The organism is Photobacterium carnosum (assembly GCF_002849605.1).
Classification (GTDB): Bacteria; Pseudomonadota; Gammaproteobacteria; order Enterobacterales; family Vibrionaceae; genus Photobacterium; species Photobacterium carnosum.
This window is the reverse complement of the sequence record NZ_NPIB01000010.1, coordinates 57,672-115,342: the sequence shown is the minus strand read 5'-3', so window position 1 is coordinate 115,342 and position 57,671 is coordinate 57,672. Positions and strand designations below refer to the sequence as shown.

The 57,671-nt window shown below is 36.9% G+C and carries 46 protein-coding genes; 16 read left to right on the top strand and 30 right to left on the bottom strand.

Annotation, left to right across the window (positions count from 1 at the left end):
• Positions 1 to 24: 24 nt before the first annotated feature.
• Positions 25 to 705 (bottom strand): pilus assembly FimT family protein, encoded by a 681-nt coding sequence (locus CIK00_RS21660; RefSeq protein ID WP_101768779.1) that lies wholly within the window; start codon positions 703 to 705, stop codon positions 25 to 27.
• A 266-nt stretch (positions 706 to 971) separates the two neighbouring features.
• Here CIK00_RS21660 and CIK00_RS10275 point away from each other — a divergent pair, with 266 nt between their 5' ends.
• The gene (locus tag CIK00_RS10275; protein WP_101768778.1) at positions 972 to 1,205 is read left to right on the top strand and encodes a hypothetical protein; all 234 of its coding nucleotides are present in this window, start codon (positions 972 to 974) and stop codon (positions 1,203 to 1,205) included.
• Between the two features lie 84 nt (positions 1,206 to 1,289).
• On the opposite strand, the gene CIK00_RS10270 is transcribed toward CIK00_RS10275, so the two are convergent.
• Positions 1,290 to 2,234, bottom strand: a complete 945-nt coding sequence (locus CIK00_RS10270; protein WP_101768777.1) for a DMT family transporter — start codon at positions 2,232 to 2,234, stop codon at positions 1,290 to 1,292.
• A gap of 325 nt (positions 2,235 to 2,559) precedes the next feature.
• On the opposite strand from CIK00_RS10270, the gene CIK00_RS10265 reads away from it, so the two are divergent.
• Positions 2,560 to 3,003 carry a hypothetical protein gene (locus CIK00_RS10265; protein ID WP_101768776.1) on the top strand — a complete coding sequence of 148 codons (444 nt, stop codon included), beginning with the start codon at positions 2,560 to 2,562 and terminating at the stop codon, positions 3,001 to 3,003.
• 191 nt (positions 3,004 to 3,194) lie between these two features.
• Here the strand turns inward: CIK00_RS10265 and CIK00_RS10260 are convergent, their stop codons facing one another.
• Both CIK00_RS10260 and CIK00_RS10255 read right to left on the bottom strand, forming a co-directional pair.
• Complete coding sequence (locus CIK00_RS10260; RefSeq protein ID WP_167388547.1) at positions 3,195 to 4,835, bottom strand: SulP family inorganic anion transporter; 1,641 nt, start codon at positions 4,833 to 4,835, stop codon at positions 3,195 to 3,197.
• A gap of 318 nt (positions 4,836 to 5,153) precedes the next feature.
• The gene (locus CIK00_RS10255) at positions 5,154 to 6,365 is read right to left on the bottom strand and encodes an MFS transporter (RefSeq protein WP_101768774.1); all 1,212 of its coding nucleotides are present in this window, start codon (positions 6,363 to 6,365) and stop codon (positions 5,154 to 5,156) included.
• A gap of 98 nt (positions 6,366 to 6,463) precedes the next feature.
• Between CIK00_RS10255 and CIK00_RS10250 the strand changes: the two genes are divergently transcribed.
• From CIK00_RS10250 to CIK00_RS10240, 3 genes are all read left to right on the top strand, one after another.
• On the top strand, positions 6,464 to 7,414 hold the full coding sequence (locus CIK00_RS10250) for a LysR family transcriptional regulator (protein WP_101768773.1): 951 nt from the start codon (positions 6,464 to 6,466) through the stop codon (positions 7,412 to 7,414).
• Between the two features lie 243 nt (positions 7,415 to 7,657).
• The gene (locus tag CIK00_RS10245; protein ID WP_101768772.1) at positions 7,658 to 9,058 is read left to right on the top strand and encodes a Na+/H+ antiporter NhaC family protein; all 1,401 of its coding nucleotides are present in this window, start codon (positions 7,658 to 7,660) and stop codon (positions 9,056 to 9,058) included.
• Positions 9,058 to 11,145 carry a molybdopterin-containing oxidoreductase family protein gene (locus CIK00_RS10240; RefSeq protein WP_101768771.1) on the top strand — a complete coding sequence of 696 codons (2,088 nt, stop codon included), beginning with the start codon at positions 9,058 to 9,060 and terminating at the stop codon, positions 11,143 to 11,145. Before CIK00_RS10245 ends, CIK00_RS10240 begins: the two co-directional genes overlap by 1 nt.
• A gap of 52 nt (positions 11,146 to 11,197) precedes the next feature.
• On the opposite strand, the gene CIK00_RS10235 is transcribed toward CIK00_RS10240, so the two are convergent.
• From CIK00_RS10235 to CIK00_RS10200, 9 genes are all read right to left on the bottom strand, one after another.
• Positions 11,198 to 12,574, bottom strand: a complete 1,377-nt coding sequence (locus CIK00_RS10235; RefSeq protein ID WP_233426550.1) for a sensor histidine kinase — start codon at positions 12,572 to 12,574, stop codon at positions 11,198 to 11,200.
• A 9-nt stretch (positions 12,575 to 12,583) separates the two neighbouring features.
• Positions 12,584 to 13,261, bottom strand: coding sequence for a response regulator transcription factor (locus tag CIK00_RS10230; RefSeq protein ID WP_101768769.1), 678 nt, complete (start codon positions 13,259 to 13,261; stop codon positions 12,584 to 12,586).
• A gap of 76 nt (positions 13,262 to 13,337) precedes the next feature.
• Positions 13,338 to 14,954, bottom strand: coding sequence for a phosphoethanolamine transferase (locus CIK00_RS10225; protein WP_233426549.1), 1,617 nt, complete (start codon positions 14,952 to 14,954; stop codon positions 13,338 to 13,340).
• A 264-nt stretch (positions 14,955 to 15,218) separates the two neighbouring features.
• A complete protein-coding gene (locus tag CIK00_RS10220; protein ID WP_101768768.1) occupies positions 15,219 to 16,007 on the bottom strand; it encodes an EAL domain-containing protein in 789 nt (262 codons plus the stop codon).
• A gap of 9 nt (positions 16,008 to 16,016) precedes the next feature.
• On the bottom strand, positions 16,017 to 16,328 hold the full coding sequence (locus CIK00_RS21690) for a helix-turn-helix transcriptional regulator (RefSeq protein ID WP_101768767.1): 312 nt from the start codon (positions 16,326 to 16,328) through the stop codon (positions 16,017 to 16,019).
• 5 nt (positions 16,329 to 16,333) lie between these two features.
• Entirely contained in the window at positions 16,334 to 16,510 is a 177-nt protein-coding gene (locus CIK00_RS21310) for a hypothetical protein (RefSeq protein WP_167388546.1), read from the bottom strand.
• Complete coding sequence (locus CIK00_RS10210; protein WP_101768766.1) at positions 16,507 to 16,806, bottom strand: helix-turn-helix transcriptional regulator; 300 nt, start codon at positions 16,804 to 16,806, stop codon at positions 16,507 to 16,509. Before CIK00_RS10210 ends, CIK00_RS21310 begins: the two co-directional genes overlap by 4 nt.
• Before the next feature lie 458 nt (positions 16,807 to 17,264).
• Entirely contained in the window at positions 17,265 to 17,513 is a 249-nt protein-coding gene (locus CIK00_RS10205) for a hypothetical protein (protein ID WP_101768792.1), read from the bottom strand.
• Between the two features lie 132 nt (positions 17,514 to 17,645).
• Positions 17,646 to 18,131, bottom strand: coding sequence for a hypothetical protein (locus tag CIK00_RS10200; protein ID WP_101768765.1), 486 nt, complete (start codon positions 18,129 to 18,131; stop codon positions 17,646 to 17,648).
• A gap of 165 nt (positions 18,132 to 18,296) precedes the next feature.
• Here CIK00_RS10200 and metC point away from each other — a divergent pair, with 165 nt between their 5' ends.
• Positions 18,297 to 19,484: a cystathionine beta-lyase gene (metC, locus tag CIK00_RS10195; RefSeq protein ID WP_101768764.1), complete on the top strand. Its 1,188-nt coding sequence runs from the start codon at positions 18,297 to 18,299 to the stop codon at positions 19,482 to 19,484.
• A 94-nt stretch (positions 19,485 to 19,578) separates the two neighbouring features.
• Here metC and CIK00_RS10190 read toward each other — a convergent pair whose 3' ends face one another.
• A complete protein-coding gene (locus CIK00_RS10190; protein ID WP_101768763.1) occupies positions 19,579 to 21,045 on the bottom strand; it encodes a protein adenylyltransferase SelO in 1,467 nt (488 codons plus the stop codon).
• A gap of 381 nt (positions 21,046 to 21,426) precedes the next feature.
• Between CIK00_RS10190 and cfa the strand changes: the two genes are divergently transcribed.
• Entirely contained in the window at positions 21,427 to 22,569 is a 1,143-nt protein-coding gene (gene cfa, locus CIK00_RS10185; protein ID WP_101768762.1) for a cyclopropane fatty acyl phospholipid synthase, read from the top strand.
• Positions 22,570 to 22,629: 60 nt separating this feature from the next.
• Here cfa and CIK00_RS10180 read toward each other — a convergent pair whose 3' ends face one another.
• Complete coding sequence (locus CIK00_RS10180; protein WP_101768761.1) at positions 22,630 to 24,027, bottom strand: hypothetical protein; 1,398 nt, start codon at positions 24,025 to 24,027, stop codon at positions 22,630 to 22,632.
• Between the two features lie 326 nt (positions 24,028 to 24,353).
• On the opposite strand from CIK00_RS10180, the gene CIK00_RS10175 reads away from it, so the two are divergent.
• A complete protein-coding gene (locus CIK00_RS10175; RefSeq protein ID WP_101768760.1) occupies positions 24,354 to 25,196 on the top strand; it encodes a CvfB family protein in 843 nt (280 codons plus the stop codon).
• 100 nt (positions 25,197 to 25,296) lie between these two features.
• Here the strand turns inward: CIK00_RS10175 and CIK00_RS10170 are convergent, their stop codons facing one another.
• From CIK00_RS10170 to moeA, 3 genes are all read right to left on the bottom strand, one after another.
• Positions 25,297 to 25,530, bottom strand: a complete 234-nt coding sequence (locus tag CIK00_RS10170) for a glutaredoxin family protein (protein ID WP_101768759.1) — start codon at positions 25,528 to 25,530, stop codon at positions 25,297 to 25,299.
• A gap of 21 nt (positions 25,531 to 25,551) precedes the next feature.
• Positions 25,552 to 26,319 (bottom strand): molybdopterin-synthase adenylyltransferase MoeB, encoded by a 768-nt coding sequence (moeB, locus tag CIK00_RS10165; RefSeq protein WP_101768758.1) that lies wholly within the window; start codon positions 26,317 to 26,319, stop codon positions 25,552 to 25,554.
• 120 nt (positions 26,320 to 26,439) lie between these two features.
• The gene (gene moeA / locus CIK00_RS10160; RefSeq protein WP_101768757.1) at positions 26,440 to 27,675 is read right to left on the bottom strand and encodes a molybdopterin molybdotransferase MoeA; all 1,236 of its coding nucleotides are present in this window, start codon (positions 27,673 to 27,675) and stop codon (positions 26,440 to 26,442) included.
• 310 nt (positions 27,676 to 27,985) lie between these two features.
• Here moeA and folE point away from each other — a divergent pair, with 310 nt between their 5' ends.
• Positions 27,986 to 28,639: a GTP cyclohydrolase I FolE gene (folE, locus tag CIK00_RS10155; protein ID WP_045038241.1), complete on the top strand. Its 654-nt coding sequence runs from the start codon at positions 27,986 to 27,988 to the stop codon at positions 28,637 to 28,639.
• Positions 28,640 to 28,729: 90 nt separating this feature from the next.
• Entirely contained in the window at positions 28,730 to 29,665 is a 936-nt protein-coding gene (locus CIK00_RS10150; RefSeq protein ID WP_101768756.1) for a LysR family transcriptional regulator, read from the top strand.
• Here the strand turns inward: CIK00_RS10150 and CIK00_RS10145 are convergent.
• Entirely contained in the window at positions 29,656 to 30,528 is an 873-nt protein-coding gene (locus CIK00_RS10145) for a YjjW family glycine radical enzyme activase (RefSeq protein WP_101768755.1), read from the bottom strand. The genes CIK00_RS10150 and CIK00_RS10145 overlap by 10 nt on opposite strands.
• Before the next feature lie 16 nt (positions 30,529 to 30,544).
• Positions 30,545 to 32,077: a YjjI family glycine radical enzyme gene (locus CIK00_RS10140; protein ID WP_101768754.1), complete on the bottom strand. Its 1,533-nt coding sequence runs from the start codon at positions 32,075 to 32,077 to the stop codon at positions 30,545 to 30,547.
• A 547-nt stretch (positions 32,078 to 32,624) separates the two neighbouring features.
• Here CIK00_RS10140 and CIK00_RS10135 point away from each other — a divergent pair.
• Both CIK00_RS10135 and CIK00_RS10130 read left to right on the top strand, forming a co-directional pair.
• Entirely contained in the window at positions 32,625 to 34,403 is a 1,779-nt protein-coding gene (locus CIK00_RS10135) for a L,D-transpeptidase family protein (RefSeq protein WP_101768753.1), read from the top strand.
• Positions 34,404 to 34,550: 147 nt separating this feature from the next.
• Complete coding sequence (locus CIK00_RS10130) at positions 34,551 to 35,282, top strand: HAD family hydrolase (protein ID WP_101768752.1); 732 nt, start codon at positions 34,551 to 34,553, stop codon at positions 35,280 to 35,282.
• Positions 35,283 to 35,380: 98 nt separating this feature from the next.
• Here the strand turns inward: CIK00_RS10130 and CIK00_RS10125 are convergent, their stop codons facing one another.
• Entirely contained in the window at positions 35,381 to 36,334 is a 954-nt protein-coding gene (locus CIK00_RS10125) for a TerC family protein (protein WP_101768751.1), read from the bottom strand.
• Positions 36,335 to 37,223: 889 nt separating this feature from the next.
• Here CIK00_RS10125 and CIK00_RS10120 point away from each other — a divergent pair.
• Positions 37,224 to 37,622, top strand: coding sequence for a hypothetical protein (locus tag CIK00_RS10120; RefSeq protein WP_101768750.1), 399 nt, complete (start codon positions 37,224 to 37,226; stop codon positions 37,620 to 37,622).
• A 75-nt stretch (positions 37,623 to 37,697) separates the two neighbouring features.
• Here the strand turns inward: CIK00_RS10120 and CIK00_RS10115 are convergent, their stop codons facing one another.
• The 4 genes from CIK00_RS10115 to CIK00_RS10100 all read right to left on the bottom strand — a co-directional run bounded on the left by CIK00_RS10115 (position 37,698) and on the right by CIK00_RS10100 (position 43,414).
• A complete protein-coding gene (locus tag CIK00_RS10115; RefSeq protein ID WP_101768749.1) occupies positions 37,698 to 39,068 on the bottom strand; it encodes an SLC13 family permease in 1,371 nt (456 codons plus the stop codon).
• A 492-nt stretch (positions 39,069 to 39,560) separates the two neighbouring features.
• Positions 39,561 to 40,340: a SanA/YdcF family protein gene (locus CIK00_RS10110; RefSeq protein WP_101768748.1), complete on the bottom strand. Its 780-nt coding sequence runs from the start codon at positions 40,338 to 40,340 to the stop codon at positions 39,561 to 39,563.
• Between the two features lie 199 nt (positions 40,341 to 40,539).
• The gene (locus tag CIK00_RS10105) at positions 40,540 to 42,228 is read right to left on the bottom strand and encodes an NAD-dependent malic enzyme (RefSeq protein WP_101768747.1); all 1,689 of its coding nucleotides are present in this window, start codon (positions 42,226 to 42,228) and stop codon (positions 40,540 to 40,542) included.
• Positions 42,229 to 42,517: 289 nt separating this feature from the next.
• Positions 42,518 to 43,414, bottom strand: coding sequence for a 1,4-dihydroxy-2-naphthoyl-CoA synthase (locus tag CIK00_RS10100; protein WP_101768746.1), 897 nt, complete (start codon positions 43,412 to 43,414; stop codon positions 42,518 to 42,520).
• Between the two features lie 198 nt (positions 43,415 to 43,612).
• On the opposite strand from CIK00_RS10100, the gene CIK00_RS10095 reads away from it, so the two are divergent.
• A complete protein-coding gene (locus tag CIK00_RS10095; RefSeq protein ID WP_101768745.1) occupies positions 43,613 to 46,012 on the top strand; it encodes a helicase-related protein in 2,400 nt (799 codons plus the stop codon).
• A gap of 113 nt (positions 46,013 to 46,125) precedes the next feature.
• On the opposite strand, the gene CIK00_RS10090 is transcribed toward CIK00_RS10095, so the two are convergent.
• From CIK00_RS10090 to CIK00_RS10080, 3 genes are all read right to left on the bottom strand, one after another.
• Complete coding sequence (locus CIK00_RS10090; RefSeq protein ID WP_101768744.1) at positions 46,126 to 46,581, bottom strand: tellurite resistance TerB family protein; 456 nt, start codon at positions 46,579 to 46,581, stop codon at positions 46,126 to 46,128.
• A gap of 104 nt (positions 46,582 to 46,685) precedes the next feature.
• Complete coding sequence (locus CIK00_RS10085; RefSeq protein ID WP_101768743.1) at positions 46,686 to 47,660, bottom strand: zinc transporter ZntB; 975 nt, start codon at positions 47,658 to 47,660, stop codon at positions 46,686 to 46,688.
• Between the two features lie 123 nt (positions 47,661 to 47,783).
• On the bottom strand, positions 47,784 to 48,644 hold the full coding sequence (locus CIK00_RS10080) for a helix-turn-helix transcriptional regulator (protein WP_101768742.1): 861 nt from the start codon (positions 48,642 to 48,644) through the stop codon (positions 47,784 to 47,786).
• Between the two features lie 125 nt (positions 48,645 to 48,769).
• Here CIK00_RS10080 and CIK00_RS10075 point away from each other — a divergent pair, with 125 nt between their 5' ends.
• Together CIK00_RS10075 and hrpA are read left to right on the top strand one after the other, a co-directional pair.
• A complete protein-coding gene (locus tag CIK00_RS10075; RefSeq protein ID WP_101768741.1) occupies positions 48,770 to 50,161 on the top strand; it encodes an MATE family efflux transporter in 1,392 nt (463 codons plus the stop codon).
• Positions 50,162 to 50,418: 257 nt separating this feature from the next.
• Positions 50,419 to 54,300: an ATP-dependent RNA helicase HrpA gene (gene hrpA / locus CIK00_RS10070; RefSeq protein WP_373322844.1), complete on the top strand. Its 3,882-nt coding sequence runs from the start codon at positions 50,419 to 50,421 to the stop codon at positions 54,298 to 54,300.
• 89 nt (positions 54,301 to 54,389) lie between these two features.
• On the opposite strand, the gene CIK00_RS10065 is transcribed toward hrpA, so the two are convergent.
• Together CIK00_RS10065 and CIK00_RS10060 are read right to left on the bottom strand one after the other, a co-directional pair.
• On the bottom strand, positions 54,390 to 55,841 hold the full coding sequence (locus CIK00_RS10065) for an amino acid permease (protein WP_101768739.1): 1,452 nt from the start codon (positions 55,839 to 55,841) through the stop codon (positions 54,390 to 54,392).
• A 428-nt stretch (positions 55,842 to 56,269) separates the two neighbouring features.
• Complete coding sequence (locus CIK00_RS10060) at positions 56,270 to 57,574, bottom strand: inosine/guanosine kinase (RefSeq protein ID WP_101768738.1); 1,305 nt, start codon at positions 57,572 to 57,574, stop codon at positions 56,270 to 56,272.
• Positions 57,575 to 57,671 lie beyond the last annotated feature (97 nt).

The window sequence follows — 57,671 nt, the reverse complement described above, 5'->3', positions numbered from 1 at the left end:
TTATCGTACGTAACAGTAATAAAATTAGCACCCTTTTGAAACTATGGAAATTTCAGGTCCGTCTGTACCAAAATTCTTATTAATTTGTATTCCTGATTTTTTGTCATTGTTATCGTTAGGTTTTCGACAAAAGCCGACATACTGATCTGCACCTACCCATGAGAGTAAATAACATATCGTCTTTTTGATTAATCCTAACTCATGTTTATTACTATTATGGCTTGATGATGAGCCTGTTTGAGATTTTGCTGCTGTACTTAAATCAGTGTATAGAACAAAGCATTGGGTGTTAAAAGCTTCAGTAGCTGACATTTTATTAATAGGGTATTGAGAGAACATCATTAAACCAGCGACAGATTTATGGAAGTTAGCCAAAATATTTACTGATGGAACCATCGGATGCCATTGATTAGCATCTGTTATTACTTGAACAATGCCATCTTTTGTTGCAGTAGGATAGCCTTGAGCCATTCTTATATTACTACCTGCAATTTTAATTATGGCTGAAGTATTATCTTTGCCTGCAAGAATAGCTTTTGTATGAGCTAATTTTGCCGAAGTTTGAAGTGTGGATGCTAGTTGATCTAGGTTTGCTTTACGGGCGTCAGAGCTGATCCCCATAAATTTTGGGGCTGCTGTGACAGCTAAAATACCGAGAATAACAATAACAATAACTAGTTCTATTAGTGTAAATCCTTTATTCATTTTTCACTCGTAAAGGTGTTGTGGATTCTTTTTAAGAATACTACTAGAAATAATAAATACCTAATAATAGAGATTGTGATTGTATTTGGGATTTTAACATTCGGTTATGTGATCTATGACTAAGTAGTGAATTCTTTTGGGGTATAACATAATATCAGTTCAAGAGAATAGGCAACAATTGTTATTGTATTCATAGTGTTATATTAGGTTGTTCTTATTTTCCATCTTGATAGTAATGTTAATGAATTTATGATTTGGAGAGACAAATGAAGGCTGTTTTTTCTGGTAAAGATTGTAATAAAGAAAGTTCTACATACTGGTTTGATGTATCTATCAATATTACGGGTGAAGCCGATGGTCTTATTCTCGGTGTTGTCGAAAGCCAGAATGATGATATTTGTATTGTAGACTGTGAATCACATGGTATTAAAGGGGCATGGTTTGCGCCTTATGTAACAAATTTGCCAGATTATGTATCTAATGTAGAAAGAGCGATGTAGTCGTTTTCACACTTTTTAATGGCATGTTTGATGGGTGGCCTAATGAGCCACCCTTTTTGTTGTTAATTATAAGATGACGAACAATTAATTAAGCTGTTCAATCGGCTTCTTTTTTTTCAATAAATGCGGTAATAATTGCATGGTTGCGACAGAGCCAACAATGACGATAATACCTATTATTGATAATGAAGTGAGATGAGCCGCTTTTATAATATTTGGCCACCATCCCATTGTGACAACAAATGCTGTTGATATAAAACTGATCACTGGGGCAACAGCAACAACAGCACTGACTTGAGCTGCCGGCCAGAAAACTAACGCTTTAGCTAATGCACTATAAGCAATTAACGTATTGAATGCACAAAATAAAGCAATACTCCAATCAAACGTTGTTAGTACGGTAAATTGAGTAAAATCCGTTAATGGTGTTAATAGGACCATACCTATACCAAAAACACACAGTAAAACATTAGAGGTTGATATTTTAGCCATTAGTGATTTTTGTAAAAGGGTATAACACGCCCAAGATAATGCTGAAAACTCAATAATACCTACACCAATTAATACTTTACTATCTGTATTTATATGTCCGCTAATATGGGGATGGAAGAAAAGAATGATACCAACAGCGAGTGTAAATAAACAAGATAGTTGAATCGCCGTTAAGCGTTCTTTAAAAAACAATAGACTGCCAAAGGCAAGAAAAAAAGGAGCAACTTGAAAATTGAGCTGTGCTTCTCCTGGCGATAAATATTTTAAGGCTAATACAAAAGTAACATAGTTAAGTGTTAAAAAAATACCTGCAAATAAAAGTTTAATGATTTCCTTTATGGTTATTTTTCGAAATTGCTGCAAATTATTAGAGGTTAATTGAAGAATAAAAAGGATAATAAAAGCAATAAAGAAACGGAACCAACTCAATGATGTTGCATCAATAAATTTTTCAGAAAGTTTTAGTGCAATAGGCAATATCCCCCAGAATAAAAGTGTAATACTACTGTAAAGTAGGCCAAGCTTATTATTTGTCATAATGATTGTTCTTTATGTAATGATATAAATCTCAAGTAATATAAATGAAGTACCAATAGTATTGTATGACAAATATCAAGAGGGGAATGATTGAGCGTATATCTATATTTATTTAATTGATTTATATATTTATAAATCTCGTCATTTGTGTTTTTTGATGCTATTTTTTGTTTGAAAATTGAGAATTAAAATAGTTAATGCTGATAAGGTTAGGATTTTCTTATAGTTAAAGTTGTTGTTGCCTGCTTTCATCAGACTCGGTATTGGGTATAATTACTTAATCATTAAGGTATTTACATGTGTAAGCATCATTTAAGAGGTAGTTATGTCTAACAAATATGAGTCAATGGTCGGTGATTATTGTGTTGTTGTAAACGCAATTGAGTCTTACGTCGCTTCTAAAATTACAGACTTTGAGTATTGGGATGCTGAAGGTTCTAAGTTTTTTGTAGATACTGAATCAGCAACATATATGTATGACTATGTTGAAGCCGCTATCATTCTGGGTGTTTCAGAAGTACAAATGCAGCACTTTTTTGTGGTGCATTGTTGCCTAGGTGATTATTTAGACGGGCTTATTGGTGAAAAAGATCCTGAAGCTTGGGATATGAAAGATCAACAATTAGTGGTGACTTATACTGATAATTCAGAAGATGTATTTCAAATCTCTGATATCTGTGAATTAATGACTAAAACAGAAGCTGCTGGTTGGACTTATGCTGAGTTAGTGAAAGCTGAGAAAGTATTGCAACAACAAGCAAATAGTTAATATTAATTCCAAAGGCTAGGTGTGTGCTGAAAAGTAGGCACTTAGTTCAAGCTGCAATTATTGATAAAAAGAAAAGACAGGACACCCATAAGATCGCTATTTTGTGATAACTCATTGTTATTTATTCAAATCGATTACACTTTTATAAAGCGTAATGTATGGCTGTCCCATCTTTTTTTGTTTTTTTTTGCTTAACGATAAGCCATAATTGCTTCTTTAATGCTCGTATATTCTGTTTTTTGATCTAATATTTTTAATAAATGGGTTGTTTCAACTAAGCGTCTAAACCTAGGATGCTCAATATTAACAAACAGTAATGTAACGTTTCGGTGGGTTAGTTTTTGATTTAATACTTCAATTTTATCAACTGCGGTTAAATCCATATCACTAATACTGCTTGCATCAATAATCACTAAACGCAGTAAAGTGCGAGTATTGGCTAAATTTAAAATACGTTCTTCAAAATATGAGAAGGTTGTAAAATATAATGGTGCTGAAAAATGAAGTACGGCAATATCTTCTTCGGCTGATAAATTCTGTTCTGGATTTAAACGTGAACGGTGACCCCAATGATCGCAGTCAGGCTCTCGAAATAACTCTTCACAATTTGGTCGAGTGATAATAAATACACTGTGTAGTAATGATAATAAAACGCCAAACATTACCCCAATATCAATTCTGAAAGTAACGATCATTAACATGGTTGCTAAACATAAATAGAATTCTTGACGATTTTGATGGTAAATCCGCTTAATTTCATTCCATTTGAAAATACTCAAACCCACATACATTAAAATTCCAGCTAAGGTTGCTTTGGGAATTAAATGGAAAATGTTCTGAGCATAGAGCAACACAAGGCAAATAACGGCAGCTGAAAATAATGCTGCCCATTTTGAGTGCGCGCCACCTTGTTGAATTAACATGCTACGTGGTGGGCTAGCATTACCAGGGAAGCCTCCGATTAAACCTGATAAAACCGAACCTAAGCCAATACCTGCAAAGTCGCGGTTAAAATTGGGCGTAGTGTTGCGATCTTTAATGGTGCTAGACACCGCTGATGTTTGGACAATACAAATCATGGCGATCAATAATGCTAACGGAAAAATTGTTAATGCTTGATGCCAAGGTAGGCCAATAAAAGCCCAATGAAGTTCAAATCCTGCTGGATTTGATAATGTTGGAATATTAATGCTGTGTGCATTTAAAGCCATTTCAATTGTAATACTGATCGCCAAAGCAATCAGTGCGGCAGGAAAGCGTTTATATTGGCGACTAAACCAAAAAATAAAAGCAAATACGCCACCGCCAATAAAGGTTGTAATGATATTTAGCTGCTCTATGTGTAATGCTAAATGATAAAGCGCTTGAAAGGGTGATGATGAATTATGTGGTAAGCCTAAAATTGAGGGTAGTTGGCTAACAATGATATGTATTGAGACTCCCGCTAAAAAGCCCAACGTTACTGGGTAAGACAGTAAATTGGCAACCCAGCCTAATTTAAAGGCATAGACACACAGTAAAATTCCTCCGACAAGTAATGCTAATAACGAAGCCAATGCCATGTATTGTACGCTGAATAATGTTGCGTAACTTGCAAGACTCACGGCAAAAATAGGTGCGATGGTTGAATCAGCACCACAAGATAAATAACGATTGCAGCCAAAAAGGAAAAAGCCAAGACTGGATACAACAAAAACATATAAACCATAAATAACTGGGAAACCAGCTAAATGTGCTGTTGCCATTTGGGCTGGTAATGCAATAGCTGCGACGGATAATCCTGCGAAAAGATCCTGACGCCATGCCATTATATTATGTACTTTGTTCTGCATTGATAGTTCGCTTTCATATGACAATATATAATCAACGTGCATAATCTCATTATTTTTTAGAATATCAAAACAGATAATGCAGAAGATATCGTTATAACACTTTGAATAAGTGAATATAAATATAGGATAGCTGTAGATAAAGAAAAGAATAGTTATCTTATGTTGTCGGTGTTCTTATTTTATATTTCAGATAGTTAAGGCGTATGTATGATAAAAAAACATCATGAGTATGTTTATTTGTGGCAAAGATTTAAAATATACAATGTGTTATGAATAAAGTGATTAGTTTTATTTAACCACCTTATCCATATAGAAAAATTAAGCTAATTGTGTGTGTGCGATGGGTTTCATTCTGATGATTAATGCGATTAATGGCGTTACGATAGCAAGTACTAAAACGCCATTCCATCCTACATGCTGGTAAAGATAGCCGCCGACAGCTGATCCTATTGCCATTCCAATAAATACAAATGTAAATAAGATCGAATTAAGGCGTCCTCTAGCTTCAGGTTTTAGGCTGTAAACAATCGTTTGATGTGATACTAATGATGAGTTAATACCAAAATCAAACAAGATGACACAGATAACTAAAAACGCTATTTGGATATGTATGGTCAATAGTGGAATAAATAACATCGCGATAAATGAGAATATAACGACGCTTATACTGACTAATAGTATTTTATTTGCGCCTAAGCGATCAGATAATCCGCCAGCTAGAGGTGCTGCGATAGCGCCTGCTGCCCCAGCTAATCCAAAAGCCCCTGCCGTTGCGCTGCCTAACCCATAATGATGAGAAAGAAATACCGCTAGTGTTGTCCAAAATGCACTAAATGCAACTGATAGTAATCCTTGAGCGATGACTGATTGTCTTAATTGCGGATATTGATGCCATAGTGGTTTTAAGGATCCCATTATTTGTTTATACGTTAATGTGTTTTGAGCGGGCATTGTTGGTAATGAAAAATAAAAATAGATAATCAAGACCATAATCGATGCTGCTGCAAGTTGGAATATAACGGCCCATCCCAAAAATTGACCAATAATACCGCTAAATACGCGCGATAAGAGTATGCCTGATAACAATCCGGTCATTACAATGCCGACTGATTTCCCTCGTTGACTTGGTGGTGTGATTGCCGTACTCGCGAGAACGATATCTTGTGCTGAGGTGGCTAAAATACCAATTAATAAGCTCATTATTAATAAATTTGGAAAGGTAGATGTAAGGCTACATAACCACAATGCAGCACAAAGGAATATTAATTTAGAGATGATCAATTTTTTACGATTTACCATATCACCTAAAGGGACAAGAAATAAAATGCCCAATGCATAGCCTATTTGCGTTAGCGTGGGTACGAGTCCGACTTCACTGATTTTTAAATGAAAGGCATGTGATAATAAACTGATAATAGGTTGGCTATAATAAATTGAAGCAACACTAAATCCGGCACCAACGGATAAACCAAATAATTGTTTAAGTGGTAATGTTTCATTATTTTTCAGCGTATTAGCCTTAAGTGTCATTGTTGTATCCGTGTGCAAAAAATGTCTAATAGGAATATGACAGAAGCGATATCTCTTTTATAGAGGGCACCATCGTAAAATTGTTATACACTCAACGTATGAATATACATAATCCTAAAAATCTTGATCGAATTTTGTTACTAACAACGTGGGTGAGAATAGTTGAAGCTGGCAGTTTAAGTGCTGCGGCAAAACAGCTAAAGACGACTCAGCCTACGGTTAGTCGACGTTTACAATCGTTAGAACAAATATTTAAATGCAAGTTAATGTTACGTACTACGCATCAATTAAAATTAACTGATGAAGGGGATACCTGCTATCAATATGCCAAGCAATTGTTAGAGCAGTGGTCGATATTAGAAGATACGGTAGGAAGTGATACTGCGATAATTAAAGGCCGATTAAGAGTAAGAGCCCCACATGCTTTTGGACAGCAACAATTAATCAAACCGTTAATGGAATATTTAACAATTTATCCTGAAATGCGTATTGATTGGCTTTTGAATGATACTTCACCTGATTTTCTTGCCGATAATATTGATTGTGCTATTCATGTCGGGGCGATTACAAATCCAAATGTTGTGGCGAAACTGATTGGCTATGTGCCACGTATTATTGTCGCAGCACCGGAAGTCATAAAAAAACACGGTGATATTAAGAATATTTCTGAGTTACAACAATGGCCTTGGATCGCGGTTAGTACATTTTATAATCATGAGTTAGCACTAAAAAATACGCTATCAAATGAGTTATCGGTATTAGGGCTTGATCCGATTCTATCAACCGATAATCTTTATTCAGCATTGGAATGCATTAAAGGTGGACTTGGTATCGGTGCAATATCGTCATGGTTAGTTAAACCTTATTTATTGACTAGCCAACTAGTCCATATTGCAGAAAATTGGCAAGCAGATCCATTACCTGTTTATTTTGTTTATCCATATTCAAATTATTATTCTAAAAGATTGCGGTTATTTATGGAAATAATGACGAAAGGGATCCAACAAATGATCGGAATAGATCAAAATGATGATCATATAAAAATGTAGATTATTTATAAGATCCTAACATTAATGAGCAATGATAATGATGTTTACATTGCTCATAGAACAATTTGTGTTAAGTCGCCAAGTAAGATGAAAATGCACTAAATGTAATCGACAGTAGTTCTGATGTTATAAATGATTGATTATCTAAATATATTGCATGTTTATGAATGTTATATTCCAATACAGAGTACATTTAATCTGTATAATTATTCGCTCACTTTCATGTACCATGGGAATTAAACCATGCTGTCAGATACACCCCGATTACCAACTGTCACAGAATCATCTTTTTTATTAAGTATGATTACTCTTATATTAATGGCTGGAATATTATATGCACGCCTTGATGTGCATATCTTATTAATTTGTACCGTTGTTCTTACGATGCTATTTAGTTATCGTTGTGGTTATGGTCTCACTAAACAAATAGATCTTATTGGTGATAGTTTAAAAGAAGCAACAGGCGCAATGTTTGCTTTTATTCTTATTGGTATGATCATTGGTGTTTGGATTTTATCCGGCACTATTCCTGCCTTAATTTATTATGGTCTTAATTTTGTTTCCGCTGCGTATTTCTTACCCGCAGGATTTTTAGTTTGTTGTGCAATCACTTATGCGACAGGCACGAATTGGGGCGCAGCCTCTACGATTGGCGTTGCGTTAATTGGTATGGGGTTAAGCTTAGGATTTCCTTTGCCTGTTATCGCCGGTATGATCATTTCTGGTGGGGTTTTCGGGGTGAATTTATCACCTGTTTCAGACGTCACTATACTGGCATCAGCCACTGTTGGTAGCCAAGTACAAGACCATCTTAAATCACTTTCTATTGTTGGCTTACCGACAGTGATTATCGCGACAGTTATCTATTACTTTATGGGTAATTACTATATTGGAATGGGGACAACGAGCGTAAATCATATTGTCGAATTACAAAATACAATTAGCCATATTTTTCAGATTACTCCCATTGTTTTATTACCAATAATAATCACATTGGGAATGACTTTATTTAAAGTACCCTCACAGATAGCCTTATTTTGTGGTATTTTTTGTGGTGCGATCATTGCGGTAATTATTCAGAGCCAACCATTAAATCAAATATTCTCATCCTTAAATATGGGGTATCAAATTCCATCTGGCGATCCTCTTCTCGATAAATTACTTATTCGTGGTGGGATCCAAAGTATGATGTGGACTTTCTCTTTAGCTTTTATTGCATTAGGTATGGGTGGGTTATTACAGCATATTGGTTTTCTTCGCGTATTATTAAAACGTATTTTACCGCATATTCGTTCTACTTTTAGTTTGGTTGCAACCACGCTTTTTACCTGTGTACTTGGTAATATGGCAACCAGTGAAGTTTATATCTCAATGATTTTAAATGGTTCACTTTATAAAGAAGTGTATGCTGAACGCGGTTTATCCCCACATATGTTAAGCCGATTACTTAATGAAGGCGCAATGACCTCTGGTATGTTGATTCCATGGACAACGGCAGGGGCATTTATGACGGCAACATTAGGTGTTAGTCCCTTTGTATATGCGCCTTATGCGGTATATGTGTGGCTTGTTCCTTTAATTACTTTGATGTCTGTTGCTATTGGTAAAACAGTATTAATTCCAACCTTATCAGAGAATGTATAATGAACAATGTTATAACTATAACATGTGGATTATGCAGTACTGGTTGCCGTATTAATGTTCATTATAATGAGCATAATCAATACTCAATAAAAGGCGATAAACGCGATCCCGTTACGCATGGCGCATTATGTAAAAAAGGGCTTCATGCTATTGATATTATGCTTCATCCTGAACGCTTAACTCAACCATTAAAGCGCACAGGTAAGCGTGGTGAAGATCAATGGATAACGATCAGTTGGCAGCAAGCGCTTGATGAAATTGCTTTAAAGTTTAATCACACTCAAAATACGTTTGGTGACAATAGCTTATTTTTTAGTTACGGCTACTCAAAAGATTTTATTAATACTCAGTTATTGAAATTAGCCAATGCTGCTAATAGCGCTAATATTCATGGTCCTGAAACAGTCTGTTGGGCACCATCAAAATACGGTAAAGAATATACGCTAGGCTATAATCCGGGTGCTGATATTAATCAACATACTGATTGTATTATATTTTGGGGTGTTAATAAGCATAATACCCGTTTTACTGAAATGCGGGCTATTAACCATGCAATAGAGCATGGCGCTACAACGATTTGTGTTGATCCTCAACAAACGCATCATGCTAAAAATGCAAATTATTGGTTACCACTGGTGCCAGGATCTGATCTTGCGTTAGCGATGACAATGATTAAAATTATTATCGATAAAGCGTGGTATGACACCGCATTTGTTGCTGATTTTTGTTATGGATTTTCAGCATTACAAAGCCATATTGATCAATTAGATTTATCGTATCTTGCTAATGAGTGTCAATTATCCATTGAGATGATCACTGATATTACACAGCAATACATCAACGCTAAATCTGCGGTAATAATAACAGGTAATGCGCTTGACCATAATCCGGATAGTTTTCAAGTTAATCGGGCTATTGCAATATTAATGGCGTTATCCGGTAATATTGAAATTCAAGGCGGACAATCAAAACCCCAAGGCAAATCATTAGTTAATGGCAGGTGGCCTTATGATCCACAAGATGTTGATCAATTATCGCTAACGATCAGACAGCACAGTGTTGGATCGCCACCGATCCCTGAGTATTTCAGAGCCACCAGTCAGGGCTTAATGGATGCGATGTTAACAGGTCAGCCTTATTCGATAAAAGCAGGGTTGATTGTTGGTACTAATCCAATGACCAGTTGGCCTGATAGCAATAAAGTTAAACACGCTTTTGAGCAACTTGATTTTTTAGTGGTATCTGAATTATTTATGACGCCAACAGCCATGATGGCGGATATCGTATTGCCCGCTGCCAGTTTTTTTGAGTATGCCGGTGTGACTCAAGGACAAGATGGATCGATTCATTATCAGGCGTCATTACAGCAGATTGGTGATGCAAAGCCTGATCATCAAATTATTGCCGAAATTGGTCACGCAATGGGGATCATGCCTGTTTATAATGACAATGATTTTTGGAAATCAGCGTTATCACCCGTTAATATTGATTTAATGCAATTAAAAGCACAAACAAGCATTCTTGCAGCTGTTGAGAACCAACAGATATTATCTTATTTATCGGTAGGTTTTGATACGCCCTCAGGGAAAGTTGAATTATATAGCCAAAAATTGCATGAATTAACCTTGGATCCTATTCCCGTATATAGACCTAATTTATCCGTAACAGATCGCTATCCATTAAGAGTCACTACGGCTAAATCTCGACATTATATGTTTTCTCATGGACGTCAAATATCATCATTAAGAGCGAGGCATCCTTTGCCTATTGTGAAAATTCATTCATCGTTAGGGGAAAAGGAGCACTTAAAAGAGGGTGATATTGCGGCAATAGAAACTGCGCCAGACAAGATTATTTATCAACGAGTTAAATTTGATGATAATTTAAATATTGATACCATTATTGCGGATTTGAGTTGGTGGTTTCCTGAAATGAAAAGTAAGCAATTATCAGGTGCTTTTATATCAAATTATAATGTATTAACGAGTACAGATACCGGTACTCATTCAGATATAGGTAGTTTTTATATTAATGGCTTGCCTTGTCGTATATATAAAGCGACTAATATCGAATTGTCGACGATCTAAATAGAGAAAACCACATCTTATTTTTAATTGATAAGGTGTGGTTTTATTCTCTTTATTGAGCAATAGATACTGTAACCGTAAAATCACCCGTTATTGTTTGTGTGATCGACAATGGGTATTGATTAATCTTACAAATATTATTAATAATCGATAGTCCTAAACCGTAGTGGTTATCATCTGATCTTGAACTATCATATTGATATAAAGGTTGAATTAACTTTTTAATTTCAGTTTCTGAGTAGTTGATCGTCGCAATATTTATCACTTCGATAATGATATTGTGCGTATTATTAAGCACATTTATTTGAATGGTAGAGGCGGGTGGGCTGTAAAATAAAGCATTATCAATAAGGTTAGTTAAGATTGTTTTTAGGCTAAAGTTATCGGCAATAATCACTGTATCTAAGTGTGCTTTAAGCTGTATTCTATTTACAATATCTTGATATTTAAACGTAAGTTCATGCTGAATGCTATTTAGTAATAAGGTGATATCAATCGGTTCTTTGTAGAGTTCAATCGTTGATGATGTTCGCTGAAGTAATAATAAATTTTCAACAATAACTCGCATTCTATTGGATATCTGTAAAATATCATCAGTAAATGTTTCTGCTAATCTGGCATCATTAGGAAAGCGCTGGTGGACTTCAGTTAACGTAATCAGCTCTGCAATCGGGGTTTTTATTTCATGTGCAATATCAGATGTGATCCGCTTTTCATTTTCAATATTATTTCTGTTGTTCGTAAGAAAGTTATTTAATTCTTTGATGATTAAATCTATTTCTGAATAAGATTTATGTTCATAAAATGCAAAATCGTTATTTGAATAAGTGTTATTGTTGTTGAATTTTTTAATTTGTCTATTTAAGGATTCTAAAGGATATAAACCTTTCTGAACAATTTTTTTAGCTACAATACGCATGATGATCATTGAGAATAAAAAACTGCCGATAAGTAATATATCTAATAGTCCTGTCATACGATCAAGACTTTTGGTTGATGTTGAGACCGTAATATACATATAGTCACTTGATCCATCTTTATTTCTATGAATATATGAAGATAGCAGCGCTTGTCCAGGCTCATTATTCGGCATTGTTACATTAACGAGTTTATAAGAATTAATGGGGATTTTAGTATGCAGTAAATCTAGTTCAGGATAGGGGTGAAGAGATGCTGAACGTTTAATTGTTTGATTATTTTTCCATATTTGATAAACATAATGGTTATTTGAGTTATCACTGGTCGATGCCGTATTCTCATGAGTTGATGTTTTAATTTGATTCGTTTTTTCTTGTAGTTCAAATTTGAACTGTTGCTGAGCCCAATCATCAACACTGACATCAACAAAGGTAAACACAATGATAATAAATAAGCCAAAAATAGCTGAAATAGAATTAATGAGGTTTCTTTTTATTGAGCGCGTTTTCATTATTATTATTTACCCTTCACTATAATAGCCAAAACCACGTTTATTTTTAATTGGAAAGGTTGCAGTGATCATTTTCAATTTTATTTTTTTTCGTATTGTAGATATATGCGCTTCAATAGTATTTTTAGATATATAATCAAAATTATTAGCAATATTATCGCTGATCATTGATGTGCTCATAATTTGATCTTTATGATTGAAAATATATTCAACTATTTTAAATTCATTTGGTGTTAATTCGATATCGGTTGTTTCATAACGCAGTGTCATTTTATTTGAATCTAATATAAAACCATTAATAGTAATGGTGTTTGTGAAGTTATTAATTAAACCACGGCGGGAGATAGCAAGGATTCTGGCGTGTAACTCATCAAAAGAAAAGGGTTTGGTAAGATAATCATCAGCACCTTGGATTAGACCATCAATGCGATCTTGGCGTTGGTTCTTAGCGGAAAGAATAATTATCCGCGTTTGTATTGCTGATTTTCTGAGTTGTTTTAGGATATCCATCCCGTCAATACCTGGCAGCATGAGATCTAGAATAATAATATCGTAGGGATTATTGAGTGCTAAGCTGAGCCCATCAGTACCATTACTTGCTTCATCCGTTGTTATACCTAAGTTATTGAATCCTACAACTAAACTACGACGTAATGCGGATGAATCTTCGATGATCAAGAGCTTCATTATATACTCAAATTTAAAATGTATACCTATACGAGATGTATAAGTATACATTAAATTATACTGTTATCTTAGTCGTTTAAGATGGAACTCGACAGCTTGCGCTAATATCAAGTGTAGGATTGATCACCTTAGACTGAACGCCATAAAGCCCTAATAAACTATGGAACAAATTATCGTGTGATAAGTGGCCAATGTCTTCTTTGCTTCTTAGGCAACTAAGGTTAATGCCTTTTTGTTGAGCATATTGGGTTGGGATCCACAGTAACCATGGTACATGTTTTTGTTCTTTCGGTGCGATTGGGTAAGGTGCACCATGTAGATAAAAACCATTTTCACCAAGAGATTCACCATGGTCTGACATATATAGCATTGCTACATTGTATTTCCCTTCATTTTTCTTCAAGAGCTTAATAACTTGTTCATCGACATAGTCGGTATAGAGAATCGTGTTGTCATAAACGTTTTTAATTTCTTGGTCAGTACAGTTTTCAATATCACTACGGTTACAAGACGGTTTAAATCGATCAAACTGTTTTGGATAACGTTGGAAATACGTTGGACCATGGCTACCAATTAAGTGTAAGACTAATAATTTGTTCTTATCATCTTTATTAATAAAATCAGCAGCTTTCTTTAGCATTACGCCATCGTAACAACTTGTTCCATCACAGTATTGATTGTGTTGTGACGTGTCAGTCGTTACATACGGTACTCTAGCGGCAACGCCTTTTGAACCACCATCATTATCAATCCATAATACTTCAGCGCCAGCGCGATGGATAATATCAACGGCATTATCTTGACTGTAAGCGCGATCTTGATTGTAGTGAGCGCGTGTCAAATTAGAGAACATGCAAGGAACAGATAGTGCTGTATAAGTACCGCAAGATTCAACATTTTTAAATGAAATAATACCTTCGTTTTTAGTGTAAGGGTTAGTCTCTCGTTTATAGCCGTTGTAAGCGTAGTCATAAGTACGAGCAGTTTCACCTAACACCATAACAAATAACGTTGGTTTATGATTTTTAGTTGGCAGTAGTTTTGCATCTAAGCCTTGCTTTTTGTAGGGTAGAGGCTTGTAAATAAACTCTTTGTATAAGTATTTTCCACCAGCGTAAACATGGCCTGGAATGATCATTCTATTTAAATAATGGTTATTACGACCTACTGCGGCATAACTTTTATAGTTAGTGAGTGCGATAATAAGTAATACTGTCATTGCTATGCCAATAAGAATAATTCGAGCAATGATTTCTTTTAAAAAGGTTTTACGCTTGGTTATTTTTACACAAGCGATCCAAATACTGGGTAGTAAACCAAATACGATGATATAGGTTATAGAGTGTAAATTAACATACGACCATGCTTCATCTGAGCGTGTTTGGAAGATACTTTCAATAATGGCATTATCAAATAAAGTGTGGTAATTCACTTCAGCAAACAAAGCCATTGATGATGTTATCGTTAAGAAAATCATGATGGTTTTGAAGATATAAGGCCAGCATAAACAGCTAAAAATAATAATAAAAGCAGCGATTAAAACAATGGGGGCAGTATAGGGAAAAATTGGATTAGAGACGTCATGACTAAGCGAAAATATTTTCGCTAATGTTGGGAAATTAAAGCAAAGGGAAAAATAAAGAGATAGCCATACAATGAAGCTGGTCATCTTTAAGTGGAAAATCTTACGCATTGTTTACTCTTTAACTACTAACGAATATCACTATTATCTACACGTAACTTAAGACTTACTTAAGAATCTCTATTGGTAGCATAAAATAGTAGTTATTGTATTGTTATCTAGATATATGCCATTAACATCACTTCTCATTTTTTATTATCATAGGTAAAAGTTTTATTTATACATTATGCATTATTAATATTATGTAATGATAGTGAGCTGCTTTAACGAGTTGTACTCAAAAGGATTAAAATTACTATAAAGGTATATTTTATTTTAAATTATTCTTTTTAAGATTTGTGATGCCTTGTTGTCCTTTATTAGTGAAATTGATTGGTATTGTTGATCACTTAGAGGTATAGGTTTAGAAAATAGATATCCCTGATACATTTCGATGTTTAACATTGTTAAGACATTAAAAACGTGCTCATTCTCTACACCTTCAGCAATAATGGGTAAGTTAAAATAATGTATTATTTTCATCATTGCTTTTAGTGATTTCAGTTTGTCACTATGTATGTCAATATCACTAATAAATAATTTATCAATTTTAACGTAATCAAAAGGATAATCAAATAATCGGTCATTGATATTGTTACCACAACCAAAATCATCGAGAGCTATTTTTATACCTTTACTTTTTAGATAATGTAATATTATTTTAAATTCATTACGGTTATTTATATCGTCATCTTCCAATATTTCAATAACAACATTTATGTACTTATTTAGTTTAATTAACAAATTAATAACCAAAGTCGTTAAACTATGACTATATATATTTATAGATATAAATATATTGTTGTTTTTATGTGATGAGAAATGTGTAATTAATTGTTGCAATAAGCTAATAGTTAAACTTTCAGATAGCTGTTTGTCATCTTTTATTATTGGTATAAATTGTAATGGTAATCGGGTTTCATATTCAGATACAATCCATCGAGCAAGAACCTCAAATCCAATTAAGTTTTTGTTTCTATTAACTATTGGTTGTATAAAAGGTTGGATCTCATCCATTGAAATCGCATTGGCTATTTGTGTTTTTTTAATTACAATGCTGTTCATATTTGACCATTAAGATAAATGATTATGTTTGTTTTTTTCTATGAGTGATTCTAATAATGTAATGTATTGATCCTTTTCTTTTTCTGTTTTTCCTTGAAATAATAAAATAAATCTGTCTAATATTATTGAGTGGGATTCATTATAGAAAAAAGTAATATTTTTGTTAGTTATCAATGAGATATTAAATAATAAATCAGAACGAGGTGTTCGAGATCCATTTTCAATATCAATATAAGATTGTCTTGATATGTTTAATAAATCAGACATTTCTATTTGTGATATCTTTGATTCTATTCTGGCTATCTTTATTTTATGATGCATGAAAATTAAAAGTCACTTCCGTTTTTTAAGGTAATAAGCATTGATAATTCTTTAATTTTTAAATGGTATAACTCTATAAAGTGTTCTACATCTGATAAGTCACCATTTAATATTTTTTGTTGTATAAAATGCCTCATTATTTTTACAGCAATTAAATTTTTTTCATAATGTTTTTCTATCATAAAGTATCACTAATATTTTTTTCTATTTGATTGATTAATAACGATAAAGTGTCATCGTTGATGTTATTTTTAGCAATGATATTTTGTATCTTTTTTATATGTTTATCTTCAGAATAATAAAAATAACTAATTTTTTCCCCTGATAAAATAGATAGTTTTGTAATGATATCTGCTTTAGGCGATATATCTCCGCGTTCAATTCTAATTAAAGTACTTCTTGAAATTCCTAAAATCAAAGCCATATCATTTTGTGATAGTTTTAATGAATATCTAAGCCTTAGTATGATTATATTCATTTTAAGATTATTGGTTAGAAGACTATTCTTGTATTCTACAATATGGTTATGTTTTTTTTAATAAAATAATAGATATTTTTTGTTTTTGTATTAAAAGTAGTACATGGGAAAGATAATAGCTCAAGCGATTTTAAATTCCTTATTAGTATATGTTGGAGCGGTATTAGATTGCATAATTTAATGATTATTTGAATTAATTGTCATTTTTAATAAATATTTATGTATGTTTCCCATCTGTTTTAGTTATGTGTTCTTAATATATTATAATAAGAATGATCGTTATCTATCAGTATATGAAAGCGCTATATTAAATGATATTAAGGTTATTATGTTTTCTGTTATTTATTGCAGATCAGATATTATCGATTTTTTGGTATAAGTAGAAAATTTGTATGAAAAAACGCCTGTCATTATTGACCAAGCGTTTTTTGTATATCAGTGAGAGATGATCATATTCATTAATGTGTACGGCGAGGACCTTTGCTGACTAATTCTTTGCCGTTTTCAAATACAGCATCGCTCACCCAGCGTCCGTAAATAAGCTGTTGTTGGTTATTAAAAACAGCAACAAAGTGACGACCATCTGTGTTGTTAGTTGCCATACCGATACCTTCGACACTTTGTAAGCCAAGGCCACCGTTTTCAACTGAAAGTAAAAAGGCTTCTAGTTCTTCAAGGTTATCGATAACACTTAGTTCATTATTAATCATATCTATACTCTTTACGTGATGACATGTTGCGATAACGTATTTTAAGGAAAAACGACCAATTACACTAGCCTAATTGTGATGATGTTTATTAGAAACCACGTTGATGATCGATTATTTAGTTAGCTCACATCATCGTAATTGCTGAGATAACAGTAGTGCTGCAATAATAAAACCATCTTGACGTTGATTATTGCCTTCAATATAGGCATTTGCAATTGTACTGTGATTGGTGGATAACCATAAAGTACCATCTTGTTTAATGATGGCATTGGCAACGGTGCCATGATTATCTTGTAGCCAAATTTGATTACCACTGCGTAAGATTGCAAATGGGGGTTGAGTGCTAATTTCATTAATCCATAGTTGATTGTTTTTAACGATTACAACACCTTGATTATTCGTTAATGCTTGAGTGATCTTATTCTGATCCATTTGATGAAAAATAATGAAATTAGGTGTTTGAGTTTGATTGGTAGGTAACCAAATTTGATTGTTTTTTATTATTGTGTTTGGCGTAATACTTTTATTGTTGCTATTTAACCAGATATTACTGTCAGCAAAAGCATGACTAGAAAATAGTGCGATGGCCAGTATTGCGAGATATATTTTTTTCATTGGTCTGTTACCTAAATCTAGAATGTAAATAATATACATTATTAGCGTGAGCTTGTGATGGACGAATAGTAGTAACTAATAACTTTTAGTTTCTAGTTTGATGCGGTTATTCATGTTATACAATGAATATTCAATAACATACTGACGACACATTGAGGGAGTAACATGTCTAGTCATAAAATAAATACTCAATTAATTACAGCTGGGCGATCAAAGAAATTTGGTTTGGGGGCTGTAAATAGTGTTATTCAACGAGCATCTTCATTAGTGTTTGATTCTGTCGCAGATAAACAACAAGCCACGATCAATCGTGCTAATGGTGAATTGTTTTATGGTCGTCGTGGCACATTAACTCATTTCTCATTACAACAAGCGATGGTTGAAATTGAAGGTGGTGCTGGATGTTATCTTTATCCTTGTGGTGCGGCAGCGGTAGCAAATTCAATTTTAGCGTTTGTGAAAGCAGGTGATCACCTGTTAATGACCGGCGCGGCTTATGAACCGACTCAAGATTTCTGCAATGTTGTATTAAAAGGACTTAATGTTGACACGACTTATTATGATCCTCTCATTGGCGCTAATATTGCGGAAAAAGTGCAGACTAATACTAAAGTGGTGTTTTTAGAATCACCAAGTTCAATCACCATGGAAGTGCAAGATATTCCCGCTATTGTTAAAGCGGTTAGGGCTATTAATCCTGAAGCGGTGATCATTGTTGATAATACATGGGCTGCTGGGGTGTTATTTAAAGCACTCGATCATGATGTGGATATTTCTGTTCAAGCTGGCACCAAATATATAGTGGGTCATTCTGATGCAATGTTAGGTACTGCGGTTGCAAATAGCCGTTGTTGGAATCAATTGCAAGAACGTTCATATTTAATGGGTCAAATGGTGGATGCTGATACTGCTTATGTTGCGGCTCGCGGTTTACGCACAATGGGAGTGCGTTTAAAGCAACATCATGAGAGCAGTATTAAAATTGCAGAATGGTTAGCGCAACATCCTCAAGTTGAGCGGGTTAATCATCCAGCATTACCCAGTTGTAAAGGTCACGAATTTTTCCTACGTGATTTCAATGGTAGCTGTGGTTTATTCTCTTTTGTATTAAAAAAACGTCTTGATAGTCAGCAGATTGCGGATTTTCTGGATAATTTTAAACACTTCAGTATGGCATATTCATGGGGCGGCTATGAGTCTCTTATTTTAGCTAATCAGCCGGAAGAGCTTAATCGTATTCGTCCTGCGGGTAAGGTTGATTTTGAGGGTACATTGATACGGGTTCATATTGGATTAGAAGATTGTGATGATCTGCTTGATGATCTTGCGCAAGGGTTAATGCGTATAGCGTAAGTTTTATAAATTAAGCGCCTTAGCATCAATATATTAAGGCGTTTAATCAATTGATTTTAAATATTTATTATCTTAAATGATCAATGTTGGTCTTTTATGATGAACAACTTATCTCAAGATGCTTACCCCAATGTGGCGGTAGTTGAGCGAATACCTCTGCGTGTTTATGCTCATCAAAGGGGCGGGCTAATACCGTCATTAATTGATCTATGAGTTTATAGTCACCTTGTTGTGCTTTTTCAATGGCTTGTTGAGCAAGGTAATTACGTAGAATATATTTAGGGTTATGTTGCTGCATCACGGCTAAACGTTGGTTATCGTTAGGTTCAAGTAATAATCGTTGCTGATAACGATCTAACCATTTTTTAAGATCTGAAGTGCATGGGAATAATTCACTGAATAAAGAACAGCTGTGAGGTAAGTCTGTCATCGTAATATATGACAATGTTCGAAAGAATAAACTGTAGTCAACATGATGTTGCTGTAACAATTGAAACAGATCTGAAAATAAGACGCTATCGACATCGTTCGTTAGTGTTAATCCTAATTTTTGACGCATGTTATGGCTATATTGTTGTTGTAGCTGGTGTTGGTAATGCTCTAAACCATGATCTATCTCAGTTTTATCTAACAATGGTGTAAGAGCGTAACCTAAAGCGGATAAGTTCCATAAGGCGATTGAGGGTTGTTGATCAAAAGCATAACGGCCAGAATAATCTGAATGATTACAAATATAATGAGGGTCATAATCGTCAAGAAAACCAAATGGACCATAATCAAATGTTAGTCCGAGTATCGACATATTGTCAGTGTTCATAACGCCATGTGCAAATCCCACCGCTTGCCAAGCTGCGATCATTATTGCGGTGCGATGACAGATCTGTTTAAACATCTCAGCGTAAGGGGAGTCTGTTGTGGCTAACTCAGCAAAATGGTGTTCAATCACATAATCGGCTAATTGTTGCAGTTCTGCATGTTGGCCACTATAAAACAGGTATTCAAAATGCCCAAAACGGAGATGACTTTCAGTAACGCGAATAAGTGTGGCGGCTGTTTCTATTTTCTCTCGTGCAACAGGTGTTTCACTACCTATAATCGCTAATGCATGTGTTGTTGCAATGCCAAGGCCTTCCATCGCCACACTGGCAAGGTATTCACGAATTGATGATCGTAAAACCGCGCGCCCATCACCCGTTCTAGAATAAGGTGTTTTGCCCGAACCTTTTAAATGTAAATCCCATTTTATGCTGTTACTGGTAATAACTTCACCAAGCAGTAGCCCACGACCATCACCAAGATCGGGATTATATTGACCAAATTGATGTCCACAATATTTCATTGCTAAAGGTGATAATCCTACCAATGTTGCGTTACCGCTAAAGACATCAACAAAGCTTGGGTCAAGTGCGGTAATGGAAGTAAGCTCAATTTTTTCTGCTACAAGTGGATTAAAATGCACCAGAAAAGGATTATCTAAAGGCTGTGGTGTAATCCGTGTCCCAAGAGTGTCAGGAAGATCACAATAGCTATTAGCAAATGTCAGTGTTGATAATGTTTTCATGGGCAGACCTATAGCTAAAGAAGAGCGTTATTTAAGCTTATCGAGTTATGATAAATAAACAAGAGATGAAAAGTAGGGGTATTAGTTAAATTGTATAAAAGTTTTCTTTTTTATAAAATTAACCGCTGATTTAATAAAATAATAAATAGGTATAAATATATTTATTATTCATGCGATATTCATTGATAATATATTATAAATAAGGCTGTTCTATATATAGGAAACTATTTTATAGGGTTTCTGCGTTGATATTTCCAGTGATTTATATTTAAATAATGTATGTAATAATTTATTAAATCTTATTTTTCAACAATTAAACTTGTCGCTAACCTTATTTAAAGGCAATTTGTCATACAAATGGTTATGTAAGGAATATTCGCGATGACAAATGAAAAGTTTTTCGAAAATCTATTATCCCATGCTGATGTCATTATTAATGGGTCTCGCCCGTGGGATCTTCACGTTCATGATGAACGGTTATATGATCGAGTATTAACTGATGGGTCATTAGGCTTTGGTGAAAGTTATATGGATGGCTGGTGGAGTTGTGACGCAATTGATGAAATGATTAACCGTATTTTACATGCGCGTATTGATGAAAAACTAGATTTATCAACTAAATTGGCTGTTGGTTTAAAAATTGGCGCATCAAAAGTAAAACACCTTTTTAATCATCAAAGTATTGATCGAGTTACTAAGGATGTACCTTTCCATTATGATTTAGGTAATGACTTATTTGAGTCAATGCTTGATAAGCGAATGACATATACCTGTGGGTATTGGAAAGATGCAATCGATCTTGATAGTGCTCAAGAGGCTAAACTTGATTTAGTGTGCCGTAAAATGGGGCTTAAATCAGGCATGCGCTTACTGGATATTGGTTGTGGTTGGGGCAGTTTTATGAATTATGCCGCAGAACATTATGGGGTTATTTGCGATGGTTTAACGCTGTCAAAAGAACAAGCCGCACTGGGTCAACAACGTACCGATGATTTAAACCTTCCCGTTAGATTTATTGTACAAGATTATCGTTTACATAAACCAGAACAGCCTTATGATCGCGTAGTATCTATCGGTATGATGGAGCATGTAGGCCCTGATAATTATCCTGATTACTTTCAAGCTGCTTACCGTTATCTTGCTGAGGACGGTATATTTTTACTGCATACTATTGGTAGTCCAGATTCAAAAACAGAAACAGACGCATGGATAAATAAATATATATTCCCTAATGGCGTTGTTCCTTCAATGACTCAAATTGGTTCTGCAGCAGAAGATTACTTTAATATTGAAGATGTTCAAAATATCGGTCCTGATTATGATAAAACATTAGTCGCCTGGAACGATAAGTTTGAGAAAAATTGGCCAGAAATTTCAGAACGTTATGGTGAAAAATTCTATCGTATGTGGCGTTATTATTTACTGTCATGTGCGGGCGCATTTCGTTGTCGTGATCTCAATGTGTGGCAATTTGGATTAACGAAAAAAGGCGCTGAATTACCGTTGTGCGTGCGCTCTAACTAAGGTTATAACTAGAAAGAGTGATTAATGAAAATGCCCTCGTGATGAGGGCATTGCTGTAGATTACGCGTTAGTGATATCGATGGGTTGTTTAGGTTTTGATTTTTTAGGTTCTGGGGTAATAATTACTTCGATATCGACAATTTTTGAACGACTCATAATAATTTTCCACCGTTGAATTCGTACGGTTTTATCTTCATCTGTTTCTTTGGTGATCAAGTTAATTAAGTGTCTTTTTTCTACGGACTCTTTGGTTACTTGACCATCTTTGAGTTGATAGAGTCGTTGTGAACCTTTTTCCATTAATGTCGCAATTGCACGTAGGTCAAGAATAATTGACTCTCGAGTTTGTTCATAACCACTTAAAAATTTAGTGGGTGACATTCTGGTGGTGCTTTTATAATGCAAAATAGTTTCTTCACGGTGAGAAACATTATGTTTACGTGTTTTACGAATAACTTCGGGTAAACTGTCATAACTAATAAATTCTAACCATTCAAGCTGTTGTCCAATAACATTACCCGTATTGGCATCAAAAAATTGCTTTCGCCAACGTGCTTTGCCTTTTCTCATCCACCGCCAGAGCATGGTTTTTAAGTCATCTTTAAAGACTTCACGTGCCGCATAAATAAAAGAAAGTACAACAATGAATGAGGCGGTAATATCACCCAACATACCGCGGGCTTTTATCAGTATTAAGGTCACGAAAATCATTACAATGCCGGCCGCTGCACCCGTGACAATTTTACGGGTATTTTTACCTAACTCGATTGTCTTTTCACTCATGGTGACAGGGTATTCAATTAATCGACGCAATAATCGCATTTTATTCGACATGCGTGTTGGGTCTTGCATTGCTTTGACGGAGTTATAGTTGTTATCGGTACGGTGCTGGGCTTCTTTTTGACATATTTCTAATAATTGCGGTTTAATTTCATTGTATTCAGCACCTCGTGGTAAATGGGCGATGAGTTGTAGCAGTCGTTGCTCTGTAAACCAGGATAAATAGTTATCAATATTCTCATAATATTTAAGTAATTTTTTATCTGTAGGTATGTTACGACGCAATCGTTTTAGAATACGAACGGCTAACTGTGCTGCTTCTTCAATCTCTTCTTGTTTAGATTCATTGCTATCACCTAATAATTGCTGCGTTGTTTTTTCCAAGGCTAACGCATATTGATAGGCATAGAGACTCAAACTTAAACGATATTGCTCGATAGATAGCTTACCTCGACTAGCAAGGCGACTATGCACTAAAGGCAAATGGTTTATATCACTGAAATAAGTACGCTTGCCATGAATGGCATTATGATAAAACTCTTCTTCAGAGATGATATTGGCATTTAACCCAAGCTCCCCTGGGATAAATATGTACATATCAAGCTGTCGATTAGTTGTTTCTTGAATCACATGAGATATTTTGAGTTTATGCCCATCTTTTTTATCGACAGTAATCACTTTTAGTTAGCCCTCCCAGGCGAATGCTAAATGGCATAAATGAGTTTTCATTGAGATTATATGAGAATATTTTTTTGTCCATTATTTATAAATCACAATTATTGAGACTAATAGGATGAAAAAACATCAAATAATTGCAGATAGGTTGAGCGAAGGATATCAACATCACGTATAATACCAACATCATAAGCGCAACCCGTTCATTATAACGTATTGCCTAGTCAGTGATAGTGAATTAATTATTGCGGCTAAAAAATTGATTGATAGAGATATTGAACCAACTGCGCTATAAGCGTGTTGTTGCCTATAGAGAGAGTACCTGATACATGATTAAAATTGGACAATACAACACATTAGAAGTTATCAAATTAGTAGATTTTGGTGTGTTCCTTAATGGTGGTGATGATTTCGGTAATATTTTGTTACCAAAAAACACTATGCCAGCAGGTACTAAGCTCGGTGACAAGCTTAAAGTTTTCATTTACTTTGACTCTGAAGATGAAGTGATTGCAACCACTGACGAACCATTAGTTGAAGTGGGTGGTTTTGCTAAATTACGTATTGTTGGTGCAACCCCTATTGGTGCATTTGCAGATTGGGGTTTACGTAAAGACCTACTTATTCCATTTAGTGAACAACGTCGTCGCTTAGAAGAAGGTGAAGAAGTGATGGTGCGTGTTTACACGGATCGCGCATCTGGCCGTATCGTTGGCTCAACTAAGTTTAACCGCTTCCTTGATCTTACGCCTGCTAATTATAAAGTAGGTCAAGAAGTACAAGTCCTTATCGCTGAAACAACAGAACTTGGTTACAAAGCTGTTATTGATGGTGAGCATTGGGGTTTATTCTTTAAAACAGAAGCGTTCGGTAAACTGTTTATTGGTAAGCAACTAAAAGCGTATATTCAAGAAATTCGTCCAGATGGTAAAATTAACCTATCACTACAAAAAGTAGGTCTAGGTAAAGTTGACGATTTAGCGGATAAAATTCTAACCTCGTTAGAAATCAAAGGTGGCTTTATTCCTGTTAGTGATAAATCTAGCCCTGAAGATATTTTCCGTGTATTCCGTACCAGTAAAGCAACGTTTAAAAAGACGATTGGTGGCCTGTATAAGAAAGGTTTAATTGTGATTGAAAAAGACGGTATTCGTCTTAACGACAACGATTAATCACTACTAATATCACAATTAGTGAAAATAAAAAAAACCGACATTTAACTAGAAATAGTTAAGAATGTCGGTTTTTTTATGCATTTTTATTATGGTTATATTAATCGTTGTCGTGCAATAGTTTTTCGAATTTGGTCATATTCCAGCCCATAAGCACACTATCCCCAATTTTTATAACAGGGACCGAGCGAGCGCCGGTTCGACTTAATTCTTTTCTACCTTGTGGGCTTGCCACATCGACTAAACGAAATGGATAACTTTTTGTTTTCATATACTGCTGAGCATCTTTACAATGCGCGCAATTTTTTTGAGTAAATAGGGTAATACGTTTCATAATAATTAATTCATTACTCTATTAGCCACATACAGGACAGCTTGGCTGTTGCATTAGTTTCATCTCGCGCCAACTCATGCTCATAGCATCGAGCATCAAGATTTTACCCGTTAATGGCGTGCCAACATTGGTGGCCACTTTTATTGCTTCCATGGCTTGTACTGCGCCAACAATACCGACAACAGGTGACATAATGCCAGCCTCAACACAAGTTAATGTTTGCTGACCAAAAAGGGCACTCAGACATTGGTAGCAAGGCTCTCCATCACGATAACTATAAACACTTATTTGGCCTTCCATTCGAATAGCCGCACCAGAAACTAATGGTGTTTTAGTCTCAAAGCATAAGCGATTTAGCTGGTTACGGGTATCAACGTTATCACAGCAATCCAACACTAAGTTGTGCTGTTTAATAAGTGGTAGTAACTCTTCATCGGTTAATCGTTTAGCGATAGTCTCAACGGTTAAATAAGGGTTTATTGCTGTTAATGCTTGTTTGGCCGATTCAACTTTGAGCATGCCGACAGTCGCATCAGTATGCAAAACTTGGCGCTGTAAATTAGAAATTTCAACTTTATCATCATCAATCAGGGTGATTTTCCCTACACCTGCAGCTGCTAGGTATTGCGAAGATGCACAGCCTAAACCACCCGCACCCAAAATTAACATCGATGATGCTTTTAATGCTTCTTGGCCTTCAAAATCAAATTGGCGCAGAATAATCTGACGGTTATAACGCAGCATTTCTTGATCTGATAATTCAGCGTTGGCGTGTTGTTGTGTTGTCATAAGTGAAATTACCGTTATTAGCTATTTATTCGAGCACACGTTATTTAAGATCACACTCAGCGGTTAATATATTAGCCCTTTATTTATATATTACTGAGCAGCTAAGACATTAATCATTAATTAGTACATGGTGTGGTTAAACATTTCAATGGTTACTAATTCACCTGCTTCAACACGACCACGATCTAGCTCTAGCACGACGAAACAGTTGGCATGGTGCATTGAACTAAATGCACCAGAACCTTGATTGCCAGTTGTTGTTACTTCAAATTGACCATCGTTATTAATGTTATAAATACCACGTTGGAAGTCAGTACGTCCTGGGCGTTTTTTAAACATTGAGGTTGCTTTGGCTTGTAAACGAACAGGGGGTTGATATTGGCTATGACCCGCTAGTTTTGCCAGCATAGGCTGCACTAATTGATAGAGGGTCAGCATTGCAGATACCGGATTACCAGGAAGACCACAGAACCATGCATTGTTAATCGTACCAAACGCAAATGGCTTGCCCGGTTTCATGGCAATCTTCCAGAAACCAATTTTGCCTTCTTGGTCTAAAATATCTTTGGTGTAATCTGCTTCGCCAACACTAACACCACCCGATGTAACCACAACATCAGCGTCTGTTGATGCAGTTATAAAGGCTTGGCGTAGTTTCTCTGGGCAATCAGGAATAATACCAAGATCCAACACATCACAACCGAATTTCTCTAATAACGCTTTCATACCATAACGGTTGCTATCGTAAATTTGACCCGCTGCAAGTGTTTCACCTACAGGGCGTAATTCATCACCGGTTGAGAAAAAAGCCACTTTAGGACGACGATATACCGCGAAAGAAGCAATGCCTAATGATGCGAGTAATGGCATTTCACGTGCAGTTAGACGTGTACCTTTTACTAAAACTGTTTCACCGTAATGGACATCATCACCAACTGGACGAATGTTGTCGTTTGCTTTTGGCTTGATCGTAAACTGAATGCTATTGCCATCAACATGTGTTTCTTCTTGCATGATAACAACATCAGTACCAACAGGAATTTCAGCGCCAGTCATAATACGAACACATTGACCTGCTTCACAAGTGCCAGTAAAAGGAATGCCTGCAAATGACTTACCAATCATGGTTAAAGTATCGGTATGCTCAAGATCAGCAGCGCGAAGAGCATAGCCATCCATTGCTGAGTTAGCAAAAGGCGGTACATTAATAGGGGAAAGAATATCTTCAGCAAGCACCATACCCATAGCATCAGTTAATGCTACCGTGGTGATTGTCGTTAGTGGTGAAACTTGAGTCATAATATTATCTAACGCAGTTTCAACAGTCATTAAACCCGGTACGTCGCAGCATCCCATAATCGTGTCCATTTTATTTATTAATGATAATGAAAGTGAGCAGGTCTGAAAAATTCTCAGTTTGAGAATGTCTGTTTTACTGAGTTTTTTACTAAGTATTGTTCAGATTGCTAATTAATGTGTAGTTTACCCTTTATTGAGTACCGCTGTAAGGGATTGAATATACTAAAATACACTTGAAGTGCATGACCATAAGAAATTTGGTGGTGAAATTATTCTCATTTGGAGGTATTCTGCTAAGGATTTTAGCGCTGGCAAGGTCAGAAGGGTATGTCTTTTTTATTCTACCTAGGTCAGCTGGAGGAAAAGAATGACAGCATTAAGTGTATCTGCAATACAAGTACGTGACGCCTTAGCCGCCCGTGATCTAGAAACCCCGATGACGGCTGATGTTGTAAGTCGAGAAGAAAAGAAAGAAAAAATTGAATACCATATGCGTGAGATCTTATCGTTATTAGCGTTAGATCTGACGGATGACAGCCTGGTGGAAACACCACATCGCATTGCGAAAATGTATGTTGATGAGATTTTTTCAGGTTTGGACTACACCAATTTCCCTAAAATTACAGTGATTGAAAATAAAATGCACTGTGATGAAATGGTGCGTGTAAAAGACATTACATTAACCAGTACCTGTGAACATCATTTAATCACCATTGATGGTAAAGCGACGGTGGCTTATATTCCTCGTAGTAAGATCATTGGTTTATCTAAAATTAATCGTATTGTGCGCTTCTTTTCTCAGCGTCCACAAGTGCAAGAGCGTCTAACGCAACAAATTCTAGTCGCATTACAAACACTACTTGAAAGTGAAGATGTTGCGGTTACTATTGATGCTACCCACTATTGTGTTAAATCACGTGGTGTAATGGATGCAACTAGCGTAACAACAACAACCGCTTTAGGTGGGATTTTCAAACGAAATCCAGCCACGCGTGCTGAGTTTCTAAGTGGCATTCGTTAAGCATTATTTACCGCTATAAATGATTGTTATATAAATGCCTATCGATAGTTTATTGATCGGCATTTTTTATTTTTATCCTAGAGATAATAAATGGACTTAATTAAGCTATCCCGCATTAGCATGAAGCATCTTATTACTCTACATGTAATGCTAGATACTCTCAGTGTGACTGCGTGCGCACAACGACTTTGTGTCAGCCCATCGTCAGTCAGTAAAACATTGAGTCAATTGCGTGATACGTTGAATGATGAATTATTTTATCGCAATGGTAATCGATTAGTTTCAACACCATTAGCTCGTCGTTTAGGGCCAATGGTGCATCAGATGATCAGTGATATGAATCAGATCATGACTCAGGAAGAGTTTGATGTTGCTAATTATGCCGGCAGCTTTTCATTGTCGATGCGAGAAAGCACCTTTGAATTAATTGCCGCACCTTTGTGTGAACATATATTAAAACTTGCACCGAATATTCGGTTAGATATTTGGTCTAAAGATAATATTGGTGTCAGTGGTTTAGCAAAAGGGGTGTTGGATTTTATTATTTTGCCTCATGATCTTAGCCAGCCACCGAATATCGATAACAACTTAGTTTGGGAAACCTTATTTACGGATGAAATGGTGTGTTTAATGTCACCTGAACACCCGTTAGTGACACAATCACTGACGATTGATGATTATTTACAGTATGATCATATTGGTATTGTTGATAATGATCTTAGTGTGCCATTTTTTGAAATACAGCTTATTCAGCAACATCGTAAGCGGAAAGTCATGGTGAATGTGGCTGATTTTGGTGCTGCGGCGACACTGTGTAAAACAACTGAGTTATTGTTTACTTGTTCAAAAAAATGGGCAGAAGTGGCAGCGCAAGCACAATCATTGATCATGAAAGAACTACCGTTTAATTATGGTCAAGTAGGGTACAGTTTAGTGTGGTATCAACCAAGCATGAATGATCCTGCGCTGCGGTGGCTGTATCAGCAAATTACAACGGTTGGACATAAAATCGGTCGTTATACATAAACCATTGGCAGAATTAGATTAGTGATATTACGTTCGGTTAGCTGCATTGCTAATGTTTCAATATCGGATTTGTTACAGGTTACCCAGTTTAATGATTCACCTGTTACACCATGATGTTGAAACGCATTAAGTTTTATACGGATATCATCACCTAAGGTTGTTAAGTAAGCTGCAACGTCATCGATATATTGTTCATAATCGGTGATCCCAGGGATTTGCAATAACCGTACTTCGTATAATTTTTGGTGTTGACTTAACCAAGAAATACTCGCCAATACTCGGTCATTATCACGGCCGGTTAGCCACCGATGAGTGGTATTGTTCCATGCTTTTAAATCAATCATCGCCCCATCAAGATAAGGGGAGACTGATTGCCATCCTGTAATGCTTAAACTACCGTTACTGTCGATCATGCAACTAAGATGTTGCAAGCTGGGATCGGATTTAATCGCCTTAAAAAGGGCAATTATATACGGTAACTGTAATGTTGCTTCACCCCCTGTTACTGTAATGCCATTAATAAAGAATATGTTATCTCTGATCAATTCCAAGGTATCAGTGACTGTTAACGGGTGTGTTTTTGGTGTTGATTGTTTATTACACGTGGTTAAGCATGCATCACACTCAGTACAGGTCGTCATATTCCATACTACAAACGGTTTATTGTTTTGTGTGATAAGTTGCAATGATTGCGTTGGGCAGCTTGGTACACAATCACCACATTGATTACACATATCAATTGTTTGTGGATTATGGCAGTTTTTGCAGCGGTAGTTACACCCCTGCAAAAACAGCACCATACGATTACCTGGCCCATCAACACATGAGTAGTTCAATATTTTGCTGACGGTAGCAGAAATCATAGTAGGTATTCTTCATTTATTTTGATGGGTAAACAGGTGACATTTCACGGCTAACAACACGTGGTTGGCGCTCTAGAATATGTGTGTTTTCTGATGCTTCAGTTCCTAACCAGGTTGTATTTGTTCGTGAACCTTGTTGTTTGAATTTCGCAATATCAGATAACTTAACCATGTAACCAGTCACTCGCACAAGATCATTGCTGGCAACGTTAGCCGTAAATTCACGGAAACCTAACGCTAATGCACCTTTACATAATTGCACTAATGCGAGTGGATTGTTCTTGATAGTTTCTTCAATCGTTAAAATTTCACTGATACCCGATGTATAGTATTTATGGTGTGCTGCTAGCGCCTTAATATGAACCACTGGATCCGGTTCGGTGCCGTAAGGAATACGAATGCCTGGTGTAACGTCGTGATCGCAACTAATACCCCCTTGCGAGTGTAATAATGCTCGACCATTGAAACCGTATTTCACTGGGGTTGTTGTTACAATGTCACTTAATGTTTCACTGATTTTTAATCCGATGGCATTCGCATCTTCATTATGGCCATATTTTGCCGTTGAACCTGATTTCTCCATCAGTATATTAACGGCCTCAGCCATACTGAAAATACCAAACATTGGCGCAAATCGATCTTCATAAATTAAACCTTCGGTGGTTAAAAAACCGCCAAAGAAGTTTGATTCTTGATGTAAGAAAGTTGAGCGTGCATCAATAAGTTCAAACATCAATGCACTGTAATATGGCAGGGTTGCTGTTAGAAAGTCGTCAATGCTATTACTACGTAGCGCGACTTCTTTTAAACTCATACGTACTAATGTGTTTGCACCACCCGCAAGCGGAAGTGAGTTATAGCAACTTACAATACCGAATCCTTGTTTGCCAAAAGCATCTGAGAACATTGGATAGTTAGCGATATGTGGCTTACTGCACTCACAGATATTATTACAGGCTTGTTGTAGCAGGCTCTCTGGCGTGATTGTTGGGTCATACATAAAGGTTAAATTAGGTGTGACTTGTTTAAGTTCGGCATCAATAGTTAAAATCAGACGGCAAACAATGTTGTCTGTTGGGCCAATGTTGACGTGCATAAAGGCATCAGGGAGGGTGCGATCTAGCATGATCCAGAAGTTTTTTAGCTTACGGTAAAGAGCCTCTTCGCTAATGTCGCTAACAAAAGGCAGTAAGATTTGATCGAGTTGACCAAGGTAAACGGGTATATTAGTGACTGACGGTACATGATGATAAATAATAGTCAGTAAGTTGATGGCTTCATCTAAATTTGTCGCAGGTGCCAGTTCTAGATATTCTGAACCTTGCTGTAAAAATTTAGCATAATCTGGAAGAACATATCGAGGCTTGAAAGGAGCATTACCTTCAAACATGTCACAAATAATCCCAGCATTTTTTGCCGCTGCAACATTGGTAGATATTGGTATATAATCTACGAGTGCTTCGGCCTCTAATGACAGAAATAATGTTTTTTGTTTTGTACTTAACGTTGCATCAGTAATGATATTTTTAATTTTAGTTTGTGATGTCATTGTTATGTTCTTCTTATCTCCATAGGTTTTATGTGGCTAATTTAACGTATACCTATTGTTTCCAGAAGTGAAAAAGAAAGAATATTGCTTTTCTTAAATGGAAATCCATGAAATGTGATTCTTTGAATAAGAAAAAAGGGATAATTAAAAATTGCTAGTAACATATTATGTAAGGCAGGTTCGAAAGCTTAATTATTGAGCTGATAATCTACTGAAAAATGAGATTTTTATTTTTTTCACATTGATATTTGTTTTTAATAAAAGAATGTTTTTTTAGCTGTGAAGTGAAATATTTTTGTTTTATTTCAGTTAAATCAAGGGATTATTTTATTTTTCTGGTAGTTCTTAAGATAAAAAATCATGATATGGCATAATTAATTTTTAAATTTTCATTTTTTGAATTGTATCATTTGTCAAAATTTGTCTAAATATACCCAGTTAGTTTTTTATGAACTATGGATTGCCGTCATTGCATATCAATAAGATAAGCTGTAATGCTAGGTATGGTGTTTTTCGTTCTATTTTATAGGTAAGGATCGCTTTGACGATGTTTAATCCTCAACGTGTTGTTGCTAAACGTGTAAGTAAACTCTTAATGTTATCGCTGATGGTACCCGGCAGTGTTTTTGCGGCTGAGGTTAGTCCTGCTGTGCCACATAATGTCGCTGCTGTTGCACAAAATAATGTGCCAATTGTAGGCGCTAGTACTATATTGCCTAAAGTCGCTGTTGATGAGCGAAAAGCACCGTTAACAACGGGCAGTGTTGATTGGTCTTCATTGAATAATCAGCATTTACAAAGCACAAAGATGTTATGTGGTGATACGACAAGTAACGTTTGTTTCGCATCGCAAATAGAACAAGCTTATGCACAAAATAAGTTTTATCCTCTTTGGAATACGGTAGCATTACGTAATGAACTAGCATTACAACTACAAGTGCTTGCTGACAGCAAGATGCTACCAGGTATTGCACAGCGTTTAGCTGAAATGAAGCAACTTGAACAAGACGGTAATCTACGTGGCTATGATTTATTAGCGACAGATACTTACTATGTTTATCGTGCCTTCCAGAATTATATTGCTCAACATCGTAGTGTTTTATTCTTGTCTGAGCCTGTCAATATGACCCATAGCATGTTGGAATATGCGAAAGGTGATGATGCATATCCAATGACGATGGCTAAATTAACAATGTACCGTCCTACATATGTTGATTTTGAACCGACCATAAAAGTCATTCAAAAATTTGAAAATTTAGCACCGCATCTTTTAACAACAGCAAGTTTTAAAAGTGTATATCGCCAAGGTGCTGTATTACCAAATGGTCATGAAATTGCCCAAGTTTTATATCATTTAGGTGATATGTCAAAGGCAGATCGTGATAATTTGCTAGCCCAGCCAACAATTACTAATACAGGTGTAATGTTTAATAGCATTAAGACGTTCCAAAAACGCCATGGTTTAAGTGTTGATGGTATTGTTGGACCTGGTACAGTTAAACAGTTAGTTATGCCTTATAGCGATATTGCGCGTGTTCTTGCATTGAATACCTTACGTTTATCTGCTTTAAATCGTCATAACGATACGCGTGCTCATATCTGGGTAAATATTCCAAACTATAAATTGGAAGTATTTGATAACGGTAAAAAAGTCTTTGAGTCTAAAGTTATTGTCGGTCGTGATACGCGTCCAACAAACTTATTCTCATCTGCGATCACAACCATGGTCGTTAATCCATATTGGAACGTGCCAATTACAATTAAACAGCATGATGTAATTCCGAAAGTGAAAATTTCTCGTAATTACTTGAAAGCGCATAATATGCAGATTCTAAATAGCTGGCGTGATCGTACTGTTATTTCACCAAGTAGTATTGATTGGGCGACAGTAAACCCAAAAACATTCCCTCATGAATTCCAGCAAGGTCCTGGTCCTCATAACTCATTGGGTAATGTGAAATTCTTAATGCCAAATGATTATGCTATTTTCTTACATGATACGCCTGCTCATGGTCTATTTAGCCGTAATAAGCGAGACTTAAGTTCTGGTTGTGTTCGTGTTGAGCGTGCTGATGATTTAGCAAATTATGTTATTAATTATCAAAATCGCAGTAATATTGCACCCTTTAAAACAATGCTAGATACCAAGCAACATAAAGTAGTGAGCTTATCTAAGCGTATTGATGTTGATTTTGTATACTTAACAGCATGGGTTGATCAAGATGGTCACCTACAAATGCGTAATGATATTTATGGCTATGACTCACCACAAGCTAAGCCAATTAAAGCTAAATTCATTACGATGAAAGATTTTATTAAACACTAAAGTAGTATTGATTGCGTAATATGTAAAAGCCAGCACTTAGATGCTGGCTTTTTTATGTGCGAAAGTTGCTTACTCAAGGTAGAATTTAGTTATTATTTTAAAACAACATAGTTAGGGTGTCGTGATCTGCGGCACAATGGGAACGTAATGTTAAAAGCTATTTTTTTAGATATGGATGAAACCTTATGTGCGACATCAGTTGCAGATAAACAAGCATTGGCGACGTTAAAACATTATGTTCAATCACAGTTTCCGACATTGAATGCAGATGTTTTTTGCCAACGTTATATCGCTGGAATTTATAAACAGCTAAATAGTGAATTTCCGCAATTAGTGGTGCTATTAGATAATGAATTACTGTTTCGTCAAACATTAGTACAAACATTATTTACTCAGCAACAGATAACCCTTTCTTTTGAGCAAGCTGTCGCTATTCAAGCAGCATTTGATAATGGTCGTATGGCTGGATTTGATTTCTTTCCTGAAGTTAAAGCGATGCTCGCAACGCTACGTCAGCAGTATAAGCTGGTGGTGATCACTAACGGTCCTGTTTTTTCTCAATATCCTAAACTTGCCGCCACAGCAATGGATCAACATGTAGATCATATTATTATTGGTGGGGAAGAAGCGGAAGAGAAACCTGCATTCAGTATTTTTAAAAAAGCATTAGATTTAGTGGGCTGTGAGCCAAGTGAAGTTCTACATATGGGAGACTCATTAGCAGCTGATATTGCTGGTGCAAACGGGGCGGGTATTGCTAGTGTGTGGATTGATACTGGCAAGGAGAGCGATCATGACAAGCTTTCGCAAATCACACCATCATATATTGTGACGCAACCACAACAGCTCTTGAATGTGGTAACGCAACATTTTGCTTAGTAAATAGTTAACGATTATAAAGTAAACAATAAAAATGCCACTGGTTATCTATTTTAGTTAACAGTGGCATTTTTTATTTAATCAGTAATTAGCAGTAATTATTGTTCAATTGTTTCAATATTACGTGTTTTCCATAATGACGCACTGATAGCAATTGTAATGGAAAGAATGATTACGCAAAGTGAAATCAAAGTTGGAATCGCATACGGTGAACCAACAAGTAACATTTTGATACCAATGAAGCTTAATATAAATGCCAACGCAACACGTAAATAACAGAAGCGGGTTAACATGCCTTCTAATACAAAATACAGTGAACGTAAACCTAGTAGGGCAAACACGTTAGCAGTAAAGACTAAGAATGCTTCTTGGGTAACAGCAAAAATTGCAGGAATTGAATCCAGTGCAAACATTACATCTGTTAGTGAAATAACTGCGACTACAACTAACAATGGTGTTGCTAACCAGCCTTTATCATCTTTAACAAACATTTTATGATCATGATAATCATCTGCGACTCTAAAGAAGCGTTTTACAATACGTACAGGCGCTGAATTTGAGAAATCTTCTTGTTCTTCTTCACCTTCACGCCAAAGCTTAAAGCCTGTGTAAAGTAAGAAAACAGCGAAAATATATAGGATCCAGTGATAGTCAGCTAATAGTTTTGCACCAACGCCAATCAAACCTGCTCGTAAGAAAAGAGCACCAACAATACCCAACATTAGGATACGAGGACGTAAACGTTCTGGCACCGTAAATTGACTAAAGATTAAGGCAAAGACAAATAAGTTATCAACACTTAGAGATTTTTCTAATAAGTAACCAGTAATAAACGATGTTGCTGCTTGTTTATTTGTATATGTGCTTTCTGGTGCCATTTGTGGCCAATATAGATAAATAAAGCCCATAAAAATAAAAGCCAAACATACCCAAAAAACACTCCAAAGTGCCGCTGTTTTAATTGATATTTTACCGCCACGTGTTTGGTACAAATCCAATGCAAACATTAATACTGTTAATACAGCAAACCCTTCATAACTAAAAATACTCATAGAGTTCTCTCTTTTATATAAATATCGAGTGCATTAATTTATTACTATTAGTCTTGTTGTTTATTTAACGATATTTATGAAAATCGAGTCAAATAAAACAGTACTCATAACAATGTATTATTGCACAAAATAAAATACGAAAGGTATCCCATAGGCGAGCCTAAACAAAACCTTCCGCACATTAAAAAAACCCATGCAATTATGTTGCATAGGTTCGATTACATTTTTATGTAAACGATAATGGCATTGGTCTCGTCAAAATGGTGCTAGCAGTAGTGTCTATGGTAGACAAAAGTTACTGCGAGCAAATCCACTTACGGCTGCCGGAAGCGTATGGCTTCGAGATGACGACAGGCGAACAATTGTGACTACTCCCCAAACGAGGCAATTTTAGACTTGTAGACGGTAAGTTACCAGTCGTTTTTATAGTTAATTTGGGTCAATATCTTAAATTGTCCTAATTTAGCGCAATAAGATGTAAAGTAGATGAATAAAATGTCGTTTAATTGTTTTGTTTTATCGCACTTATAGATAGTGTATTGAAAGGAAACTAAAAAAAGTATTCGGTAGATGGTGTATTGGGTTGAGTTGTCGTCGTATAGAGGCACGATGTAAATTATGACTATTAGCTATTTTTTACAAATTTAAATTGATTTTATAGATTATGTATTTTTTAGAGGGTATTGGTTGCTTCTTATATGTTAAATAATTGTTTTTATGGTATTTTTTATGTGTGAATTTGTAGGTGGCGCGTGATATTTGTCACATATTTTAATTGTGATATATACAACTAAAATTAGTATAGACGTATAGTAATTACTCGCGTTAGGTTATCTAGCGGTGTATCAATTGTATTGAGCACATACGATGTTTCTGACTAAGGATAGCTATGGAAACAGTAGTTGAGAAGGTTATAGAAAAGGATGTGATTTTTGATTACACAGAATTTCTATCTAAATCATGCCAGCAACGTTTGTCATTTATGGATGCCATAAAATATTTAATCCCATCATTTGAAGTGATAATAAACACAACAGAGAATAATCATTTATCTTGTGCTGAGCAATTAGAAGCTAAAGCATTAAAAGTGTTATCAAGTCATGCTAGTGATACTAATAACTTAATTTTATTATTATATTTGGCAAAACAAGAAGGCATTACACAGCTTATTGTTTATATGCCATATTCTCTTGATGAACAGCAATTAACTGAATTGAATAATAGAATAGAAGGTACTATTGAGTTTATCAAAGGTAATAGTGAACATTTATTGTTTATTTTAAATTAAAGTGATTTATTAAAAAAGGTGACGATTATCGTCACCTTTTTGTGCATTATTTTTCTTATGTGATAGTGTGTTTATTTACCAGAATAACCATGTGAATATAGTTAAGAATATAATACAAACAATATTTAAATAAAATCCGACTCGCATCATTTCACTTTGTTTTATATAACCAGTACTAAATACAATCGCATTGGGTGGTGTAGCCACGGGTAACATAAATGCACAAGATGCACTAATAGCAATTAATGCCGCTAATACAACAGGTGAGACTCCTAATGCTTCTGCAACCGTTGCAAAAACAGGAACTAATAAAGCAGCACTCGCAGTATTACTTGCAAACTCCGTAAGAAAAACCACAAAAATAGCCACAGCAAGAATAGTAAGTAAGAGCCCTGCTTGGTGCAACATATCACTTAGCGCGGTTGCAAGGAATACACTTGTTCCTGTTGCTTTAAGAATATTACTTAAGCAAATACCGCCACCAAATAATAATAGCACGCCCCAATCAGTTGAATTTTTAATATCTTTCCATTCAACAACTCGTGATACTGCAAGCATGATAATGGCGCTTAACGCGACTAATGTATCAAATTTAGCATATCCGCCTAAAAAAGCATTCACAGGCTTACTGAAAATCCATAAGGCCACGGTTACTATAAAAATAAGCATAGTAATTAATTTACCGTTACTCCATTGAATTGGATTGTGATTAAGTTCAAATTGGTGGTTTAGATCTGGTTTTAATATTACATACAATAGGGCAACGGTAACCGGTAATAGAATAATGGTAACGGGTACGCCAAAGGCCATCCATTCAGTAAAACTTAAACCCACTTCAGCCGCTGCAATCGCATTGGGTGGACTACCAACAATGGTTGCGATACCACCAATACTGGCACAATAAGCCGTACCTAATAATACAAAAACATAGGTTTTATGGCCGCTTTTAGTATTCACTTTACTTAAAACACCAAGCACAAGTGGCAACATCATTGCTGTGGTAGCGGTATTACTGATCCACATCGATAATCCTGCAGTTACACCAAATAACATAAATACAGCAACAGACATACGGCCTTTGGCTGCAATGAGTACTTTATCGGCTATGACTTGATCGAGTTGTTGTTTATGTAGTGCTGCAGCAAGTGCAAATCCTCCTAAGAATAAGAATATTATTGGATTAGAAAAACTGCTTAAGGCTTTTGAAGTATCAAAAACACCAAATCCCACGGCTAAAAGTGGGACGAGTAGAGCAGTAATACTGACGTGAATGGCTTCTGTTAACCACATTATAGCAATGAAAAATAAGATGCTTAAGCCAATCACAACATTACGTTCAAAAGGTAATGTATTGAGAAGAATGATCATCAGTAAACTATTGCCAAGTAGGATTAAGCTATTTCTATTGAATAACCAATGTTTGAGCGTGAGTTTGAGGGTTGTCATAGGTGAATCTTCCATATATTGAGGCTAGATTATTTTTATAGTTAGCTTTAATAAGCGGAAATGATAATACGTTGTGTAGTGGTAGTATTAATGTGATAGAAGTATGTTAATGCGGTATGATTGTTTGTTATTTATTAGCGTTGTGATTTTATGTTTCTCTGGGTAATATTTTTTGGAGAATATTTATTGCGGCAATATCGATTTTTATCATTATATAATTTTGTGAAAAGATAAACAGTGCTGTATATTTTAGTTTATGTTAACATCTCAAATGCAACGGAGTGCTTATTGTGGTGGCTAATAAACAATGAAAGAAAAAAAGATCTGCTTAACTAAAAAAATTCATAAAGAGGCTCAAGAACATATACGATGTGTTCGAAAACGAGTACTTGATAAAATGAAGAATAAACAACGGGTTAATTAATATTTTTAATAAAGCCAATTAAAAGCCAGACGCATTATAATGTGGCTGGCTTTTTTAGTGCAGCATGATTATGGCATGGAAATTGTATTAACAGCTGAAGATGGTGTGATTATCTTAGAATTTTTAGGTGCTAGATCTTCTTTAGTTACTGAAACATCTTTAATTGTAGATTGAATAGAGTGTTCAGTCTCAGGTTTTAATAATGGATCAATAATCGGTTCTTTCGGACCTAAAAATTTAGGTTGTTCGTGTAAAATAAAGAGATCAATCATTGCTTTGACACGAGCAAAAACTTCACGTACTCGAATTTTAAAACTAGCCATACCACGTTGAGGTTCTTTAACCGCTAAACAGGTGGCGTTTATATTATAGTGATCAGCAATAAATAGCGCTCGTTCACAATGAAATTGCTGGGTAATAATAACAAAACGGTTAGTATCAAACACTTCTTTGGCTCGAACGACAGAATCAAGCGTACGAAAGCCAGCATAGTCTAATACAATCTCATTTTTAGCAACGCCAGCCTTTAATAAATCACGTTTCATTGTGCGTGGTTCATTATATGAGCGATGTGCGTTATCACCACTGACTAAAAAGACATCAACTTTATGCTTGTTATAGAGATCGACCGCAGCAGACATGCGATAGGTGTAATAAGGGTTGAGGGTTTTAGCGATGTACTTACTGGTGCCTAAAACTAATCCCACTTTATACGCGGGTAGTTTTGCTGGGTCATGATAAATTTGACTTTCAGTTTGTGCTGAAACCCAACGATCAAGTAATAATAACGTTGCAATAAAGATGATAAAGAGAACTGCAGTAATGCGAATAATGTTGAGCAGTTTCATAATTATCCAAACTAAAAATATAATGCTTTATTAATATCTTACCTTAATAAATGATGTTTTTGTTTAAAAAAGCGAAAACAGAAGAGCGAATAGAGCGAGTTTGTGGGTTTTGTGCGCAATTTCATGCATTAAAGTGCTTTAAATGAAAATCCGAAGTGTTATATCACACTTCGGATTTTAGAAATGAATGAATACTTAATTAAAATGAAGTACGTTTATAACGACGGTATCCTGATTTCCAGAAATTAGCGTCAATTTTCTCACGAATACGTTCATCTGAATGTTTAGGCGCATTATGCTGCTCGACGGCTTTTTTAGCCACAGCAAAAGCAATTTTACGTGATACTTTTTGAATATCTTCAAGTCCGGGAAGTAGTGGGCCTTCACCGTGAATCGCTAATGGTGAGTACTCAGCTAAAGCACGGCTACTTTCCATTAACATTTCATTAGTAACTCGACGAGCATTAACGGCTAGCACGCCTAAACCAATACCAGGGAAAATGTAAATATTATTACATTGAACAATTGGGTAGGTTTTACCTTCATAAACAACAGGAGCAAAGGGTGAACCTGTTGCGACTAATGCGTTACCTTCTGTCCAATGAATTAAGTCAAATGGTGTTGCTTCAACTCGACTGGTTGGGTTTGATAGCGGGAAGATAATAGGACGTGGGCAGTGAGCATACATTTCACGGATCACTTCTTCACTGAATAGTCCTGGTACACCAGAAACACCAATCAGTACGGTTGGTTTTGCATTTCGCATAACATCTAATAATGAAATGTTGTTATCCGATAGTTCCCAATCTTTAATATTGGTGTTCTTTTGGATCAGTGCTTGCTGGAAGTTAAGTAGGTTTGGCATGTTTTCAACTAACAAACCCCAACGATCCACCATATAGACTTGGCTACGTGCTTGAGCATCTGTAATACCATCAGCTGTCATTTGCGCGATAATAGCTTCTGCAATACCACAGCCAGCAGAACCTGCACCTAAGAAAGCAATACGTTGATCAGAGAACTTAGTGCCAGCGGCTTTACATGCTGCTAATAATGAACCAACAGTGACCGCCGCAGTGCCTTGAATATCATCATTAAAACAACATACTTTATCTTTATAACGCTCAAGTAATGGCATCGCATTTTTTTGAGCAAAATCTTCAAATTGAATTAATGCTTCAGGCCAACGATGTTTAACGGCTTGAATGAAATCATCAACAAAGTTGTCATATTCAGCGCCCGTAATTCGAGTATGACGCCAACCCATGTACATTGGATCAGACAGTCGTTGTGGGTTATTAGTACCTACATCAAGTACAACCGGTAAGGTGTAAGCCGGGCTAATACCACCACAAGCGGTGTAAAGCGATAGTTTACCAATAGGAATACCCATGCCGCCGATACCTTGATCGCCTAGGCCTAGAATACGTTCACCATCGGTAACCACAATGACTTTTACATTTTGGCGTGAGGCATTGTTAAGCATGTCTTCAATACGATCACGGTTTGGGTATGAAATGAATAATCCACGACCGCGACGATAGATATTTGAAAAATCTTCACAGGCAGAACCAACCGTCGGTGTATAAATGATCGGCATCATTTCTGTGATGTGATTTTCTACAAGGCGATGGAAAAGTGTTTCATTAGTGTCTTGGATATTACGTAAGTAAATGTGCTTATCCATATCATTATCAAATTTCTGATATTGCTTATAAGCACGTTCTGTTTGTTCTTCGATTGATTCAATAGCTTCAGGAAGAAGACCTTCTAAGTTGAAGAACATACGCTCTTCAATAGAGAATGCGCTACCTTTGTTTAATAGTGGCGTTTCAAGAAGTATTGGGCCAGCATAAGGAATATATAGAGGTCTTTTATTGTTATTCATACGATAAACTCTGTTGCGATTAAGCCAGAAAATGGACTAAGAATTACTCTGCTGTTAATGCTAGAACTTCATCGCTAAGAATTCAAAGGGTAGAGTGATTTATTTCGAGAAAGGGATCATGTTTCTGATGTTTATTTTGTTAATAAGTAAAAATATGACGGTGTTTTATGATAACCAATCGTTTTTAAAATAAAAGCCCTTGAATAAGAGCTTTTATTTTCAAGATGAGATAAGTGTCATTATTGCTAACACAGCAGGCTCATCTTGTGACTATTTTTTGCTACACGTATCAATAATGCCAAGGGAACTTACTGAAATCTTTATCGCGTTTTTCAAGGAAGGCATCACGACCTTCTTGCGCTTCTTCCGACGCGTAAGCTAAGCGGGTTGCTTCACCGGCAAATAATTGCTGACCGACAAGACCATCGTCTGGCAGGTTAAAGCCGTATTTAAGCATACGCATTGCAGTTGGCGATTTACTGTTAATTTCTTTCGCCCAACATAGTGCTTCTTCTTCAAGCTCAAAGTGATCAACTGCTTTGTTAACCATACCCATGTCATAGGCTTCTTGAGCGCTGTAGTTAAAGCCACAGAAGAATATTTCACGTGCACGTTTTTGACCGATCATTTTTGCAAGGTATGCAGAGCCATAACCTGAGTCAAATGATGCTACATCAGGGTCTGTTTGTTTAAATACCGCATGCTCTTTAGAAGCAAGGGTTAAGTCACAAACAACGTGTAAGCTATGACCGCCGCCAACAGCCCAACCAGGAACAACCGCAATCACGACTTTTGGCATAAAACGAATAAGGCGTTGTACTTCAAGGATATGCAATCGACCCATACGCGCAACATCAGCCGTACCAGCATCAGCGCCTTCGTATTTATAGCCATCTTTACCACGGACACGTTGATCGCCACCTGATGAGAAAGACCACTGTCCTTTATGAGATGGACCGTTACCTGTAATTAATACACAGCCTACATCTGACCATTGACGAGCGTGATCAAGCGCAGTGTAAAGTTCATCGACAGTTTTAGGGCGAAAGGCATTTAAGCAATCAGGACGATCAATGGCAATACGTACTGTTCCATGCGCTTTAGCACGATGGTAAGTGATATCTTCAAAGTTAAAGCCTGGAACGGTTTCCCATAATTCAGGGTTAAAAATGGTTTTGCTAGTCATACGGCACAGCCTCCATAAGTTGATGCTGTAAGGCTAGGGAGTTACAGCAAAAAGTCAATTATTGTAGCGGTAAACTGACATATTTACTGAAATTTAGTGTTGATTGTTTATGGAATCAACAACTATGACGGCTAGCCAATGACAACATCGTTGAATATTGTCACAATGACAACGTCAGAATCAGTAATAGATTGAATTATGTACGCTTCATTGCCTATCGATAACCTTAAATCCGATTTTTTAGCCGCATTATCTCAGCAACACATTGTGGTAGAGGCTGAGACTGGCTCAGGAAAGTCAACCCGTTTACCGTTGTGGGCTGCTGAGTTAGGTCGAGTCTTAGTCGTGGAACCGCGACGAGTTGCTTGTACTTCATTAGCTGACTATCTCACCACAAAAACCGCGAATCCACAGCAAATTTCAGTGGGTTATGCGATTCGTTTTGAACAACATTTTAATGCTGATACACAAGTCGTTTTTGCGACACCAGGGGTTGCATTACGCTGGTTAAGTGATGATCAGTTAGCCTTATTTGATACTGTGATCATTGATGAATTTCATGAACGGCGTTGGGATACTGATTTACTGTTAGCATTATTAAAGCAGCGGCAAAGTCATCGTTTGGTGGCAACATCTGCCACTATGGATAGCGAACGGTTAGTGGAATATTTAGCGGCGACGCATTTGTATGCTACTGGGCGTAATTTTAAGGTAGATGTTTATCATCAAGCGAATGATACCCAAACCATGCCCAGTGATGATCATTTAGATCAACGGATTGTTAAATTGATCAGTCAGCATTATGCCGATCATCAAGATATCTTAGTATTTTTACCCGGTAGAAAAGAAATAACGGCGGCTACGCAAGCATTGAGTCGTTATTTTGCTGCTGCCATTGCCGCCGATGAAATGGATGTGATCCCGCTACATGCTTCTGTTACCGATGATGAACGTCAACGGGCATTAACTGCAAGCAATAAGCAACGTATTATTTTAGCGACCAATGTTGCTGAAACATCACTGACAATTCCAGGTGTTACGCTCATTGTTGATTCAGGGTTAGAGCGTCGTACCCACCAGCGTAATGGTCGTACGGTGTTATCACTACATGCAATTTCAAAAGCCAGTGCTGAGCAACGTAAAGGCCGTGCGGGTCGTGTGAAAGACGGTGTTTGTTTACGTTTATACGGTAAAGCGGCACCACTTGAGCGATTAACGCCCGCAGAATTACAACGTGAAGAGTTAGTTGAACCCTATTTAGCTGCGTTGTGCTGCGAAGCTAAATTTTCACAATTAGCATTTATTGATCCTTTGCCAGAAAAAACGTTAGCGAGTGCGTTTCAAACATTACAAACGATGAAAGCGGTAACGGATGATGAAGTGGTGACCGATTATGGTCGACGTTTATATCAACTACCGATTGACAGTTTATTTGCCCATTTGATTACTGCAATGCCTGAGCGCCGTCATCAAGAAGCAATGGTTGACTTAGCTGCTGCATTATCGATTCCGCAAAAACTGTGGCAGCCTCCTAAATCAGAACAAGATCAACAGGCGTTATTTTTATGGTTAGGGCAACAATATTGCGATGCGACAGCGTTAATTAAAATTGTAAGGGCAGATGTTGTCCCCGAATGGCTAACCGTTGATGACAATATGCGCGCAGAAGCACGACTATTGGCAGCAAAAATGCGAGAGGTGCTGCAATTACCTCAACTTGAGGCTGCTAGTGCTTTTCGTCGTCAACCGTGGATAGATGCTGTTATTACCGCTGTGCCTGAACTTGTTTATGTGCGTCGAGAGCGGCGACGACAAGCTTTGGGTAATGGTTTTAATGAAGTGACCTTAAGCCGTGATACTTTATTTGGTATTGAACATGATCAAGCAACAGAAGCTGCGATCGTGTTTGATCAGTTTGCATTACCCGGTAAGGGCATTAAGCAAAACCTCGTGTTAGCAACGTGTATTGCACCTGTGACGCTGTCACAAATGGTTGCGCTTGATCTTGGTGAAAACCAGCAAGGGCAAACCGTTGAAACCAGTAAGGGTCATTTTCAAACCGCGATTAAACGAGTATATGCAGGGCGAGTAATCGATACACAATGGCAAGATGTTAGCGGTGGTGCGGCAGGTACTGCGATTGTTGATTTGATTTTAGCGAATGAAGTATTAACGGGGTTGGCAACTCGAATTGTCACCGATATTCAACAATGGAATTTGTACCTTGGATTAGGACGTTATCAAGCGGATATTTGTCAGCGAAAGCCTGAAATTGTTGATGCGGCAATGTGGCTATTACAACAAATTGAAGATCTTGGGATTGAAACGATTGATGATATTGCTTTGTTCAGTGCTGATGATTTTGTGTTTGATGGCATTCCTGAATGGGAACGGGAAGAATTTGATAATCAATATCCACACAGTGTGAATTTAAATGATTTTGAGATGCGAATTGAATATCAGATCAGCCGTAAAACGGTGATTGCGCATTATCTTCAAGGTAATCGTAAACAAGATCCTAAGCGGTGGGAGTTACCGCGTTGGCAAGGGTGGCGAATTAAATACAAAAAAGCCAGTCGAACAATCGATATTCATTAATGGTTATTTAATTTATCTGTTTAAACAACAAGACCACGATAGCGAATATCTACCGTGGTCTTGTTTTATTAATGATCAGATTAGAGAGTAATTCATGCTAATCATTGATTGGATTATGACGTTAGTTTACCTGCATTGAGTTTAGCGCGAATATATTCAGAGTGATCTAAATAGATCAAGTCAGACACTTGTCTGATCACTGCTTCCTCTTGAGGATCAATTACACCATCGGCATAGGCTACTTGCCACATTGCTTCAATTAATTGATAACGTTGTGGTTGTGATAACTCACGTAACTTATTGGTGAACTCATATAAAGACACTGAATTCTGGCTTTGCTCTTGTGCTTGGCTAAGTAAGATTGTTGCCTGTTCTTCTGTGGTATCAAGCAGTTTAATTAACAGTTGCACTTTAGCTTGTTCTTCTCGTGGATCACGATCATGGTCGGCATTCGCCACTTCACATAATAATGAAGCCATCGCTAAGTTAAGTGCTGGCGTATCTACTGCGCCCGCACTTGCACTTTCATTCATAACTTGTCTAAACAAAGTTCGTAATGTTGAAAACATTGTGGCCCTTATTTTGATGATAATTACGTATAACTAATGTCTAAGTTTATATCGATATACGATATAAATAAAAGTCACTAAAAATACGTTTGCAGTTTTATCTGTTATATCCACTTGCGACGATAAAATAGTGCCAGTTGTAGTATCAACACTCCGGCTAATAATCCACAGAAGATTGAAAATGACAAATGATCCTCGGCTCCAGGAATACCATCAAGATTGACGCCAAATAAACCAGTAAGAAAGCCAAGTGGTAAGAAAATTGTTGTGATCAAAGAAAGAAAATAGAGCCGCTGATTTAAAGTTTCTGATTGTAGGCTCATTAACTCTTCTTGGGTCACATTAGCGCGTTCGCGAATAGCATTAAGATCATCAAGCGCATGACTGATTTTTTCATCAACTTCATGGATTTTTTGACGTTCAGCTAAAGATAGTAGTGGGGTGTCGATAGTAATTAATTTGGCTAATGCATCGCGTTGAGGTGTCATTGAATGGCGTAACTTTACCGTTTCACGACGTAATACAGCGATATTATTGCGTAATTTCATATCGCTATCGGTCATCACTTGCTCTTCAAGCTCTGTTAATTGCTCATCAAGAGTATCAATCACCGTCATTTTATGACTTACCAAATGATCACATAAGCTTAAAATAAAGTTACCAATAGTTGTGGGTCCAAACCCCCCGTTAATATGATCTGCGATACGCGAGATAGCGACAACTGGTTGATTAGAGGTGGTAACAATTAGGTTTTTAGTAAAATAACCACGAATAGAAACCATGCTATCTGACGGCTTATTTTGGGTGTTTTTATCAATATCAATGCCGCGTAATGCCAAGAAAAAGCCATCTTTGGTTTGATTTAATCGTGGTCGTTCTCGATCATTGGTCAGGGAATCTTTTTCGATGTCAGGCAGCTGGCTTTGCTGGATCCATTGCTGTGCTTGTGGCTGGGTATAGTTGAGATGTAACCAAAGGAGACCATCCGTGGATTGCCAGTTATTAATTTTATCAAGGGTCAATGCGGGTTTGGAATGATCGCCATTAAGTCGATAACAGTAAGCAAAACAATTTGGCATGGTGGATCCCTTTAATAGCGCTAAGTACTTAAGTCTTATTTATTTTATACCTATAAGCTTAACCGATATAAGCCACCGATAGAAAATAAAATATTTGATGGTTATTGATTGAGCAGTTGACGCTTAAGATTCACTCTGAAACCGTGATCTGAACTGACGCGGGCTAAAAGAACTCCAGCGTTTAAAACGGGTACTAAAATTGGTTGGGTTTGGATAACCACAAAAATCACTGATATGTTGAATTGGCCATGACGTGGTAGTTAATAAACCTGCGGCATGTTCCATACGTAAATGTGTTAAACGCGCCATGGGTGCTTGACTATAATATTGCTGACATAACCGGTGTAAATGTGGCTCAGAGCATGGATATAAAGCCGCGAGATCCTTTACTTTCCATGGATGATGTAATTGTTGTTTTGCGTGTTGAAATACACGTTCTAAACGTTGTAATGCTAATGGTGAATGAGGCGAAGTGCGATGAGTAACCAATAAGCACAGTTGTTCAGTGATATTACTGGATAGTTGATCCGCAAGGGGATAGCTCAAACACAGTGCTTGGTGAAGACAACCGATAGTTTGAAATAATAATGGGCCTGATTGGGTTGGATAATAAGTTATCTCATGAGGTAAACGTTGATCCCAATAACTTTGTTGTTCAAGCATTACCCACGCCATATCCCAAATAAGATCAGTATTCTCGGTTGGGTTGATATCAAACCCGTTCTCATACCCAGGTGGTACATAAATCACATAGTCAGGTTGTAAATCCCATTTTTTGGCTGGAGTGCTAAGTATACCGCGGCCTTTGAGGGTAAATAGCAACATGTGCATATCAGGATTACGGCGGTAAAGAGTAAACGCTTCTTTGCCATAATTAATGCCGCATTGAATGATGTGTTTTTGTTCGAGGGCTAATGATTGCACTTGGTCAATAATGATTGATTGGCATTGTGGTGAAATATTTAAATGTTCAAACCATGCCATTAAAAGTCCTTATTTCATTAAAGTTGATAGTTTGGCAAACGTTTTTGATGGCTTAGAATAACCGTAAATTAACAATTTTAGGTATGATCATTGTCACAAGGTAACCGTTAATTGAGTATTTAATTATGACAACATGGCGCACATCAGCAGATAGAAATTTTTGGCAAAAAACATGGCGGTTAGCATTACCTGTTTCTATGCAGTCAATGCTATTTGCATTACTGGGTTTAGTTGATGTGCTAATGGTGTCAAAACTGGGTGAATCACCAGTCGCGGCTGTGGGTATTGGTAACCGTATTTTCTTCTTTAACTTATTGCTGGTGGTCGGTGTCAGTGGTGCGGTTGGAGTATTAGCCGCTCAATATTTTGGTGCTGGCAGAATGGACGGTGTGCGTCGCACCTTATTGCAATCTTGGGTGTGTGCGATTGTTTTTACGTTACCTTTTGCGATTATCTATCGTTTATTTCCACAACAAATTGTAAGTGTTATTAGCGATCAGGCTGATTTTGTTATGCATGCCAAAGACTATTTGTACGTTTGTGGTTGGAGCATAATTTTTACTGCGATTGTTGTGCCATTAGAGGCGGCTTTGCGTGCTGTTGGTGAAGCAAAAATGCCCACCTATGTTGGTTTGGTGGCGGTATTATTAAATGCGACTTTAAATGCATTATTGATTTTTGGCTTATATGGCTTTCCTGAAATGGGCGTTGCTGGCGCAGCATTGGGAACAACAATCTCTCGTGGTATTCAAACGGTGATTCTTTTGGTAGCAACGTATTATCGTCATCGTGAAATCTTACCTCTAGCGATTGATATTGATACAGCTAAAACACCACAAGCACGTAAACGTTATTTAACCATCGCATTACCGATGATCATTCATGATGCAGGTTGGGCTATGGGGGTTTTAGTTTACAGTTTTATTTTTGCCCAGTTAGGTGTGACAGAGCTTGCAATCATTAGTTTGTTATCACCGATTGAAGGGGTACTTATTTCCGCCTTTATTGGTTTTTCTGTGGCCGCTTCAACTATTTTAGGGCATGAATTAGGCGCTGAAAATTACCAACGAGCTTGGCATCAATCATGGCTCTTTATTGGGCTAAGTGTGTCGATGGCCTTTGTGTTGGGTATTACGATTTGGCTAGCAAGTGACACGGTAAGTCTATGGCTACAACGGGCAGATACACCAAACTTAGCCATGTCGTTAAATGTAACCATGGTGCTTGCTCTTGGGCTATTTTTGAAAGTGTTTAACATGGTGGGTATTGGCGGTGTATTACGCAGTGGTGGTGATATTAAATTCAGTATTTTCATTGATTTGTTTGGACAATGGGGCATAGGAATTCCATTGGCTATCTTCACTGGGATATTTCTTGATTGGCCTTTGCATTGGGTGTTAATAGCTATTTTGGCTGAAGAAGTGGTTAAGGTGGGTTTAACGGCTTATCGTATTCGCGGACGGAAGTGGTTAGCTAATTTGATTAATGATACCGACCCAGTATTAATATCGGCCTAGTTGTTATTGCTGTTTATAAGCAAGATATAGCCCATTTGTGTGTACTCATAAATGGGCTTTTTTTATGGCAGATTAGGACGTTGTTGGTAATTGTCTTTTTAGCGCGCTGCAATGGCCTGATTTTGTGATAGAATTAACAAAAATTTTGTAGTATTTCTATACTCAACACATGCTTAAGCTTGCAGGTTGGGTTTTACTTAGTCATTGAAAAGTCAGGAATAACATTGAGTCAGTCTAACCAAACTCAACCAGACGTTTTGAATAATGAAAAAACGTTAAAAGCCGCGATTAAAGATTGCATGATGCGCGATCGTTTTCGATTGCACAAACGTGTGCAAGGTGCGGCACGAATTAAAAATGAAAAAGCCAAGCACGCGGTATTTGATGAAATTGCGTTAGATATTGCTAAATCGATGCAAATGGTGGAATTACGCCGTAATCATCGTCCTAAAATCATTTATCCTGCTCAGTTACCTGTTAGTCAGAAGAAAGACGACATTGCAGAAGCCATTAAACATAATCAAGTGGTTATTGTTGCCGGTGAAACAGGCTCGGGTAAAACGACTCAGTTACCGAAAATCTGTTTAGAACTGGGCCGTGGTACACACGGTATGATTGGTCATACTCAGCCTCGTCGTCTTGCTGCTCGTACTGTTGCAACACGTATTGCCGAGGAAATGGAGTGTGAGCTAGGTTCGCATGTCGGCTATAAAGTCCGATTTAATGATCAGGTTTCTGATCGTAGCCACGTTAAGTTAATGACTGATGGTATCTTGCTGGCTGAAATTCAGCATGATCGTTTTTTAAGTCAATACGACACCATCATTATCGATGAAGCGCACGAACGTAGTCTTAATATTGACTTTATCATGGGTTACTTACGCGAATTATTGCCTAAGCGCCCAGATTTAAAAGTTATTATTACATCGGCAACTATCGATCCTGAGCGTTTTTCAAAGCACTTTAATAATGCTCCGATCATTGAAGTTTCAGGTCGTACCTTCCCAGTAGAAGTGCGTTACCGTCCTGTTATTGAAGATGGCGATGACACTGATCGTGACCAACTTGATGCGATTTTTGACGCGGTTGATGAACTGTGCGATGAAGGCATGGGCGATATTCTGATCTTCATGAACGGTGAGCGTGAAATTCGTGATACCGCAGATGCATTAGAAAAACGTAATATACGTCATACCGAAGTATTACCGCTGTACGCGCGTTTATCTGCTAACGAACAAAATCGAGTGTTCCAGTCACATGCTGGTCGTCGAATTGTTTTATCAACCAACGTTGCTGAAACCTCGTTAACTGTTCCTGGGATCAAATATGTTATTGACCCCGGTACTGCACGTATTAGTCGTTATAGTTACCGTACTAAAGTACAACGTCTGCCTATTGAAGCAATTTCACAAGCCAGTGCAAATCAGCGGATGGGTCGTTGTGGTCGTGTACAAGAAGGTATCTGTATTCGTTTATATTCTGAGGATGATTTCTTATCACGCCCAGAATTTACTGATCCAGAAATTCTACGTACTAACTTAGCGTCAGTTATTTTGCAAATGACGGCGATTGGTTTAGGTGATATTCAAGCCTTCCCATTTTTAGAAGCACCTGATAACCGTAATATTCAAGATGGTATTCGTTTGCTGGAAGAATTAGGCGCTATTAATCCTAAGGCAACCGATCCTCGTAAACGTTTATCAAATCTTGGACGTCAGTTAGCACGTTTGCCGATTGATCCTCGTTTAGCGCGAATGGTATTAGAAGCACCTAAAACAGGATCATTACGTGAAGTGATGATCATTGCTTGTGCGCTATCCATTCAAGATCCGCGCGAACGTCCATCAGATAAAAAGCAACAATCAGATGAAAAACACCGTCGTTTTTACGATAAAGACTCTGATTTTGTCACGTTTGTAAACCTATGGGATTACATTCAAGAACAACAGAAAGAATTATCCAATAACCATTTCCGCCGTTTGTGTAAGAAAGAATACTTAAACTACTTACGTATTCGTGAGTGGCAAGATATTTATTACCAAGTTAATCAAGTTGTTAAAGAGCTTGATTTAAAGATCAATGGTAATGAAGCCAGTTATGACGGTATTCATATCGCACTGTTAAGTGGTTTGCTATCGCATATCGGTATGAAAGATCAAGAGAAGAACGAATATCAAGGTGCGCGTAATGCTCGCTTTAATATCTTCCCAGGATCAGGCATTTTCAAGAAACAGCCTAAATGGGTGATGGTTGCTGAACTGGTTGAAACCTCACGCTTATGGGGACGCGTTGCGGCAAAGATTGAGCCTGAATGGGTTGAACCTTTAGCTGAGCATTTAATTAAGCGTAGTTACAGTGAACCTCACTGGGAGAAAAAATCAGCGGCTGTTCATGCGTTTGAAAAAATCACCTTGTATGGTATTCCAGTGGTTAGTCAACGCAAAGTTAACTACGGTAATATTGATCCTGCGTTATCTCGTGAAATATTCATTCGTTCAGCATTAGTTGACGGTGATTGGGATACTAAGCATAAGTTCTATCAGCAAAACCGTAAGTTATTGCGTGAAGTTGAAGAGCTTGAGCATAAATCACGTCGTCGTGATATTTTGATTGATGATGATGAGTTGTTTAACTTCTACGATCAACGCATTGATTTAAGTGTAACGTCAGGTCGTCATTTTGATGGCTGGTGGAAGATAGCATCAAAAGAAAATCCAGAGCTGCTTAACTTTGAACGTGAAATGTTGTTCCGTGGTGATGCAAGCCATGTTACTGATCTTGATTATCCTAACTTCTGGCACCAAGGAAACTTGAAGCTTAAATTAAGCTATCAGTTCGAGCCGGGTGAAGATAACGATGGTGTGACAGTGCATGTACCACTAGCGATTTTAAATCAAGTGAAGCCTGATGGTTTTGATTGGCAAATTCCAGGTTTACGTCATGAGTTAGTGGTTGCGTTAATTAAATCGTTACCAAAACCGTTACGCCGTAACTTTGTGCCAGCTCCCAATTATGCGGATGCTTTCCTTGCGCGCGTGACACCGTTAGAAATGCCGTTACTTGATGCGCTCGAAAAAGAGTTGAAACGAATGACAGGTGTGACCTTAATTCGTGAAGATTGGAAATTAGAGCAGATCACTGATCACCTTAAGATTACCTATCGTGCAGTTGATCATCACAACCGTAAGTTACGTGAAAGTAAAGATATCTATGGCTTAAAAGAAAACTTGAAAGAAAAGGTACAAGAAACCTTATCGCAAGTGGCTGATGATGATATTGAGCAAGAAGGTTTGAAATCATGGACCTTTGGTGCGTTGCCTGAACGTTATCAACAAAAGCGTGGTGGGTTTGAAGTTAAAGCATTCCCTGCATTAACCGATAACAAAGATTCTGTTGGTATCAAACTGTTTGAAACTGAAGAAGAACAACATAATGCTATGCAAGCGGGTCAACGTCGTTTGATTTTATTAAACGTACCGTCACCGATTAAATACTTGCATTCAAATCTACCAAATAAATCGAAGTTAGGTTTGTACTTTAATCCGTACGGTCGTGTGCTTGATTTAATTGATGATTGCATTGCGTGTGGTATTGATAAGCTAATCGAACAAAAGGGCGGTTTAGCTTGGCAGCCTGAATCTTTTGAAGCATTAAAAGAATATGTTCGTGCAGAACTTGGCGATACGGTGGTTGAGATTGCTAAGCAGGTAGAAGAAATTCTAACAACGGCATTTAATATTTCTAAGCGTTTAAAAGGCCGTATTGATTTACGTATGGCGTTTGCTATGTCGGATATTAAAGTACAAATTGAAAGTTTAATATTTAAAGGTTTTGCAACTGAATGTGGTTGGAAGCGTTTACCTGATATTTTACGTTATATGCGTGCCATTGAACGTCGTATGGAAAAACTGCCGATTGATCCTAATAAAGATCGGGTTCATATTCTAAAAGTTGAGTCAGTAACTAATAATTATAAAGAGTTATTGAATAAGATCCCGAAAGGGCAACCCGTACCTGATAAAGTCAAAGAGATACGTTGGATGCTTGAAGAACTGCGTGTGAGTTTCTTTGCTCAACAGTTAGGTACGCCTTATCCGATTTCTGATAAGCGGGTTCGTAATGCAATTAATGAGTGTTAATCACTTAAGTAAGTTGTAATACAAAACGTATAAATAAAAAGGCCGATGCGATAACCGCATCGGCCTTTTGTTTAGATGAATATTACTCATTAGTGAGTTTGAATGGCTGTTTTATTCTTTGTTGATGTTGATGTTGATGTTGATGTTGATGTTTTAGCCGTTTTTTTCTCAAAGCGAGAGATCCACAAGTAAGCTAATCCTGCAAATACGGCGGTCATAAATACATTGATAAAGAATGCCTTAACAAGATCAACACCGGGAGGGAAAGCAGATGCTGTCATGCTGACCATAAAGATAACAATTAATACTGACACCATGCCCATACCAAACAGTCGAGAGCCCATGCGGAAATCACGCGGGGTATCATCATGCTTAAGACGGAATACAAAGTAAGCCACCATGATAAAGATTGGCGGTAACATTGCCGTACCCGCAGTTAAGTTGATTGCGGTACTCATCATTTCTTGTACAGATTCAGAGCCAAAACCGTTAGCAATCAGCATGATTAATACAAATCCAAACTGCCACCATGCTGCGCGTACAGGTACACCGTATTTATTTAATTGCGTTGTTTTCTCACCGTAAACACCTTTAGGAATTTCAGAGAAGTGAATTTTAACTGGTGCCGCTGTCCACATCATCATTGCACCAAACATTGCAATAAACAGTATTACGCCAACAAAACGTCCGACTAACGGTGCTGAAAGGTTAAAATAGTGAGCCATTCCCGTAAAGATCTCAACCATGCCACCAGAGTAAGAGAGATCACCACGTGCAACAAATACGTTGACCAATAACGAGCCAATCGCATACATGCTACCAATGATCACACCTGCGGTAATGATTACTTTAATAAACGATTTTTGGCCACCTTTAACATCGTTCAAATAAGCGGCGGCTGTTTCTGCGCCACCAGCAGCTTGGAAAATCCAACACATAATACCTAAAGTTGCCCAGTTAATGGTTGGCGTCATTGCTTCTAATGTGATCGGCTCTGCTGGTGGCGTGTCACCATTTAATGCCATTAAGGCACCAATAACATAAACAGCAAAGAGGGCGAAAACACCATAAGCAACGATTTCTGAAATTTTACCTAGCCACGATGCACCCTTGGTTGAGATATGCGTCGCTGCGGCAAATAATACAATTGAAATCATTGACGTTACCATTGGCGAGAACGCATATTCATAACCGAGCATCGCATACGAAGCATAAGCAATAACGTTGGGTAATAATGAGATAAACCAGAATAGATTCACAAACCAGTATAAGAACGAGCCCATATAAGCGGCTTTTGTACCCAGCGGTTTTTTGATCCAATCATACATACCTGATTCAGAGTTCTTATTCGCAGAGACAAATTCAGCAATAATGAAAACAAAAGGAATGAAATAAACCAATGTAGCAAAAAGAAAAATAGGTGCTGAGCTTAACCCTAATTCAATGTTGTTGTTAACGATATTACGGACATTGAAGACTGCTGCAAATGTCATCGACAATAGAGCAAACTTTCCAATCGTACCGCGCATAGATTCAGACATAATATCCTCCATGAATCAGATCGATGATAACGTAAACTAGAAATAAACGTGTTATCAAAAGATGTGAGAAATAAATGACCAACTCAAAGTACTAAAGCTATTGAGTCAGTTAACATGGGGATGGATTTTAGTAAAACTTTTACTAAAATATAGTAATGAAAACGTTTTCCTTTAACTTGGTCACAGTTTGTTGTCCATTGGGTGTCGACAATGTGATCTTAGTTAATAGTTGTTATTGGATTATAAATCAGGCAAGAAAACCCACTAAAATGACTATTATTAGGTGTGTTTTTTATATTTATTGTTTTATTTCAAGTTATTAGAATGGTGGCGATGAATAATTGGCGAGGCATTATGCGAGGTAAAATGAAGATAATAAAAAAGAGCGATAAATCGCTCTTTTTTGAAAAATAGTAATCTAGTCGTGATTAACGTTCCCAGTATGCTTCTTCAAGGCAATCTTCATGTTCGGGTAAACCATGAGAAAGGCGAGGAGCATGCTGAGTAAGTACTTCATAACTTACACGGTTTGAATATTGGCAAATTTGTGAGAACGAAGAATACGATAAAAAATTGGCAGTATGTTTAGCTGAGTTGGGTACATTAATTTTATGAAAACGGTTAGCTGACATATCATGTAGCAGGGCAGATAGTGCTGCATCACCCGCGCCATTAGTATTTTTTATCTCCATCGGACCACCAAGGTAAGGTGAGATGTGAGAGTAAACACGAACTGGATTAATACAATCAGCTTTTGCCATCGGACGACTGAATTCATATTTATTAAATTCAGGAATACGGCCTGGTAATAATGGCAATGTCGATTCACGTTTTAGTTCGTCATCAGTGTAACCTGCCATGTAAAGACCAACAGGTCCTGCGGTACACAATACCATATCAACCCATTCTAGTGCTTTATCAGCAGCCATTAATGGGTCTTTTTCGCCTGTAAGCGCTTCTGCTTCTTCTTCGTTCATTGCGATACAAGTAACGTGTTCTTTAATGAATTCAATCCACCATTCACGTTTATCTTCAATCACGTATTTAGTACCAAGCGTCAGTACCACTGGCACATCATTCTTTTTCGCAAACTCAATCGCTTTAAGTGCTGCGTCTTTCATTGGGTCGGTTGGTTTACCGCGAACCAAATAAGAAGAAAGAACTAATGCAGAAGCTTGCTTAAATGCACATTCAGGAATGCTATCAGGGCTGAGTTGGTTCATTTGACCTTCATTGATAGCAAACGTACGTTCACCATCTTTGGTAATCAATGTGTAGCAACGACCAATAGGGCCACAGACAGGTTGAAGGTAATCAAGATCAATACGGCTAGAAGTATTGCAAAGGTAGCGGTAAGCGTAAGATCCAATTTTAAGATCTTTACTCATCACACCCAATAAGATTGATTTATCATCAGCAAGAACAGAGTAGTTATGTAACGTATTACCAATGGTATCGCCAGGGTATTCATGGCTGATTAGTTTACGTTCTTTTAGTTCTTGGTATAACAATTCTGCTTTATCTTCATCAAGAACTAAAGAGTGGCCTTTACTTAGAGCATGTCTGGCTAAGAAGTCATCATCGACACGGGCTTCAATATCAACAATCGTTTGACCTACGCCAACAAGATGTGATTTAGCTAATGGGTTTTCTTGTTGAATTTGAACAACCAATGGATCGCGAGCATTGACAGGGAAGTAATGCTTTGACTTACGTTGACCAGGAAATTTCATGTCTAAAGGCTATAGAAATAAGGGATTTTGATTCATTCTATCATAAAAATGAGAGATAAATCCCAATTCTTTGATGTTCTTACATTGAAATTGATTA

Bases quoted from the DNA above. Each gene is read 5' to 3' on its own strand.
- moeB (WP_101768758.1), bottom strand. From the start codon at position 26,319: ATGACAACACAACAACACGCCAACGCTGAATTATCAGATCAAGAAATG.
- CIK00_RS10125 (WP_101768751.1), bottom strand. From the start codon at position 36,334: ATGAGTATTTTTAGTTATGAAGGGTTTGCTGTATTAACAGTATTAATG.
- metC (WP_101768764.1), top strand. From the start codon at position 18,297: ATGTCTAGTCATAAAATAAATACTCAATTAATTACAGCTGGGCGATCA.
- CIK00_RS10220 (WP_101768768.1), bottom strand. From the start codon at position 16,007: ATGAACAGCATTGTAATTAAAAAAACACAAATAGCCAATGCGATTTCA.
- folE (WP_045038241.1), top strand. From the start codon at position 27,986: ATGACAGCATTAAGTGTATCTGCAATACAAGTACGTGACGCCTTAGCC.
- CIK00_RS21690 (WP_101768767.1), bottom strand. From the start codon at position 16,328: ATGCATCATAAAATAAAGATAGCCAGAATAGAATCAAAGATATCACAA.
- CIK00_RS10175 (WP_101768760.1), top strand. From the start codon at position 24,354: ATGATTAAAATTGGACAATACAACACATTAGAAGTTATCAAATTAGTA.
- cfa (WP_101768762.1), top strand. From the start codon at position 21,427: ATGACAAATGAAAAGTTTTTCGAAAATCTATTATCCCATGCTGATGTC.
- CIK00_RS10110 (WP_101768748.1), bottom strand. From the start codon at position 40,340: ATGAAACTGCTCAACATTATTCGCATTACTGCAGTTCTCTTTATCATC.
- CIK00_RS10270 (WP_101768777.1), bottom strand. From the start codon at position 2,234: ATGACAAATAATAAGCTTGGCCTACTTTACAGTAGTATTACACTTTTA.
- CIK00_RS10200 (WP_101768765.1), bottom strand. From the start codon at position 18,131: ATGAAAAAAATATATCTCGCAATACTGGCCATCGCACTATTTTCTAGT.
- CIK00_RS10140 (WP_101768754.1), bottom strand. From the start codon at position 32,077: ATGACATCACAAACTAAAATTAAAAATATCATTACTGATGCAACGTTA.
- moeA (WP_101768757.1), bottom strand. From the start codon at position 27,675: ATGGGATGCTGCGACGTACCGGGTTTAATGACTGTTGAAACTGCGTTA.
- CIK00_RS10250 (WP_101768773.1), top strand. From the start codon at position 6,464: ATGAATATACATAATCCTAAAAATCTTGATCGAATTTTGTTACTAACA.
- CIK00_RS10105 (WP_101768747.1), bottom strand. From the start codon at position 42,228: ATGAATAACAATAAAAGACCTCTATATATTCCTTATGCTGGCCCAATA.
- CIK00_RS21660 (WP_101768779.1), bottom strand. From the start codon at position 705: ATGAATAAAGGATTTACACTAATAGAACTAGTTATTGTTATTGTTATT.
- CIK00_RS10150 (WP_101768756.1), top strand. From the start codon at position 28,730: ATGGACTTAATTAAGCTATCCCGCATTAGCATGAAGCATCTTATTACT.
- CIK00_RS10095 (WP_101768745.1), top strand. From the start codon at position 43,613: ATGTACGCTTCATTGCCTATCGATAACCTTAAATCCGATTTTTTAGCC.
- CIK00_RS21310 (WP_167388546.1), bottom strand. From the start codon at position 16,510: ATGATAGAAAAACATTATGAAAAAAATTTAATTGCTGTAAAAATAATG.
- CIK00_RS10240 (WP_101768771.1), top strand. From the start codon at position 9,058: ATGAACAATGTTATAACTATAACATGTGGATTATGCAGTACTGGTTGC.
- CIK00_RS10225 (WP_233426549.1), bottom strand. From the start codon at position 14,954: ATGCGTAAGATTTTCCACTTAAAGATGACCAGCTTCATTGTATGGCTA.
- CIK00_RS10265 (WP_101768776.1), top strand. From the start codon at position 2,560: ATGTCTAACAAATATGAGTCAATGGTCGGTGATTATTGTGTTGTTGTA.
- CIK00_RS10260 (WP_167388547.1), bottom strand. From the start codon at position 4,835: ATGCAGAACAAAGTACATAATATAATGGCATGGCGTCAGGATCTTTTC.
- CIK00_RS10090 (WP_101768744.1), bottom strand. From the start codon at position 46,581: ATGTTTTCAACATTACGAACTTTGTTTAGACAAGTTATGAATGAAAGT.
- CIK00_RS10100 (WP_101768746.1), bottom strand. From the start codon at position 43,414: ATGACTAGCAAAACCATTTTTAACCCTGAATTATGGGAAACCGTTCCA.
- CIK00_RS10210 (WP_101768766.1), bottom strand. From the start codon at position 16,806: ATGAATATAATCATACTAAGGCTTAGATATTCATTAAAACTATCACAA.
- CIK00_RS10135 (WP_101768753.1), top strand. From the start codon at position 32,625: ATGTTTAATCCTCAACGTGTTGTTGCTAAACGTGTAAGTAAACTCTTA.
- CIK00_RS10060 (WP_101768738.1), bottom strand. From the start codon at position 57,574: ATGAAATTTCCTGGTCAACGTAAGTCAAAGCATTACTTCCCTGTCAAT.
- CIK00_RS10235 (WP_233426550.1), bottom strand. From the start codon at position 12,574: ATGAAAACGCGCTCAATAAAAAGAAACCTCATTAATTCTATTTCAGCT.
- CIK00_RS10275 (WP_101768778.1), top strand. From the start codon at position 972: ATGAAGGCTGTTTTTTCTGGTAAAGATTGTAATAAAGAAAGTTCTACA.
- CIK00_RS10170 (WP_101768759.1), bottom strand. From the start codon at position 25,530: ATGAAACGTATTACCCTATTTACTCAAAAAAATTGCGCGCATTGTAAA.
- CIK00_RS10255 (WP_101768774.1), bottom strand. From the start codon at position 6,365: ATGACACTTAAGGCTAATACGCTGAAAAATAATGAAACATTACCACTT.
- CIK00_RS10130 (WP_101768752.1), top strand. From the start codon at position 34,551: ATGTTAAAAGCTATTTTTTTAGATATGGATGAAACCTTATGTGCGACA.
- CIK00_RS10115 (WP_101768749.1), bottom strand. From the start codon at position 39,068: ATGACAACCCTCAAACTCACGCTCAAACATTGGTTATTCAATAGAAAT.
- CIK00_RS10120 (WP_101768750.1), top strand. From the start codon at position 37,224: ATGGAAACAGTAGTTGAGAAGGTTATAGAAAAGGATGTGATTTTTGAT.
- CIK00_RS10245 (WP_101768772.1), top strand. From the start codon at position 7,658: ATGCTGTCAGATACACCCCGATTACCAACTGTCACAGAATCATCTTTT.
- CIK00_RS10190 (WP_101768763.1), bottom strand. From the start codon at position 21,045: ATGAAAACATTATCAACACTGACATTTGCTAATAGCTATTGTGATCTT.
- CIK00_RS10075 (WP_101768741.1), top strand. From the start codon at position 48,770: ATGACAACATGGCGCACATCAGCAGATAGAAATTTTTGGCAAAAAACA.
- CIK00_RS10145 (WP_101768755.1), bottom strand. From the start codon at position 30,528: ATGATTTCTGCTACCGTCAGCAAAATATTGAACTACTCATGTGTTGAT.
- CIK00_RS10085 (WP_101768743.1), bottom strand. From the start codon at position 47,660: ATGCCAAATTGTTTTGCTTACTGTTATCGACTTAATGGCGATCATTCC.
- CIK00_RS10080 (WP_101768742.1), bottom strand. From the start codon at position 48,644: ATGGCATGGTTTGAACATTTAAATATTTCACCACAATGCCAATCAATC.
- CIK00_RS10230 (WP_101768769.1), bottom strand. From the start codon at position 13,261: ATGAAGCTCTTGATCATCGAAGATTCATCCGCATTACGTCGTAGTTTA.
- CIK00_RS10065 (WP_101768739.1), bottom strand. From the start codon at position 55,841: ATGTCTGAATCTATGCGCGGTACGATTGGAAAGTTTGCTCTATTGTCG.